The 57671-nt window shown below is 40.7% G+C and carries 54 protein-coding genes (1 of these 54 running past the window's edge); 17 read left to right on the forward strand and 37 right to left on the reverse strand.

The window, feature by feature from the left end; translation table 11 throughout:
- The 13 genes from AN393_RS13750 to AN393_RS13805 all read right to left on the reverse strand — a co-directional run.
- On the reverse strand, positions 1–959 hold a 959-nt coding region (locus tag AN393_RS13750), incomplete at its 3' end, for a transposase (RefSeq protein WP_055018422.1).
- Positions 960–1084: 125 nt separating this feature from the next.
- Positions 1085–1498 carry a hypothetical protein gene (locus AN393_RS13755; protein ID WP_055018384.1) on the reverse strand — a complete coding sequence of 138 codons (414 nt, stop codon included), beginning with the start codon at positions 1496–1498 and terminating at the stop codon, positions 1085–1087.
- 131 nt (positions 1499–1629) lie between these two features.
- On the reverse strand, positions 1630–2463 hold the full coding sequence (locus AN393_RS13760) for a hypothetical protein (protein WP_055018385.1): 834 nt from the start codon (positions 2461–2463) through the stop codon (positions 1630–1632).
- A gap of 120 nt (positions 2464–2583) precedes the next feature.
- Positions 2584–3042, reverse strand: coding sequence for a hypothetical protein (locus AN393_RS13765; RefSeq protein WP_055018386.1), 459 nt, complete (start codon positions 3040–3042; stop codon positions 2584–2586).
- A 112-nt stretch (positions 3043–3154) separates the two neighbouring features.
- Positions 3155–3841 (reverse strand): hypothetical protein, encoded by a 687-nt coding sequence (locus AN393_RS13770; RefSeq protein ID WP_055018387.1) that lies wholly within the window; start codon positions 3839–3841, stop codon positions 3155–3157.
- 79 nt (positions 3842–3920) lie between these two features.
- On the reverse strand, positions 3921–4058 hold the full coding sequence (locus AN393_RS20285) for a hypothetical protein (RefSeq protein WP_161804170.1): 138 nt from the start codon (positions 4056–4058) through the stop codon (positions 3921–3923).
- A 287-nt stretch (positions 4059–4345) separates the two neighbouring features.
- Complete coding sequence (locus AN393_RS20470) at positions 4346–4648, reverse strand: hypothetical protein (RefSeq protein ID WP_006793678.1); 303 nt, start codon at positions 4646–4648, stop codon at positions 4346–4348.
- 122 nt (positions 4649–4770) lie between these two features.
- Positions 4771–5142, reverse strand: coding sequence for a hypothetical protein (locus AN393_RS13780; protein ID WP_055018388.1), 372 nt, complete (start codon positions 5140–5142; stop codon positions 4771–4773).
- Positions 5143–5264: 122 nt separating this feature from the next.
- Entirely contained in the window at positions 5265–5930 is a 666-nt protein-coding gene (locus tag AN393_RS13785) for an AbiV family abortive infection protein (RefSeq protein WP_055018389.1), read from the reverse strand.
- Positions 5931–6016: 86 nt separating this feature from the next.
- On the reverse strand, positions 6017–6445 hold the full coding sequence (locus tag AN393_RS13790; RefSeq protein ID WP_055018390.1) for a hypothetical protein: 429 nt from the start codon (positions 6443–6445) through the stop codon (positions 6017–6019).
- 142 nt (positions 6446–6587) lie between these two features.
- Positions 6588–7034: a hypothetical protein gene (locus AN393_RS13795; RefSeq protein WP_152968284.1), complete on the reverse strand. Its 447-nt coding sequence runs from the start codon at positions 7032–7034 to the stop codon at positions 6588–6590.
- Positions 7035–7104: 70 nt separating this feature from the next.
- Positions 7105–9279: a P-loop NTPase fold protein gene (locus tag AN393_RS13800; protein ID WP_055018392.1), complete on the reverse strand. Its 2175-nt coding sequence runs from the start codon at positions 9277–9279 to the stop codon at positions 7105–7107.
- 126 nt (positions 9280–9405) lie between these two features.
- Positions 9406–10029 (reverse strand): hypothetical protein, encoded by a 624-nt coding sequence (locus AN393_RS13805; protein WP_055018393.1) that lies wholly within the window; start codon positions 10027–10029, stop codon positions 9406–9408.
- A gap of 240 nt (positions 10030–10269) precedes the next feature.
- On the opposite strand from AN393_RS13805, the gene AN393_RS13810 reads away from it, so the two are divergent.
- Positions 10270–11238, forward strand: coding sequence for an integron integrase (locus AN393_RS13810; RefSeq protein ID WP_055018394.1), 969 nt, complete (start codon positions 10270–10272; stop codon positions 11236–11238).
- 75 nt (positions 11239–11313) lie between these two features.
- On the opposite strand, the gene AN393_RS13815 is transcribed toward AN393_RS13810, so the two are convergent.
- From AN393_RS13815 to AN393_RS13845, 7 genes are all read right to left on the reverse strand, one after another.
- Positions 11314–12084 carry an SDR family oxidoreductase gene (locus tag AN393_RS13815; RefSeq protein WP_055018395.1) on the reverse strand — a complete coding sequence of 257 codons (771 nt, stop codon included), beginning with the start codon at positions 12082–12084 and terminating at the stop codon, positions 11314–11316.
- Between the two features lie 9 nt (positions 12085–12093).
- Positions 12094–12993 (reverse strand): 3-hydroxyisobutyrate dehydrogenase, encoded by a 900-nt coding sequence (mmsB, locus tag AN393_RS13820; protein WP_055018396.1) that lies wholly within the window; start codon positions 12991–12993, stop codon positions 12094–12096.
- Positions 12994–13003: 10 nt separating this feature from the next.
- The gene (locus tag AN393_RS13825) at positions 13004–14155 is read right to left on the reverse strand and encodes an enoyl-CoA hydratase/isomerase family protein (protein ID WP_055018397.1); all 1152 of its coding nucleotides are present in this window, start codon (positions 14153–14155) and stop codon (positions 13004–13006) included.
- A complete protein-coding gene (locus tag AN393_RS13830) occupies positions 14155–14940 on the reverse strand; it encodes an enoyl-CoA hydratase (RefSeq protein WP_055018398.1) in 786 nt (261 codons plus the stop codon). The genes AN393_RS13825 and AN393_RS13830 overlap by 1 nt, the downstream gene beginning before the upstream one ends.
- 10 nt (positions 14941–14950) lie before the next feature.
- Positions 14951–16108 carry an acyl-CoA dehydrogenase family protein gene (locus AN393_RS13835; RefSeq protein WP_055016026.1) on the reverse strand — a complete coding sequence of 386 codons (1158 nt, stop codon included), beginning with the start codon at positions 16106–16108 and terminating at the stop codon, positions 14951–14953.
- 141 nt (positions 16109–16249) lie between these two features.
- Positions 16250–17740 carry a CoA-acylating methylmalonate-semialdehyde dehydrogenase gene (locus AN393_RS13840; protein ID WP_055018399.1) on the reverse strand — a complete coding sequence of 497 codons (1491 nt, stop codon included), beginning with the start codon at positions 17738–17740 and terminating at the stop codon, positions 16250–16252.
- A gap of 104 nt (positions 17741–17844) precedes the next feature.
- Complete coding sequence (locus AN393_RS13845) at positions 17845–19026, reverse strand: acetyl-CoA C-acyltransferase (protein WP_055018400.1); 1182 nt, start codon at positions 19024–19026, stop codon at positions 17845–17847.
- 330 nt (positions 19027–19356) lie between these two features.
- Here AN393_RS13845 and AN393_RS13850 point away from each other — a divergent pair, with 330 nt between their 5' ends.
- The 9 genes from AN393_RS13850 to AN393_RS13890 all read left to right on the forward strand — a co-directional run bounded on the left by AN393_RS13850 (position 19357) and on the right by AN393_RS13890 (position 28932).
- Positions 19357–19791, forward strand: coding sequence for a MerR family DNA-binding transcriptional regulator (locus AN393_RS13850; RefSeq protein WP_055016029.1), 435 nt, complete (start codon positions 19357–19359; stop codon positions 19789–19791).
- A gap of 50 nt (positions 19792–19841) precedes the next feature.
- Positions 19842–21017 carry an isovaleryl-CoA dehydrogenase gene (locus AN393_RS13855; protein ID WP_055018401.1) on the forward strand — a complete coding sequence of 392 codons (1176 nt, stop codon included), beginning with the start codon at positions 19842–19844 and terminating at the stop codon, positions 21015–21017.
- 10 nt (positions 21018–21027) lie between these two features.
- A complete protein-coding gene (locus tag AN393_RS13860; RefSeq protein ID WP_055016031.1) occupies positions 21028–22635 on the forward strand; it encodes a carboxyl transferase domain-containing protein in 1608 nt (535 codons plus the stop codon).
- Positions 22636–22647: 12 nt separating this feature from the next.
- Positions 22648–23418: an enoyl-CoA hydratase/isomerase family protein gene (locus AN393_RS13865; protein WP_055016032.1), complete on the forward strand. Its 771-nt coding sequence runs from the start codon at positions 22648–22650 to the stop codon at positions 23416–23418.
- An 8-nt stretch (positions 23419–23426) separates the two neighbouring features.
- Complete coding sequence (locus AN393_RS13870; protein ID WP_055016033.1) at positions 23427–25418, forward strand: acetyl/propionyl/methylcrotonyl-CoA carboxylase subunit alpha; 1992 nt, start codon at positions 23427–23429, stop codon at positions 25416–25418.
- On the forward strand, positions 25418–26320 hold the full coding sequence (locus AN393_RS13875; protein ID WP_055016034.1) for a hydroxymethylglutaryl-CoA lyase: 903 nt from the start codon (positions 25418–25420) through the stop codon (positions 26318–26320). Before AN393_RS13870 ends, AN393_RS13875 begins: the two co-directional genes overlap by 1 nt.
- A 45-nt stretch (positions 26321–26365) precedes the next feature.
- Positions 26366–27064 carry a CoA transferase subunit A gene (locus tag AN393_RS13880; protein WP_055016035.1) on the forward strand — a complete coding sequence of 233 codons (699 nt, stop codon included), beginning with the start codon at positions 26366–26368 and terminating at the stop codon, positions 27062–27064.
- Between the two features lie 15 nt (positions 27065–27079).
- Positions 27080–27736, forward strand: a complete 657-nt coding sequence (locus AN393_RS13885; RefSeq protein ID WP_055016036.1) for a CoA transferase subunit B — start codon at positions 27080–27082, stop codon at positions 27734–27736.
- Between the two features lie 314 nt (positions 27737–28050).
- Positions 28051–28932, forward strand: a complete 882-nt coding sequence (locus tag AN393_RS13890; protein ID WP_055018402.1) for a LysR family transcriptional regulator — start codon at positions 28051–28053, stop codon at positions 28930–28932.
- Positions 28933–29912: 980 nt separating this feature from the next.
- Here AN393_RS13890 and AN393_RS13895 read toward each other — a convergent pair.
- Together AN393_RS13895 and msrA are read right to left on the reverse strand one after the other, a co-directional pair.
- Entirely contained in the window at positions 29913–30647 is a 735-nt protein-coding gene (locus tag AN393_RS13895; protein WP_235575969.1) for an ABC transporter substrate-binding protein, read from the reverse strand.
- Positions 30648–30780: 133 nt separating this feature from the next.
- On the reverse strand, positions 30781–32070 hold the full coding sequence (gene msrA / locus AN393_RS13900) for a peptide-methionine (S)-S-oxide reductase MsrA (protein WP_055018403.1): 1290 nt from the start codon (positions 32068–32070) through the stop codon (positions 30781–30783).
- Between the two features lie 195 nt (positions 32071–32265).
- Between msrA and pxpB the strand changes: the two genes are divergently transcribed.
- The 4 genes from pxpB (at position 32266) to AN393_RS13920 (ending at position 36780) form a co-directional block, all read left to right on the forward strand.
- Positions 32266–32925, forward strand: coding sequence for a 5-oxoprolinase subunit PxpB (pxpB, locus tag AN393_RS13905; RefSeq protein WP_055018404.1), 660 nt, complete (start codon positions 32266–32268; stop codon positions 32923–32925).
- Between the two features lies 1 nt (position 32926).
- Positions 32927–33859, forward strand: coding sequence for a biotin-dependent carboxyltransferase family protein (locus tag AN393_RS13910; RefSeq protein ID WP_055016041.1), 933 nt, complete (start codon positions 32927–32929; stop codon positions 33857–33859).
- Between the two features lie 424 nt (positions 33860–34283).
- Entirely contained in the window at positions 34284–35957 is a 1674-nt protein-coding gene (gene asnB / locus AN393_RS13915; RefSeq protein WP_055016042.1) for an asparagine synthase B, read from the forward strand.
- Positions 35941–36780 carry a PhzF family phenazine biosynthesis protein gene (locus AN393_RS13920; protein WP_055018405.1) on the forward strand — a complete coding sequence of 280 codons (840 nt, stop codon included), beginning with the start codon at positions 35941–35943 and terminating at the stop codon, positions 36778–36780. The genes asnB and AN393_RS13920 overlap by 17 nt, the downstream gene beginning before the upstream one ends.
- 4 nt (positions 36781–36784) lie before the next feature.
- Here the strand turns inward: AN393_RS13920 and egtD are convergent, their stop codons facing one another.
- Positions 36785–37759 (reverse strand): L-histidine N(alpha)-methyltransferase, encoded by a 975-nt coding sequence (gene egtD / locus AN393_RS13925; RefSeq protein ID WP_055018406.1) that lies wholly within the window; start codon positions 37757–37759, stop codon positions 36785–36787.
- Positions 37756–39030 (reverse strand): ergothioneine biosynthesis protein EgtB, encoded by a 1275-nt coding sequence (egtB, locus tag AN393_RS13930; protein WP_055018407.1) that lies wholly within the window; start codon positions 39028–39030, stop codon positions 37756–37758. The genes egtD and egtB overlap by 4 nt, the downstream gene beginning before the upstream one ends.
- Before the next feature lie 437 nt (positions 39031–39467).
- Here egtB and AN393_RS13935 point away from each other — a divergent pair, with 437 nt between their 5' ends.
- Entirely contained in the window at positions 39468–41048 is a 1581-nt protein-coding gene (locus AN393_RS13935) for a BCCT family transporter (protein ID WP_055018408.1), read from the forward strand.
- Between the two features lie 94 nt (positions 41049–41142).
- Here AN393_RS13935 and AN393_RS13940 read toward each other — a convergent pair whose 3' ends face one another.
- The 5 genes from AN393_RS13940 to AN393_RS13960 all read right to left on the reverse strand — a co-directional run bounded on the left by AN393_RS13940 (position 41143) and on the right by AN393_RS13960 (position 49241).
- Positions 41143–41847: a 3'-5' exonuclease gene (locus AN393_RS13940; RefSeq protein ID WP_055016047.1), complete on the reverse strand. Its 705-nt coding sequence runs from the start codon at positions 41845–41847 to the stop codon at positions 41143–41145.
- A gap of 3 nt (positions 41848–41850) precedes the next feature.
- Positions 41851–43746: a DUF294 nucleotidyltransferase-like domain-containing protein gene (locus AN393_RS13945; protein ID WP_055016048.1), complete on the reverse strand. Its 1896-nt coding sequence runs from the start codon at positions 43744–43746 to the stop codon at positions 41851–41853.
- 135 nt (positions 43747–43881) lie between these two features.
- Positions 43882–46962 carry an efflux RND transporter permease subunit gene (locus AN393_RS13950; RefSeq protein ID WP_055018409.1) on the reverse strand — a complete coding sequence of 1027 codons (3081 nt, stop codon included), beginning with the start codon at positions 46960–46962 and terminating at the stop codon, positions 43882–43884.
- 2 nt (positions 46963–46964) lie between these two features.
- Complete coding sequence (locus AN393_RS13955) at positions 46965–47981, reverse strand: efflux RND transporter periplasmic adaptor subunit (protein WP_055018410.1); 1017 nt, start codon at positions 47979–47981, stop codon at positions 46965–46967.
- Between the two features lie 252 nt (positions 47982–48233).
- Entirely contained in the window at positions 48234–49241 is a 1008-nt protein-coding gene (locus AN393_RS13960) for a rhodanese-related sulfurtransferase (protein ID WP_055016051.1), read from the reverse strand.
- Positions 49242–49439: 198 nt separating this feature from the next.
- Between AN393_RS13960 and AN393_RS13965 the strand changes: the two genes are divergently transcribed.
- Together AN393_RS13965 and AN393_RS13970 are read left to right on the forward strand one after the other, a co-directional pair.
- Positions 49440–50765, forward strand: coding sequence for a DEAD/DEAH box helicase (locus tag AN393_RS13965; RefSeq protein ID WP_055018411.1), 1326 nt, complete (start codon positions 49440–49442; stop codon positions 50763–50765).
- Positions 50766–50767: 2 nt separating this feature from the next.
- Positions 50768–51598: a S1 RNA-binding domain-containing protein gene (locus tag AN393_RS13970; protein ID WP_055016053.1), complete on the forward strand. Its 831-nt coding sequence runs from the start codon at positions 50768–50770 to the stop codon at positions 51596–51598.
- Between the two features lie 249 nt (positions 51599–51847).
- On the opposite strand, the gene AN393_RS13975 is transcribed toward AN393_RS13970, so the two are convergent.
- The 8 genes from AN393_RS13975 to aroA all read right to left on the reverse strand — a co-directional run.
- Positions 51848–52222 (reverse strand): hypothetical protein, encoded by a 375-nt coding sequence (locus AN393_RS13975; protein ID WP_055016054.1) that lies wholly within the window; start codon positions 52220–52222, stop codon positions 51848–51850.
- 91 nt (positions 52223–52313) lie between these two features.
- Positions 52314–53018: an orotidine-5'-phosphate decarboxylase gene (pyrF, locus tag AN393_RS13980; protein ID WP_055016055.1), complete on the reverse strand. Its 705-nt coding sequence runs from the start codon at positions 53016–53018 to the stop codon at positions 52314–52316.
- A gap of 46 nt (positions 53019–53064) precedes the next feature.
- Positions 53065–54201, reverse strand: a complete 1137-nt coding sequence (gene lapB / locus AN393_RS13985) for a lipopolysaccharide assembly protein LapB (protein WP_055018412.1) — start codon at positions 54199–54201, stop codon at positions 53065–53067.
- 2 nt (positions 54202–54203) lie between these two features.
- On the reverse strand, positions 54204–54485 hold the full coding sequence (locus tag AN393_RS13990; RefSeq protein ID WP_055018413.1) for a lipopolysaccharide assembly protein LapA domain-containing protein: 282 nt from the start codon (positions 54483–54485) through the stop codon (positions 54204–54206).
- A gap of 21 nt (positions 54486–54506) precedes the next feature.
- Positions 54507–54794, reverse strand: coding sequence for an integration host factor subunit beta (ihfB, locus tag AN393_RS13995; RefSeq protein ID WP_004587872.1), 288 nt, complete (start codon positions 54792–54794; stop codon positions 54507–54509).
- 65 nt (positions 54795–54859) lie between these two features.
- Entirely contained in the window at positions 54860–56527 is a 1668-nt protein-coding gene (gene rpsA / locus AN393_RS14000; protein WP_055016073.1) for a 30S ribosomal protein S1, read from the reverse strand.
- A 95-nt stretch (positions 56528–56622) separates the two neighbouring features.
- Complete coding sequence (gene cmk / locus AN393_RS14005) at positions 56623–57333, reverse strand: (d)CMP kinase (RefSeq protein WP_055016057.1); 711 nt, start codon at positions 57331–57333, stop codon at positions 56623–56625.
- Positions 57334–57440: 107 nt separating this feature from the next.
- Positions 57441–57671, reverse strand: the final stretch of a protein-coding gene (aroA, locus tag AN393_RS14010; RefSeq protein ID WP_055018414.1) for a 3-phosphoshikimate 1-carboxyvinyltransferase. It continues 1047 nt past the right edge of the window; 231 of the gene's 1278 nt are visible here — the last part of the coding sequence; its start codon lies beyond the right edge, outside the window; its stop codon occupies positions 57441–57443.

The raw sequence follows: 57671 nt of genomic DNA on the forward strand, positions 1-57671 counted from the left end.
TCGCAGTTGCTAATATTTGAACGCCGTTTGCGCTTTAAATTTTCACAGTAACTTACTTGTGAAGTGGGTCTGCCTACTGCACCATGAAATACGCGCGTAAATTGCGTAGTGAGTTTTAACCAGTTTTCGGGGGATATATTAAGTCTTTCTAGCAGAGGAGGGTTCATATTATCAATGTGCCCCCGTTTATCCTCTCGTATTATTTGCCCTGTTAACTCAACAAGTTCAAGGTAAGATTTAAGCTCAAACGGCAGCCCTTTAGGCATAATCTGACGTGGCATACCTGCAAAACGTAGTAACTGCTTAGGTTGTTTACCTTCTGCCGCGCATGTTAAGCGATTTTGTACACTGGTATGGTCTGACTCTTCTGGTTTGTTAGCTATTTTAGCTCTAATGGGATTTAAATCGACATAGGCCATGCAGGCTGCAAGTGCTGCTTCATCTAGTAATGCTTGCGATTTGAACCTTCCCTCCCAGAATCGTCCTGTGCAGTTATCTTCTTTATTTGCTCTGCGAGCAATGTTTTCATTTAACAACCGCATAAACCAGCTGATACTTGATAGGCGCTCTCGGTATTGCTTTACTGTTTGATTAAAAAAGATAAGTTCAACTTTACTTAGCTTTTCACCCTGTATGTATTTTTGTGTTAACAATGTGCCTTTACAGAGTTTATGCCAGCGAATAATAATCGCTTTATCATTTAGCCTATTCGCTTTTTTATCATCTACATACAGTACTAAGTGCGTGTGATTACTCATAACGGCATAAGCACACACGTCGATACAAAATATCTTAGCTAATTCAAGCAACTTATCCTCAACCCATCCTCGTCGATGCTCGTAAGATTGACCAGTAAAACGGTCTTCTCCACACAAAAAAGCACGACGAACACACCGTGAAATACAATGGTAGTATTTTGTATCAACCAAACTTACTTGTCGCTTTCTTGCAATTGCCATAAGACACCCAGCTCGTTTTTTACACTGATTTAAACGTAGCCTTCAATTTTGAAAAGAGCAAAACTTAAGATGGGTGTCTTATTTATTATTATTTGCCCGCGCAGCGGGCGAACTTGATTTTTTTGTTATACGCGCTTTTCAACGAAGTGCATACCCCAGCGGTTTGATGCAGAAAGCATAAAGCCGAAATAGACGATTGAAAATACACAGCCCAAGAATGCTTCACTTCCTGTTTTAACGAGTAGAGGTTTAAAGAAATTCACTACGAGGCAAAACAGAGTTATAAACCAAATTGCTTTCATAACGTTGTCGTAAATATGGTTTTTTAAAATGCCGCTGTGTTCTTGGAAGCTGAAGAAGAAACAGGAAAGTTTGCAAGTAAGCCAAGTTAAGAAAAAAGATGAAATTGAAATGAAGATTGCGGCTGCCATTTCTTGAGTAAGCATACCGATTAAGAACGCAGAAGCACACCAAACTAGTGGTAACTTAAGTCCTAACTTTTGAGTAATGAGAAGATACTTAGGTTTTTTAAGCGGCATTTCTATCCTTGATGCTCATAGCGTATAACGCCTCATTCAGAGGCAATAAAATAGCTGGTTAAAATTAGCGAGGCACGAGCAAAAACCAGCTGTTTTTTGTCCTGCTGAAATGACTTGTTAAGTGCCCGTTCTTATTCATACCAAGAACTAGTATCGACCTCTAAAGCATTCTCATTTACTGAGATATTCTCGGGGTTTGTTATACATGCGTCTACGGGAATATAAAATGGGAAGTCATTTGAAATTTCGCAGAAATCATCACCTTTCCCGTACTCTTGAGTAATATAAATTGTTCCCTCAACCCCTATCGTGATTCCATTTTCTTCCAAGTATTCGATTTCCATTTTTTCTGGAGAAACCTGTTCGACTATCACTCTGTGAGCCAAAATAGATAACTCATCGGGGCACGAGTTAATTACAGCATCAAATACTTTATCTTGAATACCGTACTCTAAGCTTTGTGTAACCATGCTTTCCAATGAATCTAGCTCTTCAATGACTTCCTGAGAGCGTTGAATAATAAACTTCATATCAGTGTAAAACTTTTGAGGGCAAGCTTTGAAGTGTTTAGCCGTGATATGGGTATATTTATTAAAAAAGTTAAACTCTTTCAAATAGTCTTTAATGCTCTGATTAAGATCTTCAATAGTAAATTCGTCCAGATAAGCATCAGACAAAAAACCTTGTGCGCAAAACTTAAGCTTCTGTCGTCTTGTGACATTAAATTTGTCACTTTCTTTTTCATACCAACAAGCCTTTTCTACCTCTTTATCAGGTGCACGTCTGTTTAATACTTGAAGAACTAACTCTCTCATAGAAAAAGCAAAATTATGAAAACGTAAAGGGTTTCCATGAGAGCAGTAATTTCTCAAACTACATAAGAACAACTCTCTTTCGAAATCGGTCTTTAACAGTTTCTCAAACTCAATTATGAAAGAGTGATTCAGTAACTTTTTTAACTTCATAGGTTAGATAAAACACCTTAGGGCATTTAACGCCCTGTTATGGGGCGGATTAAGCTTGGCTATTCTAGCGAAGAATGAGCGTCAGCCAAGCATTAAAACGTCCAATCCATAAACAGCTTGTTATATACCCGAATTCAATATTTGTTTAGCTATATTTGCTGCTTTTAAGTTTTCATCTGTAATTGGCTCTGGAGCACCCATCGCGATTATAAAGTTTTGCCTTTTACTTTTGACAAGGTAGAAATATGAATACAAAGAAATATCACCTTGCTTACTGACCGATTCAGCAGAAAAACCGACACAACCTGAACCGCAATCTACCTCGGATAAAACTGATTTCATAGGTTTTAAAGTTTCGTTAACGCTATCGACGATTTCTGAAAACTGCTCACCTACCAAATAGCCAAATTCAATATTGATAAAAGGGTTTCTTTTTTTACCAAAAGCTAAAATCCTTCTTACCTTGTCAGTTTGGACGGTTAAGTTGTCAGGTAAAGATATGACAAATGAATCAGTCTTGACATTCTGTGCTAAAGAAGCGAATGGAACTAGTAATAAAAATGCTAAAATAAAACGCATACTTTTCCTTGGGTATATAACACCTCATTAAGAGGCAAAAAAGTTGGTTAACATAAGCGACGAAGGAGCAAAAACCAACTGTTTTTTGTCCTGATTTAATGACTTGTTAGTTTTACATTCCAAAAACTTCTTCGAAGCTTTCACCATTGTCTAATCGCTCTAATCCAGAATATAAAAATTTTGGATCTAAATCTTCAATTGCAACTCTTGAGGCTTGATACGATTTAACACTTGTGTTTGGAAAGTCACTAAGAAAAAACACTGATTTAATTTGCTCTACTTCTTCTTGTGAAACATCAATATTTTCTATTAAAAATGGGGCTCTATAGTCAACTTTGATACCCGTACCTTCAATAAACCAAGCTGGCAATTTTGTGAATTCTGTAAAAATATTGGTTCTATGCCTAACTTCAGCATGCACTAATTCATGAGCTATAACGTCAACATTCATTCCCTTTGGGCCTAAGAATATACACTCTCTAAAAAAACCAGAATTTTGCATACCTGTAGGATTAAGTCCGTATTTTTTATATTCAAGATCATTTGTCATAATCAATCGAGGAGAAGAGTTTATCTCGCCATATATTTGATTTACTCTGTTGTAAGCCATATTCATTGACTCTAAAAGTAACGTTCGTTGCTCGCTAGTTACGCTAGAGTCCACATATACATCGGGGTGTACTTCTGCGAAATTTGTTAGGTTTATAGCCTCACATGCTATTGCTTCTTTTTTAAAAAATAGAAATGAAAAAATAAAGGAAAATAACATAATCAATAAACTAACTTTCAGAATGCGCACACACTCTCCTTGTAAAAACTAACACTTACAATAAGCGGTTTTGCGCCGCTCTTGCGCAAAATCCGTCTTAATTGTTTTGTTATTTGTCATCATCATCGGTGTACTCCGAAAGATAAATTTCCATATTCAAATCGACACATTTTTGCATTAATTCAACTTTCAAAATTGGACCACCACCACAAGCATCATTCCGAGGGGAAAATCCAAAATCAGCCACCCATTTGCATCCTGACGGAAGGTTATCCGCCTCTGTAGCAAGCCATACCTCAAACTCTGTAACTAAAGTTCGTAAATCCCATCAGCCTTTGGCAATTAGTGCAAAGTTTTCGCTAGATTCATTGGCTACCTTACGAATATACAAAGACAACTCTCAAAACTCCCTTTTTGACATATAACATCCACATAAGGGGCGGTAACACATGGGCTAAAATTAGGAGCGAAGTGACGCAGACCATGTGTAGGCGTCCCAGCGAAGCGACTTAATGTGTTTGTTATATTTGTGGCTTATTCAAACTGCTGTTTGTCCCACGGTTGATTTTTGTCTTCTCTGAATGCGTCCCAGCCTTTAGGTAGATCTGCAAGCTCAATCATTTCTGGAAATTTGCTAATAAAACACCCCATACAAATTACCATGCCGTCATCGGGGTCATCCGTAGTGTTGCACATAAACTGCCACCCATCATCTATGTAATGATTAACTTGGATTATTGGCTCCAATCTTTCATAGACAAATTTGGTAGTTACTGCAGCAGAGTCTATTGGGCAACTGAAAGGCCATTCATCTTCTTTAAAAGTGTGCTTATGCATAATTTTCCGGACAAATATAACGCCCTGTTAACAGGCAAAAAATAGTTGGTTAAAATTAGCGACGAAGGAGCAAAACCAACTGTTTTTTGTCCTTGTTTAACAGCTTGTTATGTTTACATTTACTAAAACGTTTCCATTATTATTTCTTTACCTTTAGATGGGAAGTTAATAATTACCGATTCATATTGGCTTTCTACACTTTCAATTTCGATATAATCGCCAGATTGCAGAGTGATTTTAAGCAAACTCGGTGAGGATAAACAAACACTTGAGAATTGTTGCCTAACTAAGTTCCCCCATGGTGCACTATTGGGTGAATCATCCCATTCATAAATGTTTCCATTGATACGAGCAATAACGCGCTCATTACAATGAATATTGACATTGCAGAATTTAAACCCGATTCCACAAGAAGACAATAAAGTTGAATCTAGGTATTGCTCACTGAGAGCCTTTTGTAAAATTTCAACGATATCAGAATTAAACAGAATCACTGAACCTTCCCTGTAAACATAACGCCTTACTAAGCGGCGCGAAATTGTTGGCTAAAATTGCGAGGAACGAGCGCTAGCCAACTCTTTAGCGTCCGTTTGAGTAACTTGTTATAACCCGCTGATTACCCAATAAAGTCTTTAAAGCTATATTGTCCCTCAGTAATAAGATTTTCTTTTACCATTTCCTCAAACCAATTATTTAGAGCCTCTTTCATTAACTCCATAGGACCTTTCCATACAGGTTTAATATGCTTTACCCAAAGCTCTATTTCCTTAGAAGTATAAATACTATCTTTACACATCATTTTGGCTATTTTAAGAATGTTTTCTGTGTTCTCTTTATCTATGATTTGTTCAGGAACTGACCAATGAGCTTTTCCAAGACAATCAGTGTAAAAGCCTACTTGTTTAAGATTATCTAAAAGTAATGGATGTTCAGCCTTTTCATCATATATTGATTTAAACTCTTCAAGCTTATTTGCCCCACTTGAAGCTAAAGACGGAAATAACCACATAACATTTTTTTTGGTATGAGAACGATAAGCCTTCCATGCATCTTTAACTTGATCACCATTTTTAGCTAATGCTAGCTCACGTAAAATACTTACTTTACCCGACTCTTCGATTGACAAAATCGACAAAGATAAGGCAGAAGGAAACCTATTTAGGTTAAATAATATTTCAGCATCCTCGCTTAACCGCCGAGCATTATCATTAGCAGCATTCATACCCGCTGCAATTTGAGCTGGCTTCAGTGAATTTTTCCATTGACCTAATCCTTTAGACACGAGCACCTCATTGAAAAGGGTTATAACGCCGCGCTCTGCGGCAAATTTGAAGCGCAGCGTAAAATTTGTCCGACAGCAGCGCCTTGTTAGCTCTTGACTATCTCACCTTCTTTCTGCTCATAAGTCTCATCTGGTGCTTGTGAATCCCCTTTAAAACGGTACACTCTTTTAGAAACACGTCTATTTTCACCGGAAATCCCAAAGCTTCCCGTTTGCGTTTCTGCATTAAGACTTAATCCTGCAGAGCCTTTTCCTGAATTATCGTAGTACTCTTCAATTTCTACTTCTGTAGCATTTTCAATTCTCTTAGCTATAGCAAGCTCTTGAGCAACACGAGCTTGATGCTGAGAGTAATCCATTTTAATCTGCTGCTTTGCTGCTTCTTCCTTCAAAGCTTCTAAATTTTTACTAGAAGCATCATCCATTAATTTTGAAGACGCTTCTACTCCATCAATTACTAGCCCTACTATCGGGCCGCCAGCAAATCTAGCAACAGCTTTCCATGTGTCTGCCATTTCATATCTCCTTACTAATTATTGAGCTAACGCTCAAATAACAGGCTAAGTAATGGTTGGCTAAAATTGTGTAGCGAAGCGAAACGTAGCCAACTGTTACGTGTCCTTGTTTATTTTCTTGTTAGCTTGCCTTTTAGCTCAGCTAGAACAAATAAGCCTTTTTTAAATTAAGCCCATGTTCAATATTGTAATCATCATGCGTATTGGATGCAGATGTTATTAAAATATATTCTTCACCAATTTCATAGCTTGTTGCCCAATTAGCTGGGCCTATTTGCTTATGGTTAGGGTGAATTCTTCGCTGCATGCAGTAAGTCGACAATTGTAATTGGCCGTCAATATAGTCAGGATATTCGCCTTTTATAACTTCTGTAACTTTAAATACGACACCATCATTTTTTGACATGCTCATGCCGTAATCATCAGGGTAATCGTATATTCGCACTAGCTCAGCAACCACAATAGCATCAGCTTTTGATAGTAGTTTACTGAAAATATAATCATCAGTTCGTTTCTCAAACTCTCCTGTACCAGTACAGGAATAAGTATGGAAAGTAAAAAATAGTAGAAAAATACTCAATAGTTTCATGGCTAGCTAACGCCGCGCTCTGCGGAAATTTAGGAGCGTCAGCGAGTAAATTTTCCGTAGCAGCGCCTTGTTAGGCCTTCTCGTCACTCTCATTCTCCGTATCTTCTGATTCACGTAGAACGTATTGATGCAACCATACAAATTGCTCCAAGAATAGAAGACCTTTTTCTGCATCATCGTACAATCTGGGGAAGTCATCAGAGACTTTCATTGCTTGAGGGAAGTACGTTTCGATTGCGCTTAAAACTATTGAGGCGTCTAGTTCACCAGTTAAGCTGTTATATTGATCCCTTTCAAAATCCGACTTATGAGAAACACCGGTCTCCACTCCCCACGCTGTTGGTACATACGAGTCGATTATTCTAATTAGAGAATCTGGGTCCTTTAAAATCAATTCATCCACGTAATCATTAACGTAGCCATTATCAACAAACTTATTCAATGTATAAAATATTGTTGGTATCGATGTAGGCGCTAATAGTGTTATATCTTCTTGGTCTTTAAACTCATCAGCTATTACATTTCCCAAGTGCTTCCCAATTTCATCTATGCATACTTCAGAAAACGCATCTTTTTCAGGTTTGTTCTCATCCTCTCGCTTTAACCATTTAAATATTTCAAGCTTGAACTCAATTATAGGTGCAATATCGATGCATTTTTTTGCCAAGTCAGTTCGTTCTGGCTTCGGCACATTTTGGATCAGATCGCTAACCAGCATAGCTGCTTGGGAAAAGGGAGTCGTCCAACTATACAAAACCTCTGGATTTGAAATATCATCACTCTTTTGTGCTACAGCAAGTGCAAGTGCAATTGAGGCAGCAGCGCTAATTTCGCCTGATTTTTGCCTCAATTTTTTAATTAATGTTTCCGATGAAGCGGGGGTTAGAATTTCATTCAAGGGGTTGCTTTCTCTATCAAGTTCCACTCCCCACTTCTCACTCTCATCAGACAAAGCTTGGACTGCTTGATCAGATATATCTCCTCTCGGAATGGCATAAGTAAAGTATCTTGAATAATAATTTTCAGAGCAAATTCTTTGGCCTTTATTCCATTTCTCATACCAATCGGATCCATAACTCATGTTCCCGTAGACGGATTGAAGTTTAGGAAACATATTTTTTAGCAGCCCAATAAAACCTGCTTTATTGATGTTCTTACCAACATCAAGGGCATTATTCACAAGGTTTTTTATATGATCTTTTTCATTATCATTATTCGAGTAATAGCTATCTCGAAAAGTACCTGTAAATAGCGACTTATTTACCCTTAGCACCTCATACAACGAAGGGCAAAAGACCCTTATTCCCTCTAAAAGCATTAAATCTACAGGGTTTACTTCTCCTTGCAAGATAGGCAAAGAGAACATTAATGTATTTCCATATAGCTTGGCTTTTCTTGGAGTCGTTAAGCAATCATCGAATGCAGAACTAAAGTCACGAACAAACTCTTGAACTTGCTGCTGTGAGAGTGTGATTCCCGCAATATTTATTGCTTCATCCACTCCTTGAAAACAAAATTCTCGAAGGACTTGTTTTTCAACAGCTGGCAAATGTAAGGGGACTTGAATAATTTTTTCTAGAAACGCCTCTCCTGCATTCTCAGCAGTACTAGAGTAGCGGTCTTGTAAGGATGCGGCGACAACATCTTTATCGAATGCCAAGATATATGATGTATATTTGAAATCAGCAGTGAGCTTTACTAGTCTAAATAGTGCATGAATTTCTGTTTTTTCTAGCCTATCAACATCGTCGATCAGTATAAGGACTCGCCTCTGAGCTGCTTCCAGCTCATTTTCTATTCTATTTTTTAGCTCATTTATATCTGGCCCTGAGATGAAAGCACCAAAAGCATCTCCTGCCCCCTTTGCACCTATCAGTGCTCCAGCACCAGGAGCCGCCTTTTTAACGAAATCCTTAAGCTTATCCCCAGTTTTTATTAATTCTGCATCTAGAGCTTCAGCTATATCAAAAAAGAAACCTGTTAGCAGTTCTTCCTCTGCACCAAAGCGCCAAGGGTTGAACTTAATACATATCACGTTCTCATCAGAATCCAGTGATTTTTCAATAAAGTTGAGCACGGATGTTTTACCATCGCCCCATATGCCATAGAGTCCAATAACTATACTGCTTGGGTCACTTCGCTTTGATATTACTTGAGCCACCCTTTCGGAAAAGCTCCAGCGAGAAAATCTATCCTGTTCTTGCTCGTGTATAGGTGAATCTGAGGAGTAGTTTTTATCTTCCATATCTTTCCTGAGGCCTAACGCCCAAATCAGGCTACCGAACCGCTAAGTGGGTTTTGGTGCTAACATGCCGCGAAGCGAGCTAGCGCCAAAAGCCGCGCAGCGGTTTGGGTCACCTGGATTTTTTTGTTATAACTTGATCCCGCATTGCTGAAGCGCACTTGCTAAAGATGGATCAAGATCATACTCACCCGTTGAAGATGCCGCTTGATTTAAACCAACAGTACGGTATTTGATCTTTTGGCCAGAAAGCATTTCATTAAGGATTTTTCGAGCTTTATCCCCTGTAGTTGCAGTAAAAGGAGACATAGAGCGAGCTGCTGATTCCATTGCAGTTTTGTAGGTAGCCTCAACTAGCTCTTTATTTTCTTCCGGAAGGTAATTTGCGTAATCTTTCATTGTGTCCAATGTTCCCTTAGGAGCATAATCCAATGGAGTCTCGCTCGAACTGATTGTCCACGCAGTGTTTGAATCAATACGAATCTGAACATCACCTACAGGTATAGGATGTTTTCCTCCGCTTTTTACACCCAACCGCAGGTCTCCATTTACCACTTCAATATAGGGATAATAATGATTACTGTAAGTGTAAACGGAGCTTTTTGTATAAAGGCTTCCAACTGATACTGAACAGCTTTTTTGATCAGTAAACTCGTCAACCTTTACGTTTGATACCCAAGAAATACTTGGCGCGGTTGTTGATGCGCAACCAGCTAATATTAAGATGGCAGCAATGGTTCCAATATGTCGCACAATTCCTCCTTAAAGTTATAACAACTTTATCAGAGGACACTTTCCTCTTTTTATGAGTAATATATGTCCTCTTAATTACTTTTAATATTAATAACAAATCCTGTAACACATTGCCAGCTTTAAACTTTAAGTCAGGCTGTTCTTTTATTAAAATGAAGAAAAGAGGAAAACGTCCTCATTTCTTGACTTAGGAGGAAAAACACTAATACTGTATATAAATACAGGCAAATAGGGTTTAAAATGAAAACTAAGTCCCCTTTCCTTAATAGTATTATCGACTATATGTATAGCCATCATTATGCTAAAAAATCTATTGAAACTTATGTCTTTTGGATTACTGCCTATATCCATTTTCATAATAAGCGACACCCTACCAGTATGGGCAATAATGAAGTAGAAGTATTTTTAAATCACTTAACAGTTACTAAAAAAGTGGCAGCGAGAACACAAGCAACCGCTTTAAATGCACTTGCTTTTTTATATAAACATATTATCAAGAATGAGCTTTCATTAGATTTAAATTTCATCAAAAGTAACCGCCAACAGATGCTTCCTGTCGTACTTACACAAACTGAGGTATCGCTACTTTTTAGAAATATAAATAAGCGACATTATTTGATAGCAAGCCTGCTATATGGAAGTGGTTTACGGCTGATGGAAGCAGTAAAAATAAGAGTTCAAGATATTGACTTCGACTATAAAAATATACGCATATGGAACGGTAAGGGTAATAAAAATCGTATTGTGACACTTGCTGAAGAATTAATACCAATGCTAAGAAATCAAATAATTCAAGTTGATGAATATTTACAGTTAGATTTAAAAAATGATGCTTACGCCGGTGTATGGATGCCTCATCGACTTAGTAAAAAATACCCAAGTGCTAATAAGTCATTACAATGGCAGTTTCTGTTCCCATCACATAAATTAAGTACAGACCCTGAAACAGGAGAAATAAGACGCCATCACTTAGATCGTTCAGGGGTAAGAAAGGCAGTTAAACTGTCTTCTACAAAAGCTGAAATTAATAAACACGTTACCCCACATACTTTACGTCACTCTTTCGCTACGCATTTGCTGCAAAGCGGCGCTGATATACGTACAGTACAAACACAGTTAGGTCACAGTGATGTACGTACTACACAGATTTATACGCATGTTTTACAACAAGGTGCTAACGGGGTTGTTAGCCCTTTTTCAAAATTATAAACCTCCCCTATTCAAAACAAAAAAGCACAGCCCAAAAGCGCCATGCTTTTTAAATTCAAGCGTAAAAAACTTACTTTACAAACGAATACCGCCGTCTATTTCAACCACGCGACCGGTAAAAAAGTCGTTTTCGATTATGTATTGTGCAGTATGGGCAATTTCGTTGCTTTCGCCCAAACGCCCTACGGGTGTTACTGCAAGCATACGCTGTTTGGCTTCGGGTTTCATGGCGTCTGTCATCGCGGTGCTTATTACGCCTGGTGCAATAGCCCCTACGCGTATACCAAAACGGCCAAGCTCTTTAGCCCATGTGGTGGTAAGTGCTACTACGCCAGCTTTTGATGCTGCGTAGTTTGTTTGGCCTATGTTACCTGCGCGCGCTACGCTTGACATATTCACAATTACACCGCCTTTGCCTGATTCAATCATGTGGCTTGCAGCTTCTCGCCCTGCTAAAAATACGCCAGTAAGGTTTACATCAATCACCGATTGAAATTGCTCAAGGGACATTTTTTTTACCACTTTGCCGTCTTTAGCTTTTATAAACATGCCGTCGCGTAAAATACCGGCGTTATTTATAAGCACACCAATGTGGCCAAAATCGCCATTAATGGTATTAAATACGTTTTCTACTTCGCTCTCTGCGGTTACGTTTGCAGCGTAGCCTTTAATAGTGCCAGATACACCGTCAAGCTGTTTTAGTTGCTCGCATGCTTTGTTTAATAACTCTTGCGCCATATCTATAAGTGCAATGTTAGCACCCATAAGGGCAAATTTTTGCGCCATTGCAAAACCTAAGCCTTGTGCGCCACCAGTTATTACTACCGTGTTATTTTTAATTTCCACGCCTTGCTCCTACTTAGAAAACAGTTTAAAAATGGCACTAAAATCATCACTGCCTGCACCTTGGTGCTGAAGCATAGTGTATAAATTTGTAGCCATTGACCCCATTGGGGTTGATGAATTACTTTGCTGCGCGGCTTCCATGGCAAGGCCTAAATCTTTAGCCATTAAATCGACCATAAAGCCTGGTTTATAATCGTTACTTGCAGGGGCTGTATCCATTACACCTGGGCACGGGTTGTAAAGTTCAAGCGTCCAGTTACGGCCAGAACTTGCGGTCATTATGTCGCTAAGTACTTTAGGATCGAGGCCGTTATTTATACCCATTTGTAGTGCTTCGCTGGTGCCTGCCATTAAAATGCTAAGTAGCATGTTGTTACATATTTTTGCAACTTGCCCTGCGCCAATATCACCTGCATGGAATATGTTTTTACCCATATCATTAAGCACAGGTTGTGCGGTATTAAACGCGGCTTTACTCCCCCCTACAATAAACGTAAGCGTGCCAGCCGCTGCGCCTGCAACGCCGCCCGATACCGGTGCATCTACAAAGCTAATACCCTGCTCGCCAAGTGCGCTGCCAACCACACGGGCCGACTCTGCATCTATTGTTGAGCAATCTATCACTAAGGTGTTTTTACCCAGCACATTAATTAAGCCGCTATCGTCGTTATTGCCTAAATAAAGCGATTTAACATGTTTGCCTGCGGGTAACATACTAATGAGTATATCGGCATTGCTTGCACATGCTTTTGCATTTTCAGCGGCGTGTGCACCTTTGTTTGCAAGTTCATTTAAGACCGACTGGTTTAAATCGAATGCCGTAACTGTGTGACCGGCTTTAATTAAGTTAGCCGCCATAGGGCCGCCCATATTACCTAAGCCGATAAAACCAATATTGAGTTTAGTCATCGTCTTTCCTTTATGTGTGTGATGGCGTGTGTAAGCCATTGAGTGGGTGGTTTTCGCCAAAGCGATTAGCAAAAAAGCTGTCTATTATTGTTTGTGGTACATCGCTTAGTGATTTGTACTGCCAATTAGGTGCGCCGTCTTTATCTATTAGTAGTGCTCTTACGCCTTCTTGAAATTCACCAACTTCGCCAGCGCGTATCGACATACCCAGCTCCATTTTAAAACACGTTAATAAGCTTTGGCCTTTACTGGCTTTTAATTGCTCACTAACCAGTGCACAACTTAGTGGGCAGCCATGCTTGAGTGACTTTTGGGCGCGTTGCAGCCATTTGTCGTCAATAGTTAGGCCTAAAATATAATCAACTTGTTCTTGTAGCGTATTAAATTCAGCTAATTTTTGAATGGTTGCTAAATTAGCTTTAATATAGCCTTTTGGCATACGCGCAGATTGGTTATCTAAATCGGTTAATAACTTTGTTAAACGCTCATGATTTAAACTTGGAGTTTTGCCCCACTTAGCAGCTAAAATTTGCGCTAGCATGGCATCGTACTTTGTGCTGTCGATAAAGTGATCGGCAAGCGATACAAAGCGTGCATCTTCACAATTAATAGAAGCCGACGTTAGCCCTAAAAATAGCCCCACACCTTGTGGCATTTTATGTAAAAAGTAACTGCCGCCTACATCTGGGTATAAGCCTATGGTTTGCTCTGGCATGGCAATGCGCGATGTTTCGGTTACTACGCGGTGACTAGCACCTGCCATTAGGCCTAAACCGCCACCCATTACTATGCCGTTACCCCACACTAGAATTGGTTTATCAAAGGTATGAATAAGGTAATCAAGTTTGTACTCAAGGGTAAAAAACTCTTCAACTAGGCTTGTTGGCTTACCTTGCGCCATTGCATGATGCAGGCTTACTACATCGCCACCGGCGCAAAAGGCTTTATCGCCTGCGCCTTTTAAAATAACCATTGCAATTGCATCATCGTCTTGCCAAGCGCGCAGCTGCGGCTCGAGTAATTTGATCATGTCAAAATTGAGGGCGTTTAATGCTTTAGGTACGTTGAGTGTAATAAGCCCAATTAAGCTGCCGTTTTCTGCGATTGCCGTTTCAAATAGCACGGGGTCGTCGGCATTATTTAATAACGTTAAATTACTCATTAGCCATTTACCCAATTAGCGCGGCGTTTTTCTAAAAAGGCATTTACACCTTCTTGCTGATCTTGTGTATCAAACAAACCAACAAACAATTCACGCTCAAGTGGCAATACACTGGCCATAGATTGATGGCGGCCTTTTTGTATAAGTGTTTTACACGCAGAAACTGAGCTTGGGCTTTGTTCGCTTACCTGGTTGGCAAGTTTTAACGCCGCTGCAAAGCTTTCGCCTTGGGGTACAACTTCTTCTACTAAGCCAATTTGTAGGGCTTTATCGGCTTTTAGGCGCTCGCCACATAAAATCATGCGTTTTGCCCAGCCTTCACCTACAAGCCATGCTAAATTTTGTGTCCCGCCTGCGCATGGTAATAAGCCCACTTTTGCCTCTGGCAATGCCATTTGTGCTTGCTCTTCTGCTATGCGTATATCACATGCAAGGGCCACTTCTAATCCGCCGCCCATGGCATAACCATTAATGGCTGCAACCGATACCCCTGTAAAATTAGTCAATGCTTCAAAGGCTTCACCAAACACACGCGACATATCAGCAGCAACGCCTTTATCGCCACTAGCAAATACGTTTAAATCGGCACCGGCGCTAAAAAACTTTTCGCCTTCGCCAGTTAGCACTAAAGCATAAATATTTTTGTTGTTATTAAGCTCGTTAACTTTGTTTTTTAAATCTATTAAGGTGTCTTTTGTCCAGGTATTAGCTGGCGGGTTAGACATAGTTAAAATTGCAACATGCCCTTGGGTTGTTAATTCAATACACGGCTTTGATTGTGACATAACTTGCTCCTTATAAAACGTCGCTTGCAGATTCAGCTAAAATACGGCGCGCTATAATTACGCGCATAATTTCGTTTGTGCCCTCTAAAATTTGATGAACGCGCACATCACGTACATGGCGCTCAAGCGGGTATTCTTTTATGTAACCATAACCACCATGTACTTGCAGTGCCTCGTTACACACGGTAAAGCCAACATCCGTCGCAAAACGTTTAGCCATGGCGCAGTAGGTGGTTTTTTCACTATCACCGGTATCAAGTTTAAATGCCGCAAGCCTTACCATTTGCCGTGCAGCGACAAGCTCGGTATTCATATCTGCAATCTTAAACTGCAAAGCCTGAAACGCAGCCAGTGGCTTACCAAATTGAGTGCGCTCTTGTAAGTACTCTTTTGCTGTATTAAGTGCAGCTTGTGCAGTACCAATTGAGCACGTTGCAATATTAATGCGCCCGCCATCTAAACCTTGCATTGCAAATTTAAAGCCTTCGCCTTCTTTACCTAATAAGTTATGTGCCGGTATACGCACATTTTCAAAACTAATTAAGCGTGTTGGTTGTGCGTTCCAACCCATTTTTTCTTCTGCTTTGCCGTACTCAACACCTTGTGCATCGGCCGGTACTACAAATGCCGAAATACCCGCAGCGCCTTCGCCACCGGTGCGCGCCATGACCACTAATACTTCGGTTTCGCCCGCGCCCGATATAAACATTTTTGAGCCGTTAATAACGTACTCATCACCCTCAAGTACGGCTTTTGTTTTTAGTGATGCCGCATCTGAGCCCGAGCCTGGCTCTGTTAAACAATAAGAAGCAAGTAGCTCGCCCATTACTAGTTTTTCTACGTATGTGTCTTTAACTGCGTCGGTACCAAAACTTGCCACCATCCAGGTCGCCATATTATGAATAGTTAACATGGCCGTTGTTGCAGTACAGCCCATAGCAAGCTGCTCAAATATAATGCTTGAATCTAAACGTGATAAACCAAGGCCGCCGGCTTCCTCTGGCGTGTATAATCCGCAAAAACCAAGCTCGCCTGCGGCTTTAATCGTCTCTTTAGGAAAAATATGCTCGCGATCCCACTTTGCTGCATGTGGGGCAAGTTCTGATTCGGCAAATTGGCGTGCAGTTTCTGCAAAGGCGTGTTGATCTTCTGATAAGTTAAAGTCCATGTTAGACCTCTTTAATTGTGTGTTGTTAGTGTGCCCTATTGGGATAGGTGTGAAGAGCGGCAAAGGCTTATGTGTGTGTTCTAGTTGCTTGTCAGCGAGTTTAGCCTTTGCGCTCTTCTTTATTATTATTTTTGAGTGTGTTTATTTTAAATTAATGCTCATGTTTGGACCCGAAGCGATGTCGTCTTCAAACCAACGTGAGGTAATGGTTTTAGTTTCTGTGTAAAAACGTATACCTTGCTTACCATAAGTGTGCGTATCGCCATAAAACGAGCCTTTCCAACCTGTAAACGAGAAAAACGGCAGCGGAACCGGGATAGGCACATTAATACCCACTTGGCCTACTTCAATTTCGTGTTGAAATTTACGCGCCGCAGCACCACTTGAGGTAAATAGTGATGTACCGTTTCCGTATGGGCTTTCGTTAATAAGGGCAATTGCCTCTTCTAGCGTATCTACAAACATACAGGCAAGCACAGGACCAAAGATTTCTTCTTTGTATAAATCCATTTCTTTTGTTACATCGGTAAATAAGGTTGGGCCAACCCAGTTACCTTGCTCAAAGCCCTCTACTGTGAAGTTTGACCCGTCAATTAAACAAGTAGCGCCTTGCTCTTTACCGCTTGCAATAAGCGATAAAATACGCGCTTTTGCAGCTTTTGATGTTTGTGGGCCGTAGGCTGCGTCTTTGTCATCCCATACGCCTGGGCGTACGTTTTCAAAGCCTGCTTTTATTTCATCTACCCACTCACTTGCTTGGCCTACAAACACAGCCACCGAAATACCCATGCAGCGCTGGCCAGCGGCACCAACCGATGCACCAACCAGGTTATTAACTACGTGCGATTTGCTCGCATCTGGCATAATAACCATGTGGTTTTTAGCACCCACACACGCTTGTACGCGCTTAAGGTTTTGCGTGCCTTTAGAATAAATATAGGCACCTACGCCACACGAACCCACAAACGAAATTGCACGTACGGCTTTATCTTCTAGTAGGCGGTCTACTTGTGGTTTTGTACCGTGAACAATTTGTAATACGCCTTTTGGTGCGCCGGCTTCTATAAATAGTTCAGCTAAACGCATGGGAGTGAGCGGGTCTTGCTCAGAGGGTTTTAAAATAAAGGTGTTACCACACACAATAGCTAGCGGAAACATCCAAAGCGGAATCATCGCCGGAAAGTTAAACGGCGTAATGCCTGCACATACGCCTAGGGGCTGCATGTAAGAATAGGTATCTATTTTACGGGCAACGTTTTCCATTGTTTCGCCCATCATTAATGACGGTGCGTTAGCTGCTTGTTCTACTACTTCAATACCGCGCCATACATCGCCTTTTGCATCTTCAAACGTTTTACCTAGTTCGTGGCAAATAATGGTTGCAAGCTCATCGTGGTGCTCTTTTAATAGCGCTGCGTATTTCATCATAATGCGGGCACGCTCGGTAATGGGTACGTCTTTCCACGTTTTAAACGTTTCTGAGGCCGAGGCAATGGTTGCATCCATTTCTGAATCGGTAGTGCATGGAACTTGTGCAAGTACTTCTTGGTTTGCTGGGTTAATTACATCAATAAACTCGTTTGAAGCCGATTGAACAAATTCGCCATTTATAAGTAGTGGAACTTGGTGCATGGATAAATCCTGTTGTTAGTGTGTTCTTTTAAAAAAATGGCACCGTTTTGTTATTAGTATGAGTACGGTGCATTTTAGTTGCTGTTATTTAATTAACTACTTTGTTAGTAAGCCTCTACAGCCATGGCTACGGCTTCGCCGCCACCAATACATAAAGACGCAATTCCTTTTTTAAGGCCACGGTTTTTAAGTGCGTGAATAAGCGTGACTAAAATTCGCGCACCGCTGGCACCAATTGGGTGTCCAAGTGCACACGCGCCACCATTTACGTTTACTTTGCTCTCATCAAGCTTTAACTCGTTAATAGCAAGCATAGTTACCATGGCAAAGGCTTCGTTAATTTCCCAAAGGTCAACATCAGCAGTAGTCCAACCTGCTTTTTCAAGCACGTTGTTCATAGCGCCTACAGGTGCTAGTGTAAATTCGCTTGGTTTTTGAGAGTGCGTACTGTGCGCTACAATTTTACAAAGCGGTGTTAAGCCTTGCGCTTTTGCTTTTGATTCGCTCATTAATATAAGCGCTGCGCCACCATCAGAAATTGACGATGAATTAGCCGCAGTAATGGTGCCGTCTTTTTTAAAGGCCGCACGAAGGCTTGGTATTTTTTCAGGGCGTGCATTACCCGGCTGCTCGTCAACAGAAACAGTAACATCGCCCTTACGGGTTTTTATGGTGTGCGGGGCAATTTCGTTCTCAAAGCTGCCATTTTCAATTGCAGTATTAGCCTTACTTAACGAGCCCAGTGCAAAAGCATCCATTTGCTCACGGCCAATGCCATATTCATCGGCGGTATCTTGTGCAAAACAGCCCATTGCTTTGTTATCGTAGGCATCTTCTAGGCCGTCGCTCATCATGTGATCTTTAATTTCACCGTGACCCATACGCATGCCGCCACGCGCTTTAGGGATAAAATACGGTGCGTTACTCATGCTTTCCATACCGCCTGCAATAGCGCAGTTTATAGAGCCTGCTTTTATTAAATCGTGTGCAAGCATGGCGGCTTTTAAACCAGAGCCACACACTTTATTTATGGTTGTAGCACCCGTGCCCAGAGCAAGGCCTGCTTTTAACATGGCTTGGCGAGCTGGCGCTTGGCCAAGGCCCGCTGGCAATACACAGCCCATAATTACTTCATCTATTGCATCATTAGCTAAACCAGTTTGTGCAAGGGCACTTGCAATGGCAGTAGCGCCAAGCTCGGTAGATTGTGCATCGGTTAATGCGCCCATAAAGCCACCCATTGGCGTACGCTTTGCAGCTACAATTACCACTGATTCTAAAGTCATAATTAACTCCGTTGTATTTTTATGCAAATAGTTGTTAGAATATTTGCTCTATTAATTTGGTATTCATTTATTATTTAATACCCATACACAATACTAACGTTTACGCTAACGTCAACTAAAAACAGCTTATTTTTTAGTTTTAAAAGTGTAAGGTTTATTTTCCAATAGCGAAGATAAGTTACAAGAAAAAAAATAACCGATTGAATACTAATAACTTAATTTAACATTTCACCCTATCACTCCATTATAAACTGTTTCATAACATATCAAGCTTTACCTTTACGTAAACTTCACTTATATTGGAGTTATTCGAATGAGGTAAACACAACTATGAAACCAGATAATCAAACAAACTTTGCAAGCTCTGCTAAAGCACCAAGCAGTAACGATCAAACTTTTAGCATTAGTGATTTAGCTAAAGAGTTTGACATTACTACCCGCTCGATTCGTTTTTACGAAGACCAAGGTTTAATTACCCCCGAGCGCAATGGCCAAACCCGTATTTATTCAAAACGCGACAAAGTTCGCTTAAAACTTATTTTACGTGGCAAACGCCTAGGTTTTACGCTGGCCGAAACAGGCCGTTTGTTTGAACTGTACGACGCTGACAAATCAAGCGCTAAACAGCTGGTTACTATGCTCGATTTAATTGCAGAAAAAAAAGCTGACCTTTCTCAGCAAATGGACGACATAAAAGTTGTGCTTATGGAATTAGTTACAGCGGAGCGTCGCTGTAGAGACACGCTTAATAAAATAGACGAGTAGCCTATTTTAAAAATAAAAACACACTGATAACACACAAACAGGAATGAATCATGAGCACTATTTCACTTTATAAAGAGATGAACTTTGGCCTAGGCGAAACCGCCGATATGATCCGCGATCACGTCAATAGCTTTGCGAGCCAAGAAATAGCACCGCTTGCAGAACAAACCGATATGGAAAACGCGTTTCCTAATCAGCTTTGGCCACAAATGGGCGAAATGGGTGTACTGGGCATGACCGTTCCTGAAGAATTTGGCGGAGCTGGCTTAGGGTATTTAGAGCATGTAATCGCCATGGAAGAAATTAGCCGTGCGAGTGCTTCAATTGGCTTAAGCTATGGTGCACATTCTAACTTGTGTGTAAACCAAATTAACCGTAACGGTAACCAAGCACAAAAAGAAAAATACCTACCTAAACTGATCAGCGGCGAACACATTGGTGCCCTTGCCATGAGTGAACCTAATGCAGGCTCTGACGTGGTGTCGATGAAACTAAAAGCCGAGAAAAAAGGCGATAAGTACATTTTAAATGGCAATAAAATGTGGATCACCAACGGCCCCGACGCACACACGTTTGTTATTTACGCAAAAACAGATTTAGAAGCCGGCGCTAAAGGCATCACCGCATTTATTGTAGAAAAAGGGTTTGCTGGTTTTTCTACTGCGCAAAAGCTCGACAAGCTTGGTATGCGTGGCTCAAACACCTGTGAACTGGTGTTTGAAAACTACGAAGTACCCGAAGAAAACATTTTAGGTAACCTAAACGAAGGCGTTAAGGTACTTATGAGCGGCCTTGATTACGAACGTGTAGTACTTGCTGCAGGTCCGCTTGGTATTATGCAAGCCTGTATGGATATAGTTGTACCTTATATTCATGAGCGTAAGCAGTTTGACACCCCTATTGGCCAATTTCAGTTAATTCAAGGCAAAGTAGCTGACATGTATACGCAAATGAACGCAGCACGCTCATACGTTTATACCGTTGCAAAAGCCTGCGACCGCGGCGAAACCACCCGTAAAGATGCCGCCGGCGCTATTTTATACGCTGCTGAACTTGCCACTAAAATGGCCCTTGATGCCATTCAAATATTAGGTGGTAACGGCTACATAAATGAATACGCTACCGGTCGCTTACTCCGTGATGCCAAGTTATACGAAATTGGCGCAGGTACATCAGAAATACGCCGTATGCTTATTGGTCGCGAACTATTCACTGAAAGCCGCTAAGGATTAAATTATGACGATATTAAAATCGAGCGTTAATCCTCACGATCCTATTTTTGTACAAAATCATAAAAACATGGCGGCTTTAGTTGACGATTTACACAGTAAAGTTGCAACAATTAGTTTAGGCGGTGGAGCTGCACTCAAAGAGCGCCACGAAGGCCGAGGTAAATTATTTGTACGCGACCGCATCAGCACTTTATTAGATGAAGGCTCACCGTTTTTAGAAATCTCGCAATTTGCAGCCTATGGTGTGTACGAGCAAGAAATTGCCTGTGCAGGTGTAGTTGCCGGTATTGGCCGTGTTAAAGGGATTGAATGCATGATCATTGCAAACGATGCCACAGTAAAAGGCGGTACGTATTTTCCGCTAACTGTTAAAAAACACTTACGCGCACAAGATATAGCCGAGCGCTGCCACTTACCCTGTATTTACTTGGTAGACTCTGGCGGTGCTAACCTGCCTGAGCAAGACGATGTATTTCCCGATAAATTACATTTTGGCCGAATTTTTTACAACCAAGCCAGAATGTCGGGTAAAGGCATTCCTCAAATTGCTGTGGTAATGGGTTTATGTACTGCTGGTGGTGCCTACGTACCCGCTATGGCTGATGAAAGCATAATTGTAAAAGAGCAAGGCACAATATTTTTAGCCGGCCCGCCGCTTGTAAAAGCTGCCACAGGTGAAGTTGTCAGCGCCGAAGAATTAGGCGGCGCAGATGTGCACTGTAAAACATCAGGGGTGGCCGATCACTATGCAGAAAATGACGAGCACGCGCTTTCTATCGCTCGCCAATGTATTGAGCGTATTAATTATACGCGCCCTACAGCCCCTCTTTTAGAGGATGTTAAACCACCAAGGTACGATATAAACGAGCTTTACGGCATTGTAGGTACCGATCTTAAAAAACCATTTGATGTGCGTGAAGTTATTGCCCGTACGGTTGATGATTCATCGTTTGATGAATTTAAACGCTACTTTGGTGAAACACTAGTAACGGGCTTTGCCAGTATTTATGGTAACCCTGTAGGCATAGTGGCTAATAACGGCATTTTATTTAGTGAGTCGGCGCAAAAAGGCGCGCATTTTATTCAACTATGTGCACAGCGCAATATTCCTTTAGTGTTTTTACAAAATATTACCGGCTTTATGGTAGGTAAAAAATACGAATCCGAAGGCATAGCAAAACACGGCGCTAAAATGGTGATGGCAGTATCGTGCGCCGATGTACCTAAATTTACAGTATTAATTGGTGGCTCTTACGGCGCAGGTAACTACGGTATGTGTGGCCGTGCATTTGAACCTACCATGATGTGGATGTGGCCTAATGCCCGTATTTCTGTAATGGGTGGCGAGCAAGCCGCCGGTGTAATGGCACAAGTAAAGCAAGACGGCTTAGCGCGCAAAGGTCATAGCATGAGCGAGCAAGAAGTTAACGATTTTAAAAAGCCAATTATTGACCAATACGAAGAGCAAGGCCACCCGTATTATGCAAGCGCGCGCTTGTGGGACGACGGCATTATTGACCCTGCAGATACCCGTAATGTATTAGGCCTTGCTTTAAGTGCAGCTAAAAATGCACCACAGCAAGACTCTAAGTTTGGCGTATTTAGAATGTAACCGGAGCGCAAAATGTCAGTAACACTACAAATAACAAAATCTAATGTGGCTGTACTTGTTTTAAGCCGAGTTGAAAAGCGTAATGCTTTTAACAGTGAAGTAATACATGAGCTAATTCAGTGCATAGAGCATGCAAATACGCTCGATATTCGCGCTTTGGTTTTAAAAACTGAGGGTAAACATTTTTCAGCAGGCGCCGACTTAGCCTGGATGAAATCTATGGCTGATAACAATTACGCCGATAACCTTGCTGATTCAATGCAGCTTGCTAAATTAATGCAGGTATTAGCGACCTCTCCTCACCCTACTGTATGTGCTGTGCAAGGCGCGGCATTTGGTGGCGCGTTGGGCTTAATTGCCTGTTGCGATATTACTCTGAGTAAAGACGATGCCCAATTTTGCTTAAGCGAAGTAAAACTAGGCCTTATTCCTGCGGTAATTAGTCCGTATGTAATTAAAGCCATTGGTGAGCGCGCGGCACGGCGCTACTTTTTAACTGCCGAGGTGTTTGATGCCCACACAGCAAAGCAACTTGGTTTGGTTCATCAGGTTACCGGTAATTTAGACTGTGCGCTTGATAACCTTCTGCAAACATTAATCGACAATGGCCCTGTCGCTGTAAAAGCCGCTAAATCGTTGATTAATGATGTAGCAAATAAGCCTATTAATGATGAACTTATTGAGCTTACGGCCGAACGTATTGCAAACATTCGGGTATCTGACGAAGGCCAAGAAGGACTCAGTGCCTTTTTTGATAAACGCCCTCCCGCTTGGCAACTGTAGGATTAACTATGAACACACACACATTAAAAAAGATACTCATTGCCAACCGCGGTGAAATTGCGTGCCGAATAATGCGCACAGCAAAACAGATGGGCCTAATAACGGTGGCCGTTTATTCTGATGCCGATAAACACGCACAACATGTAAAAATGGCGGATGAGGCCTACCATGTTGGCCCAGCGCCAAGCAAAGATTCATACCTTGTAACAGATAAAATTATACATATTGCGAAAACAAGCGGGGCCGATTGTATCCACCCTGGCTATGGTTTTTTATCTGAAAACAGCGAGTTTGCTAAAGCCTGTGAAGCCAACAATATTGCGTTTATTGGCCCATTGGCTAGCAGCATAGAAGCCATGGGTTCTAAAACTCGCGCTAAAGAAATTATGGCCGCTGCCAATGTACCATTAGTGCCAGGTTACTATGGTGATAATCAAGACCCTACTTTTTTACAATCTGAGGCTGAAAAAATTGGCTACCCCGTGCTAATTAAAGCGGCCTTTGGCGGCGGCGGTAAAGGTATGCGTGTTGTTGAGCAAGCTAAAGATTTTATAAGTGCACTAGAGGGCGCACAGCGTGAAGCAATAGCTGGTTTTGGTAACGACTTAGTACTGCTTGAGCGCTATGTTAACCAGCCTCGCCACGTAGAAGTACAGGTATTTGCCGATAACCACGGTAATTGTGTGTATTTAGGGGATCGTGATTGCTCATTACAGCGCCGTCATCAAAAAGTAATTGAAGAAGCCCCAGCGCCTGGTTTAAGTGATGCACTGCGCAAAGAAATGGGCGAAGCTGCAGTACGCTGTGCCCTTGCAATAAACTACCGCGGTGCAGGTACGGTTGAGTTTTTACTGTGTGGCGATGAGTTCTTTTTTATGGAAATGAACACGCGTCTGCAAGTAGAGCACCCAGTAACAGAAATGGTCACCGGCGTAGATTTAGTTAATTGGCAAATTAATATTGCCGCTGGGCAAACTCTGCCGTTAACGCAATCTGACATACAACTACAAGGTCACAGCTTTGAAGCGCGAATTTACGCAGAAGATCCAAGTAACGAGTTTATTCCTTGCTCTGGCGTAATCGAATCATTAAATACACCGCTTAACAACGAGTTTGTACGTATAGATACTGGCATTGCACAAGGTGATGAAATAAGCCCGTATTACGACCCGATGATTGCAAAACTTATTGTGCATGATGATGATCGCGAGCAAGCATTAGGGCGTTTACGCCAAGCACTTGAGCAATTTCACTTAGCGGGTTTTAGCACGAACATTGGCTTTTTACATAATTTAGCAAGCCACCCTAGGTTTGCTGAAGGTGCGCCAAGTACTCACTTTATTGCCGAGCAAGGCGATGCATTGGTAAGTGTTGATAGCGCCGCGCTTGAAAAAGCACAACTCATTGCAGCTTTTGCCTACCTTGAAACGCTTAGCGCTAAAAACGAAGCTGTTCAAAGTGCAAGCCCGTGGCAGCAATTAAGTGGTTTTACGCTTAACGCCCCACAAAAAGTAGATGTTCCATTTAAAGACTTAACCATCAGTGGTGTTAAAACTAAAACGGGTTATGTTGTAACGCATAATGAAAAGTCGTTCGATATAGCAGGCTCTGTAAACCAAAACGTATGTAATGTGTTTATTGATGGGGAAAAATTTACCGCCCATGTTAGCCACTTTGATAGCAGTATTAGCGTGATGTTTGCTTCGCTACAAATTAAGCTTGCTTTAAACACTAAACATTACATTAGTAGCCATGAAAACGACGCCCTGCCCCTTGCGGCGCCACTTAATGGTACTGTGGTTAAGCATTTAGTTGATGTAGGCAGCACCATCACCAAAGGCGATGCTGTAGTGATTATTGAAGCCATGAAAATGGAATATACACTCAATGCACCGCACGATGGTATTTTACAAAGCTACTGCTTTGATGAAGGTGAATTAGTTTCGCACGGCGCTTTATTAGCAATTGTAGAAGACACCACGGCGCAGGAGGCATCGTAATGGCGGCCTTCCCCAGCGAAGTTAAAATTGTTGAAGTAGGTGCGCGTGATGGCCTACAAAACGAAAAATCGGTTACTGCATCTGATAAAATTTCATTAATAAATGCACTTAGTGATGCTGGCTTAAAAAATATCGAAGCCGGCGCCTTTGTATCGCCTAAGTGGGTGCCACAAATGGCCGATTCAGCCGAAGTAATAACGGCGCTTAATTTACCCAATGCAAATTTAAGTGCGCTTACACCCAACTTAAAAGGTGCCCAAGCGGCCCATGCCGTTGGCATAAAAGAATTTGCCATATTTACCGCCGCAAGCGAATCGTTTTGCCAAAAAAATATAAATTGCAGTATTGAACAAAGTATTGAGCGCTTTAGCGAGGTTATGGCCTTTGCAAAAGCCAATAACATACGTGTACGCGGTTATGTGAGTTGCGTGCTCGGTTGCCCTTATGAGGGGGAAATAGACCCGCATAAAGTACTTAGCGTTTCGCAAAAGCTTTTAGATTTAGGCTGCTACGAAATAAGCCTTGGCGATACCATAGGTGTTGGCACTGCAAACAAAGTTACTACGCTTTTAACACTTTTACTTGATCATATTGAAAAATCGAAACTGGCGGTGCATTTTCATGACACGTACGGGCAAGCGCTCACAAATATTTACGCAGCGTTAAGCTTAGGTATAGCAACGGTTGATGCAGCTGTTGCTGGCCTTGGCGGCTGCCCTTATGCCAAGGGCGCGTCAGGAAATGTTGCCACCGAAGATGTGGTTTACTTACTCAACGGGCTTGGCATCGAGCATGGAATTGATTTACAAAGGTTAAGTAGCGCTGGTTGGAAAATTACGCAAGCACTTGGCAAAACGCCTGTAAGCAAAGTTTCAATTGCATTAGGCAACACACAAAAATAATAGCTTAACTCGCCAATTGGCAGTTAATACAATGAGGAGAGACTCATGGCCGGTTTTGATAAAGTGGTTTCTAGTTACGAAGCTGCAATGGCAGGTTTAAAAGATGGCGATACCATAATTGCTGGCGGTTTTGGCTTATGTGGTATCCCAGAGGGCTTAATTAAACAAATTAAGCAAATGAATACCAAAGAGCTAACCGTGGTTTCTAACAATTGCGGTGTGGATGACTTTGGATTAGGAATTTTACTAAAAGATAAACAAATTAAAAAAGTAATCGCCTCATATGTAGGTGAAAATGCCTTGTTTGAGCAGCAATTATTAAATGGTGAAATAGATGTAGAGCTTACCCCGCAAGGTACACTTGCAGAAAAAATGCGCGCCGGTGGTGCCGGTATCCCTGCATTTTATACTGCAACAGGTTACGGTACGCCTGTTGCTGAGGGTAAAGATGTTAAAGAGTTTAACGGCCGCCCTTATATTTTAGAAGAGTCCATCACGGGTGAATTTGCTATTGTAAAAGCATGGAAAGCAGACCGATATGGTAATTTAGTATTTAGGCACACTGCCATGAACTTTAACCCTATGGCGGCAACAGCAGGTAAAATTACCGTTGCTGAAGTAGAAGAAATTGTAGAGCCAGGCGAACTAGAACCAAGTCAAATTCATACCCCTGGTATTTTTGTAAACCGCGTTATTAAAGGTAACTTTGAAAAACGCATTGAACGTGTAACAACACGAGATTAAGCAGGAGCAGACGTTATGGCATTATCACGTGAACAAGTTGCAATGCGTGTTGCACAAGAACTACAAGACGGTTACTACGTTAATTTAGGCATAGGAATTCCGACACTCGTCGCAAACTTTGTACCAGAAGGTATAGAAGTTATGTTACAGTCCGAAAATGGGCTTTTAGGGATGGGACCATATCCCACTGAAGCCGAACTAGACGCCGATATGATAAACGCGGGTAAAGAAACCGTGACAGCTGCAACAGGCGCAGCCATATTTAATAGTGCAGATAGTTTTGCCATGATACGGGGTGGTCATGTAGACTTAACAGTTCTGGGTGCATTTGAAGTTGACCAAAGTGGCAACATTGCCTCGTGGATGATCCCAAAAAAGCTAATTAAAGGTATGGGCGGCGCAATGGATTTAGTTGCAGGCGCAAAGAATATTATTGTTACTATGACCCATGCCAGTAAACATGGTGAGTCAAAACTGCTTGAGAAATGCGCTTTACCGCTAACAGGCGTTAACTGCGTAAAAAAAATAGTAACGGATTTAGCCGTACTTGAAGTTAAAGACGGCGCTTTTCATTTACTTGAGCGCGCACCAGGCGTATCGGTAGATGAAATTATTAGTAAAACAGCAGGTAAATTACTTGTTGACGGTGAAGTGCCAGAAATGGTTTTTTAACGCTTCACCATGTACCGACCTCATTCCCAGTGCCAATGGCGCTGAGTTACCCAAAATCCCTCGTTAGAGGGATTTTTTTTGCCCACAATAAATTTTTTCACTTTTAATACAGTTGTAGTAAATATTATCTATAATACAAATAACTTTAAATGTAAGCGCTTAAATTATTTGCACTATTTTGTAGATAGTCTGCACCTTTTTTGTGAACTAGCGCTATATTTAAAATTAAACTATTGATATTATTAATTTAAATTATTGGTTCGATTATTGCCTAATAAAGGCGTCTTTAATTAATTAAACGATTTTTGGAAAACATGCAAACTCCTATTCGAGGCCTCCGCTCTTTTTGCTTTGCAGCAAAAAGCTTAAGTTTTAAACATGCAGCTAAAGAGCTGTACCTTACCCCCTCTGCGGTAAGCCATCAGATTAAACAGCTTGAAGAACAGCTTGGTATAGAGCTTTTTCAGCGACAAACTCGTTCCATTAGCTTAACCGCTGCAGGTAAAAACTTTTTTGATGCTATTTCACCCATTATTTATACACTTGAAAACACCATCAACGAATTTAGTCAGTTACAGCAAAATACTAATATAACCATTACGCTGCCTGAGTTTTTTGCCAGTGAACTACTCATGCCTAAGCTTAGTGAGTGGACCTCAGAGCATCCAAATATAAACCTGCAAATGGATACGCTTAAAACCCGTAAAGAGCTAACCCGACACAGCGATTTATCGATTGTTTTATCATCTAGTAAGCCTACAGAAGGCCTGACAACAGAGTTATTTAATCTTGAATATATCCCTGCGTGTAACGAAGCACTGTTAAAACAGTGGAAAGACGATCATTGCCAAGCATTAAATCAAGTCCCCCTAATTCTGCATAAAGCAAGACCATGGGCATGGCACCAATGGGCTGAAAAAGCGGGCATAGATGACTTTTCTCCTACACAAATTATCCAAATTGATAGTATGTTTGGGGTCGCTCGCGCTGCCCAGCAAGGTATAGGTATTTCACTTATACCGCTACCTATCAGCCAAAGCTGGTTTGATGAAAAATGGCTTTATAAATTGTTTCAGCAGCCCCTTACAACTAAAGATAAATACTACTTAGTGCAGCACGAAGCTAATACGCCCAACCCAGCACTGGATTTATTTGCTAAGTGGGTGGTATCTACATTTAGCAACATTCAAAGTTAGTGTTGAAATAATATACGCCATGGTATTTTTGTTTGGTTACTCCCCTACTTTTAGTGTGCAGCACTTAGCATGTCCTAAGGCTGCACACAGTAAACTGTAGTCCTTCATTATTATTTACGCTTACCCATAGCGTTTAATCATTTATTATTAATTATATTTTTTTATTTAAACTCTTACTTTTTACTGCAAGCGAGTCATTGAAAATTAACTTATTAAAAATCAATAATATAGAGAGAAGACTTAGACTAAAGTCTATAGCTTAATTTTTTTCACTTATTGGTTTTATTTTTATCGTTTGTCTGACAAATACGATTATTTTAAAGTTAACCCATCAAAAGCAAACAGCTAAACATGTTTACTAATTAGATAGTATTTACTGTTTTGCACCAAATAAATGCAACCTTTTTAGATGTGATAGCTCTAATAAGGTAAGAAAAGAATCTTATATTGTGTGTGTAAGATGTTGTCAGTGTGAAAAAGCAGTTCAAGTTAGGTGGTGATTTGGTTTGAACTGTTTTTTATTCCACCAGCAACACGCAGCAATAACTAAATTAGCTACTGAGTAGCAAACCGAATCTTATATTGTGTGTGTAAGATGTTGTCAGTGTGAAAAGGCAGTTCAAGTTAGGTGGTGACTTGGTTTGAACTGTTTTTTATTCCACCAGCAGCACGCAGCAATAACTAAATTAGCTACTGTGTAGCAAACCGAATCTTATATTGTGTGTGTAAGATGTTGTCAGTGTGAAAAGCGGTTCATGTGAGGTGGTGACCTTATATGGGCCGTTTTTATTTTATAAGCACTATTTTTTGCCCCTGCCCTTGTACGTTAATACGCTTAATTAAATGATCTATTTTGAGGCTAAGAACCATATTAATAGCTGAGTAAAAATTCGCTATTCAATTGTTTTAAATGCGCGTTTTAAACATACACAGCCACACATCACCCCCATCAAATGATTTACTATTATTGCGGATTAGAATCATTCAATTATAAAGTTATGCTTTTGTTTGAGCTGTTTAATGGTATTTTCATTCTCTTTTAAAAATACATTAAACTTTCTAATAAGATGTGGGTGCTTAATGCTCGATAGCATAAACGCTTGATGATCAACTGGCAGTTGATGCTGAAAAAACACAGGTACAGGGGTATCGAAAAACTCCTCAATATTATACTTAAGTACATCGTGTGAAATATATATACAATCAACTCGCTCTTTATGCAGCAAGTAAATCATCTCGATAACATTATCGTTTTCGATTACTTTTAAGTTAGGCATTGAAGTTAATTTATTAAGCCCTTGTAATGTAAAACCACGCACTTTTGCAAGTGATTTGCAATCTTCAAGTTTAATATTGTCTTTTAAACTTGCTATACCTGTATGTGTAACTAATGAAGGCACAGAATAATTAATGCTTTGCTGGTGCTGACGTTTGTAGCTTACTTGCCAATTAGGGTTATCTGGATACTTAAAATCAACATGGTGATGCTCTATAAACTCTTTATATAGGCGAGGAATTGGTAAAGTATAAAACTCAAACTTGATATTTTGCTGTTTTGCAAATAACTCCAGCAGCTCTTTGCTAAAACCAAAATAATCACGTTTGTAAGTACCACTACCATCGTAATAAGGCAGATATTCTATATTTTCTACGCCTATTACATATTTTTCATTTGGCTGTGCTTGGGTTGGGCTTATTGCTATAAGCCCATACACAAGTGCTAAAGTGTTAATCAGTTTGATAGTTTAACGTCACTTTTATTGGTTGATACCTAAACTTATATAACATAATCGCAGTTAATTAAAGTTTATATTTATTTAAAGAAGAGCGAACGAATCGCCCTTAAAATTAGCTTTTGTCGCGGGGTTTAAATTCCAACACTGTGGCATTAATGCAATACCTATCCGTACCTCTAGGCCCTTCACCTATAAATAAATGGCCTAAATGAATACCTGAACTTTTAGATTTAAGCTCAATTCGTGTCATACCCCAGCTTGTATCCTTGTGTTTAGTCACACTATTTTTTACTGGATGCTTAAACGACAGCCAACCTGTGCCCGAATTAAATCTATCTCGAGTATCAAACAAGGGTTCACCACTTAACTTATCTACAAATACGCCATCGGGGGTATTTTTAAATTCCTTATACTCTTTGCAATACGGTCTGTCTGTGCGCTCATGAAATGCCACCTCGTATGCATCACTATCACCTAACTTAAATGCACCCAGCGCTTTATAAAATTCAGCGGGAGACGCGTAGCCTTGATGTGCATACACCTCCTTACCATTTTCTAAAAATAAAATTGTAGGGGTTGCCCACGTTGCCGATTTTATAGTTAACCCCTTGAGCTCATCTGCATGGCGAAAGGTTAAAGGGATTGAGCCTTTATAATCATTTGCTACTAATTTTTTAAATTTTTCGCAGTAAGGGCAATACTCCCGTGAATCTAGTACCACAATGTGCTTGCCGCTTAGTAAAAAGTTATTGTCTGCATCTGCTTTTTTAGTTTTATTAAAAACCACACCTGTGGCGTGATCTGGGCAATAGCCATTAGGGTTCTTCTGTAGATAATTTTGATGGTACTCCTCAGCAGATACAAACCCCTCAAGCGGTTTTATTACTGTTTTTATTTGGCCATAACCTGCTTCTGTTAATAACGGCTGATACTCGGCTTTAACTTGCTCTGCAAGCTGTGCTTGCTCTTTTGTGGTGGTAAGAATAATTGATCGGTACTGCGTGCCAATATCATTACCTTGGCGGTTCAATTGAGTAGGATCATGGCTTTCAAAGTAATTTTGTATCAATGCTTTAGAAGAAATCACATTGCTGTTGTACATAACTTGCACTACTTCAGCGTAGTTATTTTCGTCAAAACGACGAGATTGGTCGGTAATATTTTTATAGGTTGCTTTAAAACCGTGTCCATCAGCATAACCCGACTCTGCATCTATAACCCCCTCTAGTGCTTCGTAACGTTTTTCGGCTCCCCAAAAACACCCTGAGCCTAACACTATGGTTTTTATGTGCATGGTGGCCGCTACGTTGCTGTGCTCTATTTTTTCTGTTGATAGGGCAAAACAGCCGGCGCTAAAGGTAATAGCAGCGCCCAATAAATAAACTGTTCGAGAAAATGTCATAAATACCTCTTAATACCTGCGTGTTTTAATTAAGACCTAACCAACCATGTTTTTATTTCAGCAAATAAATACGTACTAAATTTGTATTCAGTTTGAGTCTACATTTTATTTTCGCCGGTTTTCTTATGGCTAGGTACTGATTAAATTGACAAAACTATGTTAGCTTTGCTTCACGTTGTATAAAAAGATTAAATTATGACTGCATTATCACAGGTATTTACTTTAACAAATAACAGTTTGCTATTAGATGCCACACAGCATAAACAAAACAATGTGTTAGACACTCAAAAAAAAATTTGGGCGCTCACTAAGCAGCTAAAGCAAAGTAACGAATTTATCGATTTAGTCCCAGGCATGAACTCTTTAACGCTTTATTTAAAATCGGCTCATAATTTAGAAAAATGGAAGAACGCTCTCCCAGATTTATGGGACAAAGTTCACGCATCAACATTTACAGGCACTCATCATAAAATACACACTACTTATGAAGGAGAAGATTTAGATTTTGTTGCCAAACAAACTAACTTAACACCCCAACAAATTATTCAAATACACAGTCAAACCACTTACCACGTTTTATTTTTAGGGTTTCAGCCCGGTTTTGCCTACCTTCATGGATTAGACTCGCGCTTGCATATCCCACGCAGAGATACGCCGCGTACTAAAGTCCCTACAGGTGCGGTTGCTTTAGGTTCAGATCAAACCGCCATTTACCCTGCAGAAACACCTGGCGGTTGGCATATTATTGGCCACACTAATACGCCTCTGTTTGATAGCACACACGCAGAACCTTGCTTACTCAAACCCGGCGATACGCTATCGTTTGTTTCAATAAACACAGTGCAAGGAGCATAACGTGATAAAAGTTCTTAAACCCGGCGTACAACTTACAATTCAAGATAGCGGACGCTACGGTTATCGACATTTAGGTGTTAGCCAAGCGGGTTGTTTAGACCCTTACGCACAAATAATTGCTAATAAATTAGTGGGTAACAAAGATAATGAAGCTGTGCTTGAGGTGACATTAGGCCTGTGCGAGTTACAGTTTGAAACCGATACAGTTATCGCATTACAAGGCGCTGATTTAAACGCTGCGCTTGATGAAACACCCTTGTACCCAGGTTGGAGTTACCAAGTAAGAGCGAAACAAACTTTAAGCTTTGATACGGGTCGCGCTGGTTTGCGTGCCTATGTAGCCGTACAAGGTGGCATTGATGTTAAAGATGTGATGGGCTCAAAATCAACCGATTTAAACGCGCTCTTTGGTGGTTTAGCAGGTAAAGCGCTGAGTGAGGGCGATATTATCCCGATAAAAACATCGCCCGTGCCAATAACGCGCTTTAAACAGCGCGGTGCTATTACCCCGCCTAAATTGAAAGTGATTCGGGTTCATGCAAGTCCGCACGCACAGCTATTAGGTGATACGCTTCTTAAACAGTTTTTTTCTACATCGTTTAAAGTCAGCCATAACAGTAACAGAATGGGACTTAGACTAACAAACGAAAGCCCCTTAACGCATAGTCATTCACTGCCCTCATTGGGCACAGGCCCAGGCTCGATTCAATTACCGCCCAGTGGCGAGCCTATTGTATTACTTAACGATGCTCAAACAACCGGTGGCTACCCATTACTTGGTACGGTAATAGAGGCTGATTTACATCAATTTGCCCAATTTAGACCCGGTGACTCTATTGAATTTAAGCAGGTAAGCCATGAGCAAGCTAAATTGGCAAAACAAAAGCTTGAAGGTCACTTACACCAGCTCAGCTTGGCGCTTAAATACAGTTAATTATAAAGTGGGCAATTAAGCCTCTATTTGGCGGCTATTTAAAATAGCTAACTGCGCTTTGCTTAGAGGCAATAATAAGCTGAGTTTAGGTAGTTAATAACTTTAAACACAAAAAATATACAGTAAGACAATTAAGTTTTACTTTAAATTTCGCACACATTTGGTGCGTTTGTGTGAAGTTCATTTTTTAAAACCATGCGCTAACTGCCTTACTAACGCCACTTTTTATAATAAATTTGGTTTAAATATAAACGCACCTTCGCACAAAGCACCAACATGGTGCGCAAGCATTGCGCTTGGTGCATAAATTATTCTTAATTAATTGCAAAAGCAGTGTGACTTGAGTAATTATTTCTGATAAAACAAGGTTTCGCAGTACAGCAACGTTGCTTTGCTGCACACATAATAGGAATGAGGAGTTACTATGTGTTCAATTTTTGGTGTATTAGATATTAAATCTAACGCCACTCAGTTGCGTACCCAAGCAATTGAAATGTCAAAGTTACTAAGGCACCGCGGCCCAGATTGGTCTGGTGTATATTCATCTGAAAAAGCGATTTTAGTGCATGAACGCCTAGCCATTGTAGGTGTTTCAAGCGGCGCACAACCATTATATAACCCTGAAAAAACAAATATATTAGCGGTTAACGGCGAAATTTATAATCATAAAGAGCTGGCAGCAGAGTTAGAAGTTGATTTTGAATTTCAGACTCAATCAGACTGTGAAGTTATTTTAGCGTTATACAAACAAAAAGGGCCTGAGTTTTTAGATGACCTAAATGGTATTTTTGCATTTTGTTTATACGATGAAGAAAACGATGCGTACTTAATTGGCCGAGATCACATTGGTATTATTCCACTTTATACTGGCCACGATGAGCATGGTAATTTTTATGTTGCTTCTGAGCTTAAAGCGCTCTCGCCAATTTGTAAGCATATTGAAGAGTTTCCTCCAGGTCATTACCTGTATAGCAAAGATGGAGAGCTTAAGCCTTATTACAAACGTGATTGGGAAACTTTCGACGCAGTTAAAGATAACAGTGCACAAGCGCAAGACGTAAAAGAAGCGTTAGAGGGCGCTGTAAAACGCCAGCTAATGTGTGATGTCCCTTATGGCGTATTGCTATCAGGTGGTTTAGACTCGTCGGTAATTTCGGCTATTACGCAACGTTTTGCTGCTAAACGTATTGAAGATAACGATGAAAGTGACGCATGGTGGCCTAAGCTACATTCATTTTCTGTAGGCCTTGAGGGGTCACCCGATTTAGCCGCTGCGCAAAAAGTTGCGGATATGATTGGCACAGTGCATCACCCTATTCACTTTACCATTCAAGAAGGTATTGATGCGCTTCGTGAGGTTATTTACCACATTGAAACATACGATGTAACCACCATACGTGCTTCAACGCCAATGTACCTAATGGCGCGCCAAATTAAAGCTATGGGTATTAAAATGGTGTTATCGGGCGAAGGCGCTGATGAACTATTTGGTGGCTATTTATACTTCCATAAAGCACCAAACGCACAAGAATTCCATGAAGAGCTAAACCGTAAAGTGTCAAAGCTGCATATGTTTGACTGTTTACGTGCTAATAAGTCAATGGCTGCATGGGGCGTAGAAGCACGTGTACCGTTTCTTGATAAAGAGTTTGTTGATGTGGCTATGCGTATCAACCCTGAAGCTAAAATGTGTAAAGATGGCAAAATTGAAAAGCACATTTTACGTGAAGGTTTCGATGGCTACCTGCCTGAAGAAGTACTGTGGCGCCAAAAAGAGCAATTCTCTGACGGTGTTGGCTACAGCTGGATAGACACGTTAAAAGAGTTTGTAAACGAGCAAGTAAGCGACCAAGAGCTTGCTAATGCTAAGTTTAAATACCCAATTAATACGCCAGATTCAAAAGAAGCGTATTACTATCGCTCTATTTTTGAATCACACTTCCCTGGTGATGCATCAGCTAAATGTGTGCCACATGGTAAGTCGGTTGCGTGTTCAACCCCTGAAGCACTTGCATGGGATGCATCATTTCAAAATAATGCTGACCCATCAGGCCGTGCTGCAGGCGTCCACAACGACGCGTATGCAAGCAAAGGCTAAACGCACCTTTTTATCGCAATGTAGGCTCAAGCAGCCTATGTTGCGGTATATAAAACATCTCTATTCAGTTCCTGTATTTTCTAGTTCACGTTTTAACTTAGCTGGTTCACGTGCGTTAATTGTTATTTATAAACAAGGGTTAAGTACGCGCGTAATGCAAAATATTGCCGCAAATTCGCAGCACCCTGCGACCGTTTTTTTAAATGAAAGCGAAATTTCTCGCCATGTATGTAACATTCGCTGGTTTAACCAAACATCAGAAATTAAGCGCTGTGGCCATGGCACCCTTGCTGCTGCAAACTGTTTATTAGCCCACTTTAGCTTTTGCCCTTTATACTTTATTTCGAACGATAAAGAGCGGTTTAAAATGAAGCGTGATAAAGGCCGTGTGCAACTTCAGCTAGCGGCTATTAATTTAAAAAAGGTTGATGAGGAAAATAGCCTTAAAGGTGTATTTTCACATTCTATAAAAGCAACTTACTCAACAGCTCATAAGAGCGGTTATACCGTTGTACTGTTTAAACATATAGTTGATTTAAAGCAATTAGAGGTTGATTTTACGCGCCTAGCAAATATGCATAACAATGCGGTAATTGCATTGCAAATACATAGTATTGATAAAAACAATGCCTGCGCGCATTTTAGGTATTTTGCGCCGCAATTTGGGGTAAATGAAGATTCGGCTACAGGCTCCGCTGTGTCGGTTATAGCGCCACTTATTTTTAGACTACATGGTTTAAATGAAGCAACTCTTATTCAGCAGTCATCAAAAGGTGCGCTGCTAAACTATACGTTTAACAGCAACCAGGTCGTTGTAAGTTAAGCGGTTACATTGGCCTTAGTAGGCAAAGTGCAAAATAGCTTTTCTCGTCCTGCCATGTTTGTTCAAGCGATAAATTAGCTTGGGCAGCAAGGTTTTTAAACGCCTCAAGCGTATATTTGTGCGAGTTCTCAGTGTGAATGCTCTCTCCCGCTACAAAGTCTATTTGCTTATCGTTAATAACCACACTTTGATTACACCTGCTCACTAAATGCATTTCAATGCGGCTATGCACTTCGTTAAATCGCGATTCGTGTTTAAAATTATCTAAAATAAACGTGCCATTTAATTCGTTATTTATACGCTGTAGTAAGTTTTTATTAAAGGCGGCGGTAATGCCGGCTTTATCATCGTAGGCATCTAGTAACACTTGTCGCTCTTTTACTAAATCAATTCCTATTAATACGTAACCATCAACGCCGCACAAACGGTAAAAATTATTCATGATTTCTATGGCTTTTACTGGCGCAAAGTTACCTAGTGTAGAACCTGGAAAATAAACTAAATTTGTTTGGCTATCTAAAGCAGTGTCTTTTGTTAGCTGTTTAACCATTTGGCTATGGGTAAAATCACCTAATAGTGGCGTAATGGCCAGCTCCGGGAATAACGGCGATAAATGCGCTAACGAGTAATTAAGCATTTCTGATGATATTTCAAAGGGGACAAAGGTTTTTACGTTGCTCATATGGGCAAGTAAATACGCGACCTTTTTACCTGAGCCACAGCCTGGCTCAATAATTGATAGGTTTTCTGGCAATATATTAGCGATGGCTTTTGAGTGATTCTCTAGGATGGCAAGTTCAGTACGGGTAACATAGTACTCTTGCAAAGAGGTTATTTGCTCGAATAATGCCGCCCCTTTATCATCGTAAAAATACTTACACGGCAACGACTTTTGCTGTTGAGCAAGTCCATGTAATACATCATTTAAAAAGTCTAGATCGGTTATTGATTGCTGATTAATTGCTGTTACTTGGCTCATAGTAAGTCCTTTGCTAGTCTAATGCCGCTGCACATCCACGCTTGGTGTGGATAAAAAAAGTTACGGTAGGTCGGCCTTAAATGGTTTTTTGGGGTAAACACACACCCGCCACGTAAAACCATTTGGTTATTCATAAATTTACCATTGTACTCCCCTGCATCTCCGCTAAAGGGTTTAAAGCCTGGGTAAGGTAAATAAGCGCTATTAGTCCACTGCCAGCATGTATCACTTAATTGTGAGACGGTATCTGGCTGTTTACATACAGTTGGCGTGAGCAAATTGTTTTGCGGTTGTTTAAGTACTTGTTGCTGGGCTACATACTCCCATTCAAATTCAGTAGGTAGACGCGCACTCACAAAATTAGCGTAAGCTGCCGCTTCAAAATAATTTATATGACTCACTGGCGCATCTAAATTTAAGGGCTGCAATCCGTAAAGGGTAAATTCAAACCACTGCCCCTCAATACACTGCCAGTATAAAGGGTGACTAATTTGCTGAGCGTTTACATTAGCCCAGCCATCACTTAACCAAAATGAGGGAGTTTTATACCCCCCCGCCTCTATAAATTCTAAATACTCTCTATTTGTCACTAGTCGGTTTGCAAACCTAAACGGATGAATAAGAGCTTGATGTTGAGGTTGCTCGTTATCGTACGAAAAGCCATTTTTGGCATCAGCCCCTATATTGGTTAGGCTTTGGCTAAATTCGGTATATTTTAAAGTGCCTAACGAATAACTCCCCTCGATTAGGTTACTCGGGGCTTGGCGGTAGACAGGAAAACTAGGATTAACCGAAAAATTATATTTAATATCCATCAGCATGAGCTCTTGATGTTGTTGCTCATGATTCAGCCCAAGTTCTATTATATTACACAGTGTTTGGTCAGTGCCTGATTGAAGTAGCTCATTGACGGCATTATCAACATAGGCTCTGTAGCGCATCACCACCTCTAAACTTGGGCGAGATAAACATCCTCTATTCGCACGCTTAAATTGCTCACCTATGCCATTATAGTAGGAGTTAAACAATACCTTAAATTGTTCATCAAAGAGTGTGTAGTTAGGAAGGTACTTTGCAAGTAAAAATGTTTCAAAAAACCAGGTGGTGTGTGCTAAATGCCATTTTATAGGACTTACATCATCCATTGCTTGTAATTGGCAGTCTTCTGCACTTAAATCTTTTATAAGTGTAAGGCTATGTTGGCGAACTAGCTGGAATTGTGCCTGTGTTTTCTGAGAGCTGTGCACTTCGTTCGCTTGCGTGTTTAGCATATTTAAGTTCGTCCCTTTTCACTCTTTTGTGATTAAAATATAGCCTACCTCAGATTTTACCTTTATGCATGTTACATAATGATTAAACTGGTAATAAACCCGTTCATATTGAAGGGAAATTCATTTACTAATAAACGAATTTTATGTGGTAGCATTAATTTTAGTTTAATAACAAACTAATTTTTAACACTCACTGAATTAACAATAGCTTATATTTCTATCTATAAATAGCATTTAGCACTAAGTAATCAGTGATTTATAACCAAATAGTTTTACATTTACGATTTAACTCATACACTATTAAGGGTATGATCTATGATTAAATTAATTAGTTCTCAAATAAGTTTTATTGTAAATATTGCAACTTACTTTAGAGGTAATTAACTTAGTATTACGCCGGAGCTCTCTGGCTTGTTAGGACAACATAAGAGGTATTCATGAGCGAAAATCATGACAAGTATAGTATTGATAATACGGACTACACCGTAGGTCAAGATAACGTACAAAAATGGGGGTTTGATATACATAATCCTGTTTTTGGTATTAGTGCCGGTTTGATTGTCATCTTTTTAGTCGCCATTCTTGTTACTGATGCGCAAACAGCAAAATCAACACTTGATGGTATTAAACTCGATATAATAAATAACTTTGATGCGTTTTTTATGTGGGCAGCAAACTTCTTTGTTATTTTTTGCTTGGCGCTGATTGTATCGCCATACGGTAATGTCCGTTTAGGTGGAGAAGGAGCCAAACCAACGCACTCGCGTATGTCATGGCTTGCAATGTTATTTGCTGCAGGTATGGGTATTGGGTTAATGTTTTGGGGTGTTGCAGAGCCAGTTGCTTACTTTACAGGCTGGTACGAGACCCCGCTAAATGTAACCGCTAATACACCAGAAGCTGCAAAAGTAGCGATGGGAGCTACTATGTTTCACTGGGGGCTTCATCCATGGGCTATTTATGCTGTTGTAGCACTCTCCCTTGCGTTTTTTACTTATAATAAAGGTCTTCCTTTATCAATCCGCTCAATTTTTTATCCACTATTAGGCGACAAAGCGTGGGGATGGCCTGGTCATATTATTGATATTCTTGCTGTGCTTGCTACTTTGTTTGGCCTTGCAACCTCTTTAGGTTTGGGGGCACAACAAGCTTCTGCAGGTATTAATCATGTATTTGGTACCGATGGCGGTGTAGGCGCACAATTATTGGTTATTATTGGCGTTACCTTACTGGCTATTATTTCAGTTGTGCGCGGTATAGATGGCGGCGTAAAAGTACTTAGTAATATAAATATGCTTATCGCATTTGCCTTACTTTTGTTTGTTGGTTTAGTTGGCTTTGCAGTGGCAATTGGTAATGTACCAAACACGGTAATGGGCTACATCGAAAATATTATCCCACTGAGCAACCCACATGGCCGTGAAGACGAAACATGGATGCACGGGTGGACAGTTTTTTACTGGGCATGGTGGATTTCGTGGTCACCGTTTGTAGGTATGTTTATTGCGCGTGTTTCTCGTGGTCGTACAATTAGAGAGTTTTTAATCGCTGTATTATTAATTCCTACTGCGGTTACTATTTTATGGATGTCTATTTACGGCGGTATAGCCATCGACCAAGTTGTGCAAGGTGTAGGCAGCTTAGGCGTAAACGGTTTAACCGATGTACCTATGGCAATGTTCCAAATGCTAGACGAATTGCCAATGTCGAGCGTGCTTTCGTTCCTTGCTGTGGTTTTAGTATTAGTGTTTTTCATTACCTCTTCTGACTCGGGTTCATTAGTTATCGACTCTATCACAGCAGGCGGTAAAGTAGATGCACCTGTACCACAACGCATCTTTTGGGCTACGGTTGAGGGCTCTATTGCCGCTGCACTTTTATGGATTGGCGGTACAGAAGCAATTCAAGCGTTGCAAGCGGGGGCTGTTTCAACGGGCCTTCCGTTTACTTTAGTGTTACTACTCATGTGTGTAAGCCTATTGTTAGGGCTACGTACTGAGCCTCGTGCTGCTAAGTAGTTAGCTTTAATAACATAACTATAAAAAACGCCGCATTATTTGCGGCGTTTTTATTGACTAAAATAAACGTTGTTTAATAAATTTAAAAATAGATTTAGCTTAGTAACTCAGCCAATGGTGTGTCATCACGGAAATGATATTGCACCTGTGCAATCAGCAACTCTGCTGTGGCTAATGCATCAGTTAGCGCATTGTGATTATGATAAGCAGGCAAAGAGTAGCGACTTCGACAGTCAGTTAGCCTCAGTGAACCTACTTTTTGATTAAACAACCGCCCTATTAACCCTTGTCGGGCGCGCAATGCTCGTTGCTCAAGTTCCATAGTGTCGACTAACGCAAACTGGATCCCTTCGTTAATTCGCGCAAGTAACGCATTATTTAGAAAGTGCCGCTCTATCGCTGCATAATGTACGACCACGACTTTACCACTAAGTGCATTAAGTAGCGGTCTTAGCCGAGAGGTTAAATCAGGGGCATCATCTACCTCTGAGTGAGTAATACCATGAATAACAATCGACTCCTCACTTAAGCTTTTACGCGGTTGTACCACCCAATGTTTAGCATCTGTGCAATACACTCTTTGCAATGTAAAAGGGACTAAGCCAATACTAACTATATCGTCTACCTCACTATTTAGACCGGTTGTCTCAAAGTCAAGAGCCACAAACGAAATGTCTTTTATTGGCGTGTGCGTATCACCATAAGCGTGCTGATAAAACGCTTTTAAATGCTCATTTTTAGCGTTTTTAGCCAACGTTTTATAATGGGCCTGCCAGTCAAAATACGATTTTTTAGCCATTCGTTACTTAACACCCGCATTGGCTGAGTAGCTAAACTTTAAGTAGCTTTGTGCTTTTTCGAGTATGGCAAATGCTTCTTTTAAATTACGTTGCTCAAACGGAGAAAGCAAATGCGGGTCTATGTCGTTATCGGGCTCTTCTTCTTGCTCTATTTGCCATGCTTGATGGCGTATTCGCATCATGGCAATGTATTCTAACGCGTCACGTAAATCTTGCGCTTTACCCTCAGGTAACAGGCGTGACTCTATAATATCTTCAAGGCGTTCAAATGAATTTTGCTTACGAGAGCCTATCGCTAGTGCATGCACTCTTATTACATCAGAAAGCGGCGCGGTGCCTCGTCGCTTTAAGTTCATTGAGCGCTTATGCTGGCCGTTATGCTCCAGCACAAAGCCTTTAAAAAACCCAAGTGGCGGTGTGCGGTTTCGGGCATTAGCAGCCATATTCGCTATAAATACGCGGTTTTGTTTACTTTGTTTGGCAATAAAAATTTTTAGCTCATCGGCCCACTTTGTTTTACCCCACACCCCATCTAAATCAAAAAATATAGAGCTGTTAAGCAGTGCTTGTGGTTTGGGTAAGGCTATCCATTGTGAGAATTGATCAAACCATTGCGAGCGTGTTTTGCGCCACTTTTTAAACGAGGCCATAATCTCGCCACTGCAATAGGTATAACCACATTGCGCTAAGCCATCGCACACAAAATCAGAAATATTTTGAAAGTACTCGTTATGTTTTGCATCATCATAATTGTCATCTAAAATAAGCGCGTTATCTTGATCTGTTACAATAAGCTGCTCATCTCGCGCCATAGAGCCTAACGCTATAAAACAGTAAGGTACTGGCGGCGGACCATACTTTTCTTCAGCTAATACCAATAAGCGCTGTTTAAAAGTACGCCCTATTACGGCCATTGCCGTACCAATCATATGCGAATTAGCATCTTCATTTACCATACGCACAAATACACTCGGTAATTGGCGAGCATAATGTGCCAAATCTTCAATCGTTTGCTGCGCTAAAATACCGCGTACTAAAAGTAAGCTACTTTGCGACTCGTACCTTAAAATATCGGATAATGAAATAACCCCAATGGGACGGCGTTTTTGCACAACAGGTAAGTGGTGCAAGTTATCACGCAGCATAGCAAGCACGGCTTCAAATACATACGCATTTGAATCAAGTAGTACAAGGTTCGTCGACATAATTTTATCTGCGGTAACGTCAAGGCCTAGCCCTTGTGCTACCACTTTTGTGCGTATATCGCGGTCGGTGATAATACCGACAATTTGCCCATCGTCCTCTTCAGGATCGTCACTAATGGGTTTGTCTAAATCGGTAACTAAAACAGAAGATACCGCTTCTTCTGTCATTACTTTAGCAACATCTTGAATGGTTGTTTGAGTACTTAGCGTTACTACATCCCGGTGAATGAGTGATTTAACCTTGGCGGTTGTTAAGTCGTTACTGTCGGCTTGTTCAACTAACGCTTGGCGAAGACGTACATTGCCATCAGCTTCAAAATAATCAGCAAAACTATCAAACTCATCGCAATAACGATTAAACAATTCAAAGTTAATACAATAAACCAGCGTATCTTCCAATGCTTTAGCAGGAAAACGTACTTTACGGTTCATCAATAGGCCCATTTGGCCAAAAATCCCCCCTACATCTAAACGATTATAGAGCTCGTTATTACGACGATATATTTCCACAGAGCCACTGCGAACAATAAATAAATCAGCGATATCTTGGCCCAGCGTTAATATATCAGTTTGCGAGCGGTAGTAAGCAACCTCAACTTGTTGCGCAAGCTCGTTTAACGCGTTTGTGGGTAAGTCATCAAATGGCGGGTGCTGCGCTAGAAATTGCGCAATTTCAACTTGTTCGGCTTGCATTGAGGATTCCTTGTGGCCAGACAAAAGGCATGAATATGCTTAAGAAGCTATCTTAACAAACAAGGTCTGCCAATCAACCCATAAGCATGCCCAGCACATTATAATTTAAGAACATGGCTGGGCATGGCTTTAAGGTTAGTCTATTTTTTCAAGCTCTTGTGCGAGTTGCTTAGATTCATCCCCTCTTGGTGTGGTAAAACGTGCTAAGCCTAAGTAAATTACAGGAGTAAGATAAAGCGTAAACAATACCGCCAATGCTAAGCCGCCAAACACCACCCAGCCTATGGCATTTCGGGCCTCAGCCCCTGCGCCTGTAGAGAGAATTAACGGCAACGCACCAAGCAGTGTCGATATAAGGGTCATTGTAATTGGACGCAAACGCACCATTGAAGCTTGCTCGACAGCTTTTCTGACCGTTAAGCCTTGATCGCGTAACTGATCTGCAAATTCAACAAGCAAAATCGCATTTTTAGCGATTAAGCCTATCAGCATCACTAAACCTATTTGAGAGTAAATGTTTAACGACGTACCGGTTAAATAAAGCGCTAATATGGCCGAGGTAATACCAAAGGGAACAGTTATCATTACCACAATGGCACTATTTACATTTTCAAATTGCGCGGCCAACACTAAAAATACGATTAAAAAAGCAAGTACATAGGTTATGAGTACTTCGCTGGATGTTTCTTCATACGTTAGCGCTTCACCTTTAAACGCAAGAGCAATACCTGGCTCTAACGATTGTTCAGACACGGTTTTTATTTGCTCTACTAAAGCAGCTATGGTTAACGACTCTGGCAGTTCCATACTGAGCTCTATTGAACGACGCTGAGCATGTCGCTCAAGTTCTGCAGCCACGCCTTCTTCAGAAATATACGCCACACTACTTAACGGAACTAAACTGCCATTACCCGCTCTGATGTATAAATTTGCCAAATCACTTGGACTGTTTATGGTTTGGTTTTGCGCTTGTAGCATAATTGGCACAGACTGATCGCCAATGTTTAAATCTTCTACGTCGTCGCCATTTATTGCTGCGCGCAAGGTAATGGCAATGTCGTTTAGTGCTACTCCTAGCTCTTGTGCACGTCGTCTGTCTATATTTACACGAAGTTGTGGCTGCGATGGTTGATACGAAATACGCACAGGTGCCACCTCAGGAACAGCTTTTTCTAAGGCCGCAGAAAACTGCTGTGCCGCTTTAAATATTTGCAAATAATCTTGACCAAGTAACGCTATTTCAATGCCTCCCCCTTGGCCGCGTAAATTTAAACTATTTGCACCACCTGGGTATGCCGGTGCTCCTGGAATATCGCCAAGCGGTTGTCGTATTTTGTTAATAATTTCTTGTTGGCTAAAATGGCGCTCATCCCAATGCTTTAAAGGTACAGTGATGAACACAATATTAGGGTCCCATTGGCCTACTACAGTATAAATAGACTCGATTTCGCCACTATCGACAAACGGAAGTAAAATGTCTTCCATTTTTATCGCTTGCCTATCCATAAAGTTAAGCCCTACACCATCTGGGCCTCGTGCAAATATACGAATTTTACCTCGGTCTTCTGTGGGCAAAAGCTCACTATCTAAACTGGCGTACAATGCCCCAGAGCCCGCGGCAACCAATAAACACGCCGAAAACGTAAGCCATGCGTGGTTAAGCACCTTGTGAATTGATTTTGTATAAATTGCGCCAAGCCAGTCACCTAACTTTGCAAACGGGTGAAAGCCCCCCTGCTTTAACTTTAATTTAGAGGTAAGCGCAGGCACTAATGAAAGTGCAACAAAGCTTGATATAATCACGGCGCCTGCAAGAACACCGCCAAACTCTCTAAATAAGCGACCCGCCGTAGAGGGCAAAAATGCAATGGGTATAAATACAGCAGCCAGTACTGCGGTGGTTGCCACAACAGCAAAAAACACCTCTCGGGTCCCTATTACGGCAGCTGCTCGACGTCCTAAGCCAAGCCCTCGCTGGCGCTGAATATTTTCACTTACTACTATGGCATCATCAACAATTAGGCCAGTGGCTAATACAAGCGCCAACAAGGTTAAAATATTTATTGAAAAACCCAGTGCCCATATAAGCGCTAACGAACCAATTAAAGCAACAGGAATAGCAAAAGCAGGTACTAAAGTAGCACGCCAAGAACCAATAAATACCCATAAAGTGATTACCACTAACAGTACAGTGAGTAACAAAGAGTAAATTACTTCATCGACTGAGCTTCTTATAAATTGTGCATCATCAGAGGTAAGCGTAAATTCCATTTCAGGAAAGCGCGTTTGCATATTTTTTATAAGCTTGAGGACTTCATCTGATATTTCAATTGTATTTGATTGTGCTTGGCGAATAATTTCCATACCAATAACAGGTTTACCGTTTAGCCTTACCATAGAGCGCGGATCGGCAGGCCCAAAATAAACGGCTGAAATATCGCTAATACGGGTGTCGCCTTGAATTATTATATCGCCCACTTGCTCAGGGGTGATTGATGTAGCATCAGCACGGACAATAATTTGCTGATCGTTTGCCTTTAAACTCCCTGCAGGTACATCAAATGGAGCTTGGCTGAGCACTTGTGCTACATCGGGCACAGTTAAATTAAAGCTACTTAGTTTTAGTGGGTCTATGCGTACTCTTAATACTCGTTCTCTATCACCGTTTAAGCGTACATCTGCGACACCCTGAATGGTTAAAAATTGTGGCGCTAAGTCAACATTTACGCGCTCTGTAAGTGCTTCGAGCGATAAACTTTCACTGGATACAGTTAGCGATACAACCGCTTCGGCGTCGTTGTCGGCTTTAATAATAGACACACGCTCTACTTCCTCTGGAAGGTCACGCTCTACACGTGCAACAGACTCACGCGTCTCATTTGCAGCGTCATCTAAGTTTATCCCTGGTCTAAATTCGACCACTATACGTGCATTTCCTTCTTCACTTTGTGCACGTATTGATTTAACGCCACTTACACGTGCCACTGCGCCTTCTAATTTACTGGTTACTTCGGTATCAACGGTCTCAGGCGAGCCACCAGGAAACGGGGCCGAAACCGTAATACGTGGTCTATCCACATCAGGAAGCTCTCTTACTTCAACTCCCGCTATAGCCGCAATACCTGCAATAATAATTAATAAGTTAAGCACCACAATAAGGACTGGGCGGCGAATCGCCATCGAGGGTAAATCGTGCATCATAGGTTGCTGTTTCATACCTACTCCTGCGTATCTTGTGCAGATAAATTAAAGCTTAGTTCTTGGCCTGCACGTAAGCGTTGTACCCCTTCAACTACTAAAATATCGCCTTTAGTTAACGGCCCAGAAACCAATAATCGCCCCGCCAAACGCTGCTCTATTTTTACATCAACACGGGTTGCTTTTTTATCTACACTAGTCCATACGTATGGACCAGTTGCCCCCCACAGTAATGCAGCCTCAGGAATTGCAGCAAAACGCTCGCCTAGCACTTCAATATGTACCCTAAAGCTCATGCCGGGTAAAAATCGTTGTTTTTCATTATTTAGCTTTGCTTTAACGCGTAAAGTACGGGTTTGTGGGTCTACGCGTGAGTCTAAATAGGCGATATCAGCGTTAATGGCAGTCCCTGATTGCCAAGGAAATACCGTTAAGCTGCTTTTATTACGCAACATAGTAATGGCCGACTCAGGCGCATTAAAATTTATATAAAGGCTTGTTGTATCATCGATTGTAGCAATAGCGGTTTGCTCGGTTATTCTATCGCCTACCTCTACATCTGTAAGCCCCATAATGCCATCTATCGGCGCAATTACTTTTCTGTCTTCAAGCTCAGTTTGCGCTTGTACTAACGTTACTTTGGCAAGCTCTACAACGGTTTTAGCATCATCAACATCGCTTTTGGGTACAGCCCCTTTGGCCTGACTTTTTTCTAATCGTTTTAATATTCGCCGGGTGTCGGCAAGTCTAATTTTAGCCTCATCAAGCGCAGCTTTTTGCCTACGAGAATCAAGTTCTAGTAAAATATCACCTTTATTTACTTTATCACCTGGCTTAAAAAAAACGCCTGTTACTCTATCGCCTACTGCCGGATACATGACAACCGAATGTATTGCCTCTGTATTTCCAACTGCTTGAACCTGTTGTTTGGCGTTTTCTAATGTGATTTTTTGCACTACAACGTTTGCGCTCATTGCAGGGGTACAGATAAATATCAATGTACTGAGCACACCGATTATAAAATTATGCGATTTCAACACAACACCTTAATTAATTATTATTCCCATTACCTTACGAAGTCTAACACCTCATTGATCAATAAGTAGAATAGAGAGATAAATTAGCGAAACTATAAGATGAAATTAAATTGGTAATACCAATTTGATTTTTAAAAGGCCCCAAAAGGCTGATCATTTATACAAATACAGGCAGGATTAAACTAAAAAGTGGCTATTTAAATAAAAAAGCCCAGTATAAACTGGGCTATGCAAATAATAAGGAGTTAGAGATTATTTACCACGCTGCGCATCTTTTTGAGCTTTTTTAGCTTCTTTACGTTGTTGTAAAACCGCTTGCGCTTCATTACCAATATGCCCTTCACCACGAGCTTGTGCTAATTCTATTTGCTTTTGACGCTCAGCAAAACGAGCACGCTGCTCATCGGTTACATTGTCAATACAGTGATGGCACGAAACACCTTCCATGTATTCTGGCTTTTGCTTTTCTTCTTCTGTAATCGGCATACGACAGGCATGGCATTGATCGTAAGAGCCTTTTTGTAAATCATGATTTACTGCTACACGATTATCAAAAACAAAGCACTCACCTTCCCACATTGTTTCTTCTTTTGGCACTTCTTCTAGGTATTTTAAAATACCGCCTTCAAGGTGGTAAACTTCATCAAACCCTTGCTCTTTCATGTAAGCCGTTGATTTTTCGCAGCGAATACCGCCGGTACAAAACATGGCTACTTTTTTGTGTTTTTCTGGGTCTAAATTTTCTTTAGCCCACTGAGGGAATTCACGGAAAGTTTTGGTATTAGGATCGACTGCATTTTGAAAAGTACCAATTTCAATTTCGTAATCGTTACGTGTATCAATTAAAATTACATCAGGGTCAGATATTAATGCATTCCACTCTTTAGGTTTAACATAGCTACCCACTACTTTAAGTGGATCAATCCCTTCAACGCCCATAGTAACAATTTCGTTTTTTAGTTTTACTTTAGTACGGTAAAACGGGCATTCGTCATCGTATGATTCTTTAGTTACTATGTCTTTTAGGTTTTCTTGTGTATCTAACCACGCCAGTAAGTTATCTATTCCTTCGCGCTTAGCCGATACAGTACCGTTGATACCTTCAGCAGCAAGCAATAGAGTACCGCGTACTTCGTTTGCTTCCATTACTTCTAAAAGGGGTTTACGTAGTGCTTCAAAATTTGGCAAACCTACAAATTTGTACATTGCACACACTACAAAGTGCTCGTTTGTCACATTATCTTTATGAACAGCAGTCATTTTACTTCCTATTTTGCTTTGATAGCCTTAAGTGGCGTTTACCGAATCGTAAATCCGGCGCATATGGGGCGCGTATTTTACGCTTTTTATAATTAATTGCAAAAAATAGCGCGTTAGAATGGTTTTTACTGTCGGCATAACCCTTGTGTAAGCTATAATGCGGCCATTAATTTAAGTTGCACATTGGAGAACACGACTTTGCACTTTACTGATCTTGGGATTGATACTCGCCTTGAAACACAATTAGCACATCAAGGGATCACCCAGCCCACAGATATTCAAGCACATGCAGTGCCTACCGCACTTGCAGGGCATGACATTTTTGCTCAGTCTAAAACTGGGTCGGGCAAAACATTAGCGTTTTTATTACCTGCTGTTCAGCGAGTTATGAAACAAAAAGCGCTCAGTAAACGCGATCCACGTGTCCTCATCGTTGCACCAACCCGTGAGCTTGCAACGCAAGTATTTACTCAATTACGTTTATTAATTGCGGGCACAAACATTAAAGCTGTAAAAATACTCGGTGGCGAGAACTTTAACGATCAGATTAAAGCGCTTCGTAACGACCCGCACTTTGTTGTGGCAACCCCAGGGCGTTTGGCCGATCACATTACAAAACGCTCATTACAATTAAGCGGGTTAGAGTTATTAATTTTTGATGAAGCTGACCGTATTTTAGACTTAGGTTTTACTGAGCAACTTAAGATGATTAACGAGCAAGCGAATCACCGCTTGCGCCAAACATTACTTTTTTCAGCGACTTTAGATCACGCTCAAGTCGATGCCTTATCGCGTAATTTATTAAAAAAACCAAAGCAAATTACTTTGAGCGCCGCAAACGAGCAACACAGTGATATTAAACAAACACTCTATTTAGCCGATCACCTTGATCATAAAGAAGCGTTACTTGAGCATTTTTTAAAGCAGGACAATGTTGGCCAATGTATTATTTTTACAGCAACCCGTGCTGATACCGGCCGTTTGAGTGAAGCATTAAATGCAAAAGGTTTTAAATCGGTGGCTTTAGCTGGCGATTTAACACAGAGCAAACGCCTTGAGATCATGGACTCGTTTAGCCGTGAAAACTTTAAAATTTTGATCACCACTGACGTCGCTTCACGTGGACTCGATTTATTAAGTGTAACGCATGTAATCAACTTTGATTTACCAAAACACGCTGAAGAGTATGTACACCGTATAGGTCGTACAGGCCGTGCGGGATTTAAAGGTAATGCACTATCGCTAGTAGGTCCTAAAGACTGGGCAAGTTACTTAGCAATTAAGTCGTTTTTGAACGACGAACTGGTTTTTGCAAGCGTTGATGGCCTTAAAGCTAAATTTAAAGGTATAAAACAGAAAAAGCCTGCAACAGCCGCTGTAAAAACTAAAAAAGTTGCACAGGTCAAAAAGCCGCAAGTTAAACGCAAGGCAAAACCTAAAAAACCAGCTGCACCTATAAAAGCCCCATTGAACATTGATGGCAATTCACCAATGCGCCGTAAAAAAAAGCCTGAGCAGGAATAATTATGAGTTACCTAGGAACAACACAAACCTTATTTGTTAAAGAAGTGAGCAATGAAGGTGCTTACCTTGATGGCCACGATTTAGGGGAAGTGTTTTTACCCAAGCATGAAATTAAAGATGAACTCGAAGCTGGAGATAGCATAAGCGTTTTCATTTTTTTAGATAACGCAAACTTACCTACAGCAACAGTAAAAAAACCTCACGCCCAAGTTGGTGAATATGCATTACTTCGTGTTAAAGAAATAAATAGCATTGGTGCTTTTTTAGATTGGGGGCTCGAAAAAGATGTTTTAGCGCCTTTTAACGAGCAAAAGCCACGTATGCAAGAAGGTCATTCCTATTTAGTTCGCTTGTACTTGGATAACGCGAGCCAACGTATTTGCGCATCAAGTAACTTTAATCGCTTTTTATCAAAAGATGAGCCTCAATACACTCACCTTCAAGAAGTTGATTTAATTGTGGCTGGTAAAACCGATATTGGCTACAAAGTGCTTATTGAAGAGTCTCACTTTGGTGTTGTTTTTTACAACATGGTGTTTAAAAACTTATTTGTAGGGCAAAAGCTTAAAGGCTTTATTCAAAAAGTACGTGAAGACGGAAAAATAGACGTCATCCTTGAAAAGCCAGGCATGGGTAAAGTAAGTGAGCTTGGTGATAAAATAATGGAAAAACTTAAAAACGAAGGCGGCATACTAGCCATTGGTGATAAATCTGATCCTGAGCTTATCAAAAAAGTATTTTCAACCAGTAAAGCTAACTACAAAAAAGCCATTGGTGGTTTATTTAAGCAAGGCTTGATTGATATAGAAGCAAAATCTATTCGCTTAAAATAGGCGTACACTTTTTATAAGCGCTAACATTATGTTAGCGCTTTTAATTAAAAACGTTTTAAATAGTTTAATTAAATGATTGTTGATAGGTGATAAAACGTTTTGATGAATAAAACGTGAGTTAGCCATTATCACTAACGGCACTTATATTGCCCTACTCTTTGCCTTCACGTTGTAGTGAGTGAAATTTATGAAACAAAGCTAACACTGGATTTTCTCCCCCCAAAATAAGTAGGGAATTGCTAATAGGCATTAGCCCATAATACGCTTATACGGTAACGTACATTCAGTATATTGCTTTGAATAATCAAGTATTTCAGCTTTGGTTTCTAAGCTGAGCGGTGCTAACCTAAATACTTTATTTTCACATTCACTTTGTTTGCTATCGTGATTCGAAATACATTCCGAGGTAGTCACGTTTTGCCGCGTTAAGCGCTCTTCATTTTTATAGCATAAGTGGTGTGCATAGCCATGCATGGTTTGTTTAAACTCAAATAAATCTACGGGGTAATTCGCGACGAGATCAGTAATCGCCGCAACACCATCATATGCTTTACTCGAAAAAACATATTTATTAACTGAAAAAACCGCAACAACGATTAATATAGATCCAAAAATTAACTTCAAAATAAACCCCTTACTGCATTCTTAGTACTAATGTAGCATAAAAATGTATTCATAAAAGGGGTTTAGCACTAAATAATTGCTTTTTGTTAATTTAAATTAGCGAGCTGTTAACATCATTCAAAGTTTGCACTGGATTTGATGATTGTGTGATTGGTCTACCAATCACTAAGTAATCGCTACCGGCTTCAATAGCTTGCTTAGGTGTCATAATCCGCTTTTGGTCGCCTAAATCACTTCCCGCAGGGCGAATGCCTGGGGTAATTAACTTAAATTCGCTACCAAAGTGTTCTTTTAACACTTTAGCTTCTTGAGCTGAGCATACCACCCCATCAAGCCCTGCTTCTTTTGTTAATTGTGCTAAATGGATAACTTGTTCTTGCGCTGATTTTTCAACGCCCAATCGCTTTAACTCAGTTTCATCCATGCTGGTTAGCACTGTTACTGCAATTAATAAAGGTGCTTTATCGCCAAACTTTTCAAGTGCCAGCTTTGCTTTATTCATCATTTCAAAACCACCTGATGCATGAACGTTTACCATCCAAACGCCCATATTAGCCGCTGCGGTAACCGCTTTTGCCACTGTGTTAGGGATATCATGAAATTTTAAATCTAAAAATACGTCAAAGCCTAAATCAATTAACTGTTTAACGAATGCAGGCCCGAAATAAGTAAACATTTCTTTGCCTACTTTTAATCGACACGACTCTGGTGAGAGTTTTTTTACAAAATTAAGAGCCGCCTCTTGTGAATCGTAATCTAGGGCAATAAGAACTTTTTTTGTATCTTCTAAAGACATAACTATCCTAATGAATGGCAGTAAAGTTATAAATAGTTGGGGGTTATTAAAATCCGTCTAGGCCTCTACTTGGTACAATGGTTTCCCAATGTTTACAAGATGGGCAGTTCCAATAAATGGTGTGGCTTGTAAAACCACAATGTTGGCATTGAAAGTCTGGTTTTGTAGATATATATGACGTAACTAGCTTATCAATTTCATCAAGTACCTCTTTGGTATTTGGATTTTTATCAGCCATTAGCTGTAATAAAAAGCTAAAACCTCTAATTGTTGGCTGACGTTTTAAGCTGTCAGTTAAAAACTCAAATGCCTGTCTGGTATTTCCCTGCTCTAACAATGCTTGGCAATGTTTTATTTTTATTAGTACCCCACCTTTGTCGAGCAAGTCACATAATAAATCATGAAATTGATGCGTTAAATTTAAGTGCTTATAACTATGTGCAAGCTGGTCAATAAACAAAGGCGCAAACAATGTAAATTGGCAGACTAATTCACGCCAATAATAAATAGCTTTTACGTAGTCTTCGCTTGTGTAAGCCGATAACCCCAATTCGTATAAAGGGCGAACCGCTTTGTAATTTAAACTAATGGCTTTGCTCATTAATTGCGGCTTATTTTCGCTTAGGGCCGCCTCGCTATAAAAATTAGCAATGGCTTTAAAATGCTGCTCTTTAACAAATAACTCACCGTGTGCTTCGAACATATTAATGCCCTTTTCCCACTCTCGAGTTTGCGAATAAAGAGCAATAATAGGGTCAAGCGCTTGTTCATGCCCAGCTTTAACAAGCCACACTAAATGTTCTTCTGCACCGTCTAATAAGCCGGCCATAATATAATCTTCGGCTAGTTCTAAACGGCTAGTGGCAGCTTGTTGCTCATTTAAACTTGGGTGTTTTAAAAGGAGTTCATGGATTTTTATTGCGCGGTCAAGCTCACCTCTTCGGCGAAACATGGTAGCAAGGGTTGAATAGTGGTCGACAGAATCAGCAGCAACCTCTAATAGATTGATTAGATGCTCTAAGCCCTGATCTTCTTCTCTGTCTAGTAAAAACTTTAAGCCTTTACTGTATTCAGAAGTAATTTGACGGTTGAGTTGATGAGCTTGGTTTTTTGCACTATTTTTGCCCATAATCCAGCCGTAACCGGCAGCAACAGGCAGTAGTAAAAACAAAAGCTCAATCATGATTAGGTGTCTTTATTAGCAATAAGCTTACTATTATTTTTTTCTGGCGCTAATTGTTTTTTTAAGCGGTAGTTTTGCCACTTTAATTTAGAAAACAATTTAAAGCTAATAAAACACCCTATTGTTACACCCAGTATAAAGCAGATACTTATTATTACAGCGAGTGGTAAGGTATTACTGGCAATAATGTAATTTATTTGTACCAATTGTGGATTTTGAGAACCCAATAAAAATGCGCAAAATAGGCATAGTACAACCAGAATAATTTTTAATACCTTAAACAAGTAACTACTCCAACTGGTTAACTAGGCAATACTCTCATTTACGCGATCGCGTAATTCTTTGCCTGGTTTAAAATGAGGTACATGCTTACCATCAAGCTCTACTGTATCGCCAGTCTTAGGATTACGACCTGTGCGAGGAGCGCGGTAATGCAAAGAGAAACTACCAAAACCTCTGATCTCAATACGATCTGAAGTAGATAATGAGCCGGCCATTTGTTCAAGAATTTCTTTTACTGCATTTTCAACATCTTTCACTGGAACGTGTGCGTGCTGTTCGGCAAGTGTTTCTATCAGTTCTGACTTAGTCATAGCGTTTCCTTAAAGAGAATAGTGGAAGGGCAAAACTGCCCTTCCAATTAAAAACTAATTAGTAATTAGTCTTTTTGTGCATTTGCGAAAGCAGCTGCCATTGCGTTTTCAAACACTGGCTCTTCTTTCTTAAGCTTCTCTAGTACTTCTTTCTCTTCTGCTTCGAAAAGAGCTTTAACAGATAAGCTTAAAGTGCGGTTCTTACGATCAACGCCAACGTATTTAGCTTCGATTTCGTCGCCTACAGAAACAACAGTCGTTGCATCTTCAACGCGCTCTTGAGCGATATCAGCTACACGGATGTAACCTTCAACGCCTTCGATAAGCTCTACAGTTGCGCCTTTCGCATCAACTTCAGTCACTTTACCTTTAACAATAGCACCTTTTTTGTTTGCATCAAGGTAGTTATTGAACGGGTCAGCTTCGATTTGCTTAACACCTAGAGAGATACGCTCACGCTCTGGGTCAACTTGCAGAACGATAGCAGTGATTTCGTCGCCTTTCTTGAATTCACGTACAGCTTCTTCGCCTGGCGTGTTCCAAGAAATGTCTGAAAGGTGTACAAGACCATCAATACCACCGTCAAGACCGATAAAGATACCGAAGTCAGTGATTGATTTGATCTTACCAGTAACTTGGTCGCCTTTGTTTTGTAGACGAGCAAATTCCTGCCAAGGATTAGCAATACATTGCTTAAGACCAAGAGAAATACGACGACGCTCTTCGTCGATTTCAAGAACCATAACTTCAACAGTGTCACCTAGTGAAACAACTTTTGAAGGGTGGATGTTCTTGTTAGTCCAATCCATTTCAGAAACGTGAACTAGACCTTCAACGCCTTCTTCGATTTCTACGAAGCAACCGTAATCAGTAAGGTTAGTTACACGACCAGAAAGCTTAGAACCTTCTGGGTAGCGACCAGCGATAGCTGCCCATGGATCTTCGCCAAGCTGTTTAAGGCCTAGAGATACACGAGTTTTATCTTTGTCGAATTTAAGAACTTTAACTGCGATTTCGTCGCCAACATTAACGATTTCTGAAGGGTGCTTAACACGCTTCCACGCCATATCAGTGATGTGTAGTAGACCATCAACACCACCAAGGTCAACGAATGCACCGTAGTCAGTAAGGTTCTTAACGATACCTTTAACTTCTTGACCTTCAACAAGGTTAGCAAGAAGCTCTTCACGCTCTTGTGAGTTTTCAGATTCGATAACTGCACGACGTGAAACAACAACGTTGTTACGTTTTTGGTCAAGCTTGATTACTTTAAATTCAAGCTCTTTGCCTTCAAGGTGAGTTGTGTCACGTACTGGACGAACATCAACAAGTGAACCAGGTAGGAAAGCACGGATTGAATCAACTTCAACTGTGAAACCGCCTTTAACTTTACCGTTGATAACACCAGTAACAGTCTCTTGCTCTTCACATGCTTTCTCAAGACGGATCCACGCTTCGTGACGCTTCGCTTTCTCACGAGAAAGGATAGTTTCACCGAAACCGTCTTCGATTGCATCTAGTGCAACATCTACTTCGTCGCCTACAGCAACTTCTAGTTCACCAGCAGCATTTTTGAACTGCTCTGCAGGGATAGCACTTTCTGATTTAAGACCAGCATCTACAAGTACAATGTTATTCTCGATTGAGATTACTGTACCTTTAACAATAGAGCCTTGCTCTGCTTCAAAACCCTTTAAGCTTTCTTCAAATAACTGCGCAAAATTTTCTGACATACGAATATACGTCTCATATATTAATACCAATAAGCAACCATGCTGCATGGGGTTGTTAAAATAGCACTGGCGTCCTGCTGGTGCATAAAATGTGTTTAGCTTCGCTTGGGAAGCTTACCTTCTGAAATAGCAATATCTACTAAAGTTATAACTTTATCAAACACTTGCTGAGCATTAAGCTCGCTTGTGTCTATTTCAATTGCATCATCAGCAGGAACAAGCGGTGCAACCGCACGATTCATATCGCGCTCATCACGAGCTTGAATGTCCTGTAATAGACCACTTAGTGTAACATCAAGACCACGCTCATTCAACTCAACATAACGTCTGCGCGCGCGTTCTTGTGCACTGGCGGTTAAATATATTTTTAATGGAGCGTCTTGAAAAACCACGGTGCCCATATCTCGGCCATCAGCAATTAAGCCCCGCTCGGTTTTAAACGCTCGCTGGCGTCGAAGTAACGCTTCACGTACACGGGGTAATGCAGCCACTTTTGAAGCAGCAGCCCCAACCTCTTCATTACGAATTGTCGAGGTTACATCTTCGCCTTCTAAAATAACTTTTCCAGCATTAGTTTGGCTATCAACCAAAAACTGCACATCTAAGTTTGCAGCAAGCGGGACAAGCGCTTCTTCGTTGTCTAATGCTATTTGGTGATGAAGTGCGGCAAGGGATAATACACGGTAAATTGCGCCGCTATCCAATACATCCCACCCCAATTTGTCGGCTAACAAGCGACAAACAGTTCCTTTACCTGAACCACTTGGGCCATCAACGGTGATTACGGGCATTAATAACGCCTGCATTTAGAACCTCCTGCAATGCACACCTAAATAAAACCGCGATATTATACGTCACTTCTACAAATAGATCCGCTTTAGTGTGTAACTTTTTATAATTATTTATAAAAGCTCTACTCACTCACTGATGCTAAAACCTTGAAAAAGGTTGGAAAAGTTTTGTATGTGCACTTAGGGTCGTTGATAGTAATAGGCTTTCCGCCTACGGCTACCATCGCAAAACACATTGCAATACGGTGATCATCATACGTATCAATAGCAACATCATTAAACGAATTTGGCGGTGTAATTTCGATAAAGTCATCGCCTTCTATAACCTCTGCTCCCACTTTACGAAGTTCAGT

Source organism: Pseudoalteromonas sp. P1-25 (assembly GCF_001401805.1).
Taxonomy (GTDB): domain Bacteria; phylum Pseudomonadota; class Gammaproteobacteria; order Enterobacterales; family Alteromonadaceae; genus Pseudoalteromonas.

Bases quoted from the DNA above. Each gene is read 5' to 3' on its own strand.
- AN393_RS13755 (WP_055018384.1), bottom strand. From the start codon at position 1,498: ATGCCGCTTAAAAAACCTAAGTATCTTCTCATTACTCAAAAGTTAGGA.
- AN393_RS13760 (WP_055018385.1), bottom strand. From the start codon at position 2,463: ATGAAGTTAAAAAAGTTACTGAATCACTCTTTCATAATTGAGTTTGAG.
- AN393_RS13765 (WP_055018386.1), bottom strand. From the start codon at position 3,042: ATGCGTTTTATTTTAGCATTTTTATTACTAGTTCCATTCGCTTCTTTA.
- AN393_RS20470 (WP_006793678.1), bottom strand. From the start codon at position 4,648: ATGCATAAGCACACTTTTAAAGAAGATGAATGGCCTTTCAGTTGCCCA.
- AN393_RS13790 (WP_055018390.1), bottom strand. From the start codon at position 6,445: ATGGCAGACACATGGAAAGCTGTTGCTAGATTTGCTGGCGGCCCGATA.
- AN393_RS13795 (WP_152968284.1), bottom strand. From the start codon at position 7,034: ATGAAACTATTGAGTATTTTTCTACTATTTTTTACTTTCCATACTTAT.
- AN393_RS13800 (WP_055018392.1), bottom strand. From the start codon at position 9,279: ATGGAAGATAAAAACTACTCCTCAGATTCACCTATACACGAGCAAGAA.
- AN393_RS13810 (WP_055018394.1), top strand. From the start codon at position 10,270: ATGAAAACTAAGTCCCCTTTCCTTAATAGTATTATCGACTATATGTAT.
- mmsB (WP_055018396.1), bottom strand. From the start codon at position 12,993: ATGACTAAACTCAATATTGGTTTTATCGGCTTAGGTAATATGGGCGGC.
- AN393_RS13825 (WP_055018397.1), bottom strand. From the start codon at position 14,155: ATGAGTAATTTAACGTTATTAAATAATGCCGACGACCCCGTGCTATTT.
- AN393_RS13830 (WP_055018398.1), bottom strand. From the start codon at position 14,940: ATGTCACAATCAAAGCCGTGTATTGAATTAACAACCCAAGGGCATGTT.
- AN393_RS13835 (WP_055016026.1), bottom strand. From the start codon at position 16,108: ATGGACTTTAACTTATCAGAAGATCAACACGCCTTTGCAGAAACTGCA.
- AN393_RS13840 (WP_055018399.1), bottom strand. From the start codon at position 17,740: ATGCACCAAGTTCCACTACTTATAAATGGCGAATTTGTTCAATCGGCT.
- AN393_RS13845 (WP_055018400.1), bottom strand. From the start codon at position 19,026: ATGACTTTAGAATCAGTGGTAATTGTAGCTGCAAAGCGTACGCCAATG.
- AN393_RS13850 (WP_055016029.1), top strand. From the start codon at position 19,357: ATGAAACCAGATAATCAAACAAACTTTGCAAGCTCTGCTAAAGCACCA.
- AN393_RS13855 (WP_055018401.1), top strand. From the start codon at position 19,842: ATGAGCACTATTTCACTTTATAAAGAGATGAACTTTGGCCTAGGCGAA.
- AN393_RS13860 (WP_055016031.1), top strand. From the start codon at position 21,028: ATGACGATATTAAAATCGAGCGTTAATCCTCACGATCCTATTTTTGTA.
- AN393_RS13865 (WP_055016032.1), top strand. From the start codon at position 22,648: ATGTCAGTAACACTACAAATAACAAAATCTAATGTGGCTGTACTTGTT.
- AN393_RS13870 (WP_055016033.1), top strand. From the start codon at position 23,427: ATGAACACACACACATTAAAAAAGATACTCATTGCCAACCGCGGTGAA.
- AN393_RS13875 (WP_055016034.1), top strand. From the start codon at position 25,418: ATGGCGGCCTTCCCCAGCGAAGTTAAAATTGTTGAAGTAGGTGCGCGT.
- AN393_RS13880 (WP_055016035.1), top strand. From the start codon at position 26,366: ATGGCCGGTTTTGATAAAGTGGTTTCTAGTTACGAAGCTGCAATGGCA.
- AN393_RS13885 (WP_055016036.1), top strand. From the start codon at position 27,080: ATGGCATTATCACGTGAACAAGTTGCAATGCGTGTTGCACAAGAACTA.
- AN393_RS13890 (WP_055018402.1), top strand. From the start codon at position 28,051: ATGCAAACTCCTATTCGAGGCCTCCGCTCTTTTTGCTTTGCAGCAAAA.
- msrA (WP_055018403.1), bottom strand. From the start codon at position 32,070: ATGACATTTTCTCGAACAGTTTATTTATTGGGCGCTGCTATTACCTTT.
- pxpB (WP_055018404.1), top strand. From the start codon at position 32,266: ATGACTGCATTATCACAGGTATTTACTTTAACAAATAACAGTTTGCTA.
- asnB (WP_055016042.1), top strand. From the start codon at position 34,284: ATGTGTTCAATTTTTGGTGTATTAGATATTAAATCTAACGCCACTCAG.
- AN393_RS13920 (WP_055018405.1), top strand. From the start codon at position 35,941: ATGCAAGCAAAGGCTAAACGCACCTTTTTATCGCAATGTAGGCTCAAG.
- egtD (WP_055018406.1), bottom strand. From the start codon at position 37,759: ATGAGCCAAGTAACAGCAATTAATCAGCAATCAATAACCGATCTAGAC.
- egtB (WP_055018407.1), bottom strand. From the start codon at position 39,030: ATGCTAAACACGCAAGCGAACGAAGTGCACAGCTCTCAGAAAACACAG.
- AN393_RS13935 (WP_055018408.1), top strand. From the start codon at position 39,468: ATGAGCGAAAATCATGACAAGTATAGTATTGATAATACGGACTACACC.
- AN393_RS13940 (WP_055016047.1), bottom strand. From the start codon at position 41,847: ATGGCTAAAAAATCGTATTTTGACTGGCAGGCCCATTATAAAACGTTG.
- AN393_RS13945 (WP_055016048.1), bottom strand. From the start codon at position 43,746: ATGCAAGCCGAACAAGTTGAAATTGCGCAATTTCTAGCGCAGCACCCG.
- AN393_RS13950 (WP_055018409.1), bottom strand. From the start codon at position 46,962: ATGAAACAGCAACCTATGATGCACGATTTACCCTCGATGGCGATTCGC.
- AN393_RS13960 (WP_055016051.1), bottom strand. From the start codon at position 49,241: ATGACTGCTGTTCATAAAGATAATGTGACAAACGAGCACTTTGTAGTG.
- AN393_RS13970 (WP_055016053.1), top strand. From the start codon at position 50,768: ATGAGTTACCTAGGAACAACACAAACCTTATTTGTTAAAGAAGTGAGC.
- pyrF (WP_055016055.1), bottom strand. From the start codon at position 53,018: ATGTCTTTAGAAGATACAAAAAAAGTTCTTATTGCCCTAGATTACGAT.
- lapB (WP_055018412.1), bottom strand. From the start codon at position 54,201: ATGATTGAGCTTTTGTTTTTACTACTGCCTGTTGCTGCCGGTTACGGC.
- ihfB (WP_004587872.1), bottom strand. From the start codon at position 54,794: ATGACTAAGTCAGAACTGATAGAAACACTTGCCGAACAGCACGCACAC.
- rpsA (WP_055016073.1), bottom strand. From the start codon at position 56,527: ATGTCAGAAAATTTTGCGCAGTTATTTGAAGAAAGCTTAAAGGGTTTT.
- cmk (WP_055016057.1), bottom strand. From the start codon at position 57,333: ATGCAGGCGTTATTAATGCCCGTAATCACCGTTGATGGCCCAAGTGGT.